The organism is Actinoalloteichus sp. AHMU CJ021, assembly GCF_002895405.1.
In the GTDB taxonomy this organism is placed as follows: domain Bacteria; phylum Actinomycetota; class Actinomycetes; order Mycobacteriales; family Pseudonocardiaceae; genus Actinoalloteichus_B; species Actinoalloteichus_B caeruleus.
Genome location: NZ_CP025990.1, coordinates 6,680,140 through 6,737,810 on the forward strand (window position 1 = coordinate 6,680,140; position 57,671 = coordinate 6,737,810).

The 57,671-nt window shown below is 72.1% G+C and carries 23 protein-coding genes and 1 pseudogene (2 of these 24 only partly in view); 13 read left to right on the forward strand and 11 right to left on the reverse strand.

All coding sequences use genetic code 11. The features are described 5' to 3' along the window. Positions 1-9,634: pseudogene (locus C1701_RS28050) on the reverse strand (amino acid adenylation domain-containing protein) (its annotated part extends 4,601 nt beyond the left edge of the window); the annotation flags it as partial. Positions 9,635-10,460: 826 nt separating this feature from the next. Between C1701_RS28050 and C1701_RS26600 the strand changes: the two are divergent. Next, a complete protein-coding gene (locus tag C1701_RS26600) occupies positions 10,461-11,138 on the forward strand; it encodes an ArsR/SmtB family transcription factor (protein ID WP_337662016.1) in 678 nt (225 codons plus the stop codon). Between the two features lie 675 nt (positions 11,139-11,813). On the opposite strand, the gene C1701_RS26605 is transcribed toward C1701_RS26600, so the two are convergent. From C1701_RS26605 to C1701_RS26625, 5 genes are all read right to left on the reverse strand, one after another. Further along, entirely contained in the window at positions 11,814-12,041 is a 228-nt protein-coding gene (locus C1701_RS26605; protein ID WP_016698578.1) for an MbtH family protein, read from the reverse strand. A 299-nt stretch (positions 12,042-12,340) separates the two neighbouring features. After that, complete coding sequence (locus tag C1701_RS26610; RefSeq protein WP_103056881.1) at positions 12,341-23,611, reverse strand: non-ribosomal peptide synthetase; 11,271 nt, start codon at positions 23,609-23,611, stop codon at positions 12,341-12,343. Positions 23,612-23,688: 77 nt separating this feature from the next. After that, a complete protein-coding gene (locus C1701_RS26615; RefSeq protein ID WP_103056882.1) occupies positions 23,689-28,494 on the reverse strand; it encodes a condensation domain-containing protein in 4,806 nt (1,601 codons plus the stop codon). Positions 28,495-28,516: 22 nt separating this feature from the next. Further along, on the reverse strand, positions 28,517-30,415 hold the full coding sequence (locus C1701_RS26620) for a non-ribosomal peptide synthetase (protein WP_337662017.1): 1,899 nt from the start codon (positions 30,413-30,415) through the stop codon (positions 28,517-28,519). Continuing rightward, positions 30,412-31,446 (reverse strand): hypothetical protein, encoded by a 1,035-nt coding sequence (locus tag C1701_RS26625; RefSeq protein ID WP_016697450.1) that lies wholly within the window; start codon positions 31,444-31,446, stop codon positions 30,412-30,414. The genes C1701_RS26620 and C1701_RS26625 overlap by 4 nt, the downstream gene beginning before the upstream one ends. Positions 31,447-31,743: 297 nt before the next feature. Between C1701_RS26625 and C1701_RS26630 the strand changes: the two genes are divergently transcribed. From C1701_RS26630 to C1701_RS26670, 8 genes are all read left to right on the forward strand, one after another. Next, positions 31,744-32,058 (forward strand): acyl carrier protein, encoded by a 315-nt coding sequence (locus C1701_RS26630; RefSeq protein WP_337662018.1) that lies wholly within the window; start codon positions 31,744-31,746, stop codon positions 32,056-32,058. A 36-nt stretch (positions 32,059-32,094) separates the two neighbouring features. Then, positions 32,095-33,213 (forward strand): acyl-CoA dehydrogenase family protein, encoded by a 1,119-nt coding sequence (locus C1701_RS26635; RefSeq protein WP_103056884.1) that lies wholly within the window; start codon positions 32,095-32,097, stop codon positions 33,211-33,213. 87 nt (positions 33,214-33,300) lie between these two features. After that, the gene (locus C1701_RS26640; RefSeq protein WP_103056885.1) at positions 33,301-34,191 is read left to right on the forward strand and encodes a 3-hydroxyacyl-CoA dehydrogenase family protein; all 891 of its coding nucleotides are present in this window, start codon (positions 33,301-33,303) and stop codon (positions 34,189-34,191) included. 82 nt (positions 34,192-34,273) lie between these two features. Beyond that, complete coding sequence (locus C1701_RS26645) at positions 34,274-35,404, forward strand: branched-chain amino acid aminotransferase (protein ID WP_337662019.1); 1,131 nt, start codon at positions 34,274-34,276, stop codon at positions 35,402-35,404. Positions 35,405-35,523: 119 nt separating this feature from the next. Further along, complete coding sequence (locus C1701_RS26650; RefSeq protein ID WP_103056887.1) at positions 35,524-36,546, forward strand: class I SAM-dependent methyltransferase; 1,023 nt, start codon at positions 35,524-35,526, stop codon at positions 36,544-36,546. Positions 36,547-37,336: 790 nt separating this feature from the next. After that, entirely contained in the window at positions 37,337-38,884 is a 1,548-nt protein-coding gene (locus C1701_RS26660) for a tryptophan halogenase family protein (RefSeq protein ID WP_103056889.1), read from the forward strand. Between the two features lie 51 nt (positions 38,885-38,935). Next, entirely contained in the window at positions 38,936-39,493 is a 558-nt protein-coding gene (locus C1701_RS26665) for a flavin reductase family protein (RefSeq protein WP_016697893.1), read from the forward strand. 126 nt (positions 39,494-39,619) lie between these two features. Then, complete coding sequence (locus tag C1701_RS26670) at positions 39,620-40,873, forward strand: cation:proton antiporter (RefSeq protein WP_103056890.1); 1,254 nt, start codon at positions 39,620-39,622, stop codon at positions 40,871-40,873. A 229-nt stretch (positions 40,874-41,102) separates the two neighbouring features. On the opposite strand, the gene C1701_RS26675 is transcribed toward C1701_RS26670, so the two are convergent. Next, a complete protein-coding gene (locus C1701_RS26675) occupies positions 41,103-41,510 on the reverse strand; it encodes a GntR family transcriptional regulator (protein ID WP_103056891.1) in 408 nt (135 codons plus the stop codon). A 468-nt stretch (positions 41,511-41,978) separates the two neighbouring features. Between C1701_RS26675 and C1701_RS26680 the strand changes: the two genes are divergently transcribed. The 3 genes from C1701_RS26680 to C1701_RS26690 are packed head-to-tail and all read left to right on the forward strand — an operon-like array spanning position 41,979 to position 44,076. Next, positions 41,979-42,350 carry a hypothetical protein gene (locus C1701_RS26680; RefSeq protein ID WP_016697890.1) on the forward strand — a complete coding sequence of 124 codons (372 nt, stop codon included), beginning with the start codon at positions 41,979-41,981 and terminating at the stop codon, positions 42,348-42,350. Beyond that, positions 42,347-43,282 (forward strand): ABC transporter ATP-binding protein, encoded by a 936-nt coding sequence (locus C1701_RS26685; RefSeq protein ID WP_103056892.1) that lies wholly within the window; start codon positions 42,347-42,349, stop codon positions 43,280-43,282. Before C1701_RS26680 ends, C1701_RS26685 begins: the two co-directional genes overlap by 4 nt. Further along, positions 43,279-44,076, forward strand: a complete 798-nt coding sequence (locus C1701_RS26690) for an ABC transporter permease (RefSeq protein ID WP_103056893.1) — start codon at positions 43,279-43,281, stop codon at positions 44,074-44,076. The genes C1701_RS26685 and C1701_RS26690 overlap by 4 nt, the downstream gene beginning before the upstream one ends. Here C1701_RS26690 and C1701_RS26695 read toward each other — a convergent pair. Both C1701_RS26695 and C1701_RS26700 read right to left on the reverse strand, forming a co-directional pair. After that, positions 44,069-46,522, reverse strand: a complete 2,454-nt coding sequence (locus C1701_RS26695; protein ID WP_026420315.1) for a right-handed parallel beta-helix repeat-containing protein — start codon at positions 46,520-46,522, stop codon at positions 44,069-44,071. The genes C1701_RS26690 and C1701_RS26695 overlap by 8 nt on opposite strands. Beyond that, on the reverse strand, positions 46,519-49,410 hold the full coding sequence (locus tag C1701_RS26700; protein WP_162183681.1) for an AAA family ATPase: 2,892 nt from the start codon (positions 49,408-49,410) through the stop codon (positions 46,519-46,521). The genes C1701_RS26695 and C1701_RS26700 overlap by 4 nt, the downstream gene beginning before the upstream one ends. 306 nt (positions 49,411-49,716) lie before the next feature. Here C1701_RS26700 and C1701_RS26705 point away from each other — a divergent pair, with 306 nt between their 5' ends. After that, the gene (locus C1701_RS26705; protein ID WP_051713277.1) at positions 49,717-52,551 is read left to right on the forward strand and encodes an AAA family ATPase; all 2,835 of its coding nucleotides are present in this window, start codon (positions 49,717-49,719) and stop codon (positions 52,549-52,551) included. Between the two features lie 410 nt (positions 52,552-52,961). Here C1701_RS26705 and C1701_RS26710 read toward each other — a convergent pair whose 3' ends face one another. Both C1701_RS26710 and C1701_RS26715 read right to left on the reverse strand, forming a co-directional pair. Then, on the reverse strand, positions 52,962-53,942 hold the full coding sequence (locus C1701_RS26710; RefSeq protein ID WP_103056894.1) for a hypothetical protein: 981 nt from the start codon (positions 53,940-53,942) through the stop codon (positions 52,962-52,964). Positions 53,943-54,215: 273 nt separating this feature from the next. Then, on the reverse strand, positions 54,216-57,671 hold the final stretch of the coding sequence (locus C1701_RS26715) for a WXG100-like domain-containing protein (protein ID WP_103056895.1). 15,363 nt of this gene lie beyond the right edge of the window; only the last 3,456 of its 18,819 coding nucleotides appear in the window; the start codon falls outside the window, past its right edge; it ends in the stop codon at positions 54,216-54,218.

The window sequence follows — 57,671 nt, forward strand, 5'->3', positions numbered from 1 at the left end:
GGTCGTCCAGGGCCACGAGGGACAGGCCACTGGCCCGGAGGGCCGCGAGGGGGGCGTCCGATGTGGCCAGGGCGTAGGCGGGCCGGCTGTCGGCGATCATGAACGCGAGTCGGTCCGCCGGGTGCGTCGGGTCGAGCGGCAGATATCCCGCGCCTGCCTTCAGCGTGGCGAGGACACCGATGACCATCTCGGCTGAGCGAGACGTGGCCAGGGCGACCATGGTCTCGGGTCCGACGCCGCCGGCGGTGAGCAGTCGGGCTACCTGGTTGGCCCGGGCGTTCAGCTCGGCGTAGGTGAGCTGGTTCCCGCCGGTGGTCACCGCGATCGCGTCGGGGGTGCGCCGTACCTGCGCCTCGAAGAGGTCGACCAGGGTGAGTCGTGGGGCGTCGGGGCCGCTGGGGGTCCCCCTGGCGCCGCTGGGCGCCGGGAGGTCGTCGCGCGAGCCGGCCGCGCGGTCGTCGGCGGGCAGTGCCAGGTCGAGCGTGGCCACGAGCCGGTCGGGGTGGGTGACCAGCTGGTCGAGGGCCGTTCGGAAGCGCTGCGCGATCGTCGAGGCCGTGTGGTCGTCGAACACGTCTGGGCGGTACTCGAAGCGCAGGGTGAGGCCTGCCGGTTCCTGCACGACGGCGAGGCTCAGCGGGTAGTGGGTCGTGTCGTTGCCGGTGATCCCGGTGATCTCCAGGCCATCGTCGACGCTGGTGAACGCGTCCCTGTCCACGGGGTAGTTCTCCAGCACGGTGTTGGTGTCGAACAGTTCCCCGACACCGACGGATCGCTGGAGGTCGGCGAGCCGGACGTGGTGGTGGTCCGACAGTGCGGCCTGTTCGCCCTGGATCCGGGTGAGCAGGGCGATCACCGGCTCCTGGGGGCGGAGGCGGACGCGGACGGGCAGGGTGTTGATGAACAGGCCCACCATCCTCTCGATGCCGGGAACGGCGGCGGGACGGCCGGACACCGTCGAGCCGAACACCACGTCGCCTCGGCCGGTGAGCCGGTGCAACAGCAACGCCCACGCAGCCTGGACCAGGGTGTTGGTGGTGAGGCCGTGCTCGCGGACGAAGCCGGTGAGGCGGCTCGTGCCGTCGGCGTCGACGCGCACGACGAGGTGCTTCGGGAGGACGACGTCGCGGCGCGGACCGGCCGGGTCCACCCGGGTCGGTTCCGCCAGGCCCGCCATCGCCCGCTGCCAGACGGCGAGGGACGCGCCCTGGTCCTGGTCGACGAGCCAGGCCAGGTAGTCGCGGTAGGCGGGGGCGTCGGGGAGACCCGTGGTGCCGCCCGCCAACCGGTAGAGGCTGAAGAGGTCGTCGAGCAGCAGCGGTGTCGACCAGCCGTCCACGAGGATGTGGTGGTGCGTGAGCACGAGGCGGTGTTCGTCGGCGCCGGTCCGGATCAGGGTGCAGCGGACCAGCGGGGGCTGGGTGAGGTCGAACCGTTCGTTCCGGTCGTCGTCGACCAGGGCGGCGACCTCACGTTCCCGCCGGGCGGCGGGGATGCCGGTCAGGTCGTGTTCCCGCCACGGCGTGCTGGTGGGTGCCGGGACGACCTGCACGGGCGTGTCGAGGTCGGTGTGGTGGAAACCGGCGCGCAGGGTGGGGTGCCTGCGCAGCAGCCCGTCCGCGGCGGCCCGCAGGGCGTCCTTGTCGAGCGAGCCGCGCAGGGTGAGTACGGTCTGCACGGTGTAGACGTCGTGGTCCTCGTCGTAGGCGGCGTGGAACAGCAGGCCCTCCTGCAACGGGGCCAGCGGTAGCACGTCGACGAGGTCGGGGTGTTCCCCTTCCAAGCGGTCCAGTTGGGACTGGCTGAGCGTGACCAGGGGGAGGTCTGAGGGTGTCCGGCCTCCGGTGCCCGGTTTCGCGGCGTGGGCAACGAGCCCGCGCAGGGCGCTGAGCCAGTCCTCGGCCAGGGCGTGCGCGTCGACGTCGGACAGCGCGTCCGAGGACCAGGAGACGCGGACGATCAGGCGGGGACCGTCCGGACCGTCCTCGGTCAGGGCGTTGATCTCGATCGGGTGACTCGGGGTGTCCTCGTCGATGTCCGCGGACATCACGGCGCCCTCGGGGGCGGGTCCCCAGTCCTCGGTGTCGGGCGCGCCGAAACGGCCGAGGTAGTTCATGCTGATCTGGGGTTCGCCGGAGGCGGCGAGCCGGGCGCGGGTGCGGGGATTGAGGTAGCGCAGGAGTCCGTAGCCGATCCCGTTGTCGGGGATCGCGCGCAGCTGTTCCTTGACTCGTTTGAGGAGGCGGCCGGCGCTCGGCCCGCCGGAGACGGTGTCGTCCCAGCTGAACACTCCGGGGTCCAGGCGCACCGGGTGCTGGCTGGTGAACCAGCCGATTGTGCGGGAGAGGTCGACGGCGTCTCCGAGGTGTTCTTCCCGGCCGTGCCCCTCGAGGTTGATCAGCAGCGGCCCGGCGGTGCCGCGGCGGTGGACGAGCGCCGCCGCGAATCCGCTGAGGAGGACGTCGTTGACCGTGGCGTGGAACGCGGCGGGAACCGCCCCCAGCAGGGGCCGGGTGTGCTCGGGGTCGAGGGCGGTCACCAGGTTGCCGCGTCGGGCCGGGCGTCGACCTGGGTGGGGGGCGGTGCCGCCGAGGGTGGTGTCCAGTTCGGCGGTGGTGTTCTCCCAGTGTTCGAGTTCGGCTTCCCTGGCAGGGGTGGTGGCGTCGTCGGCGAGCAGGTGTGCCCACCGGCGGAAGGAGGTCCCCACCGGGTCGAGCGTCGGGGTCGTGCCGGCCGCCAGGGCCTCGTAGGCGGCGCGGAGGTCGGGGAGCAGGATGCGCCAGGACACGCCGTCGACGACGAGGTGGTGCAGGGTGAGCAGCAATTGTCCTGGCCGGTCGGCTCCGGCGTCGAACCAGGTGAGGTCGACGAGGTGCGCGGCGGGGTCGAGCCTGGCCCTGGCGGTCTCGGCGCATCCCGCCACGAGGGCGGACAGGTCCCCCGGGGGCAGCGCGGTGATGTCCACCCGGTGGAGGACGTCGTCGACCTGGACAGCGTCCGCCGGGTGGACGACGGGGTTCCACTCGTCGTCACCGGGGTCGAGGCGGAGCCGGAGGGCGTCGTGGTGGTTGAGAACGGCGCGGACCGCGGCCGCCAGCACGCCGTGGTCCAGGCCGGGTGGGGTCTGGACCAGCATCGACTGGTTGAAGGAGGCGACGCCGGCTTCCTGGTCCCGGAGCCACGCGCTGATCGGGGTGAGTGGTAGGGGGCCGGTGGGGACGTCGGGGGCGGTGATCGCGGTCTCGGTCCTGGCGGCGGAGGCCAAGGCGGCCGGGGTGCGGTGGGCGAAGACGTCGCGGGGGCTGAGGAGGAGTCCGGCACGGCGGGCGCGGGAGACGAGCTGGATCGACATGATGCTGTCGCCACCCAGCTCGAAGAAGCTGTCCTCGGCGCCCGCCTCGGGCAGACCGAGCACCTCGGCGAAGATGGCGCACAGGGTGTGCTCGGCCGGGGTGCGGGGCCCACGGGACCGTCGGTCGGCGGGCGCCGCTTCCGGGGTGGGCAGGGCGGCCCGGTCGAGTTTTCCGCTGCTGGTGACCGGGAGCTGGTCGAGGGCGACGAACGCGGCCGGCACCATGTGCTCGGGCAGGGTGGCCGTGAGGTGGGCGCGGACCTGGTCGACGTCCGCGCCGTCGACGGCGACGTAGGCGACGAGGCGGGTGGCGGGGTGGTCCCGCCGTCCGTCGGTGTGCGCCAGCACCGCGACCTGCCGCACGCCGGGGCAGGCGGCGACGGCGGCTTCGACCTCACCGAGTTCGATCCGGAACCCGCGGACCTTGACCTGGTCGTCGGCGCGCCCGAGGTAGTCCAGGGCGCCGTCCCTCCGCTGGCGAACGAGGTCACCTGTCCGGTACATGCGGTCGCCACCCAGCCCGTGGAGGTGCGCGAAGGGGTCGGCCACGAAGTGGGCTGCGGTGAGTTCGGGACGGCGCAGGTATCCCCGAGCGAGGCCGGCTCCGGCGAGGTACAGCTCCCCGGTGGTGCCGGGGGGGACGGGACGCAGCGCCCGGTCGAGCACGTAGGCGCGGGTGTTGAGCAGGGGGCGTCCCACCAGGGGGCGGTCGCTGTCGGCGATCCGCCAGGACAGGGCTTCCACGGTGCACTCGGTGGGGCCGTACAGGTTGTGGCCGGTCAGTCCGGGCACGGCGCGGAGGCGCCGCCACAGCGCGGCGCTGGTGGCCTCGCTGCCCACGCTGAGGACGGTGGGGGCGTGCCGGCTCCCGTCGAACAGACCGAGGTTGAGCAGCTGGTCCAGGTAGGAGGGGACGACGTCGATGAAGTCGATGCGCTGGTCGTGGGCGTAGCGGAGGAGGGCGTCGGCGTCCAGCCTGTCGGTCTCGTCGATGACGTGGACCTGGTGACCGGCCAGCAGCCAGAGCAGGACGTCCCAGGACGCGTCGAAGGTCCAGGTGGTCAGGTGCATCGCCCGCAACTGGCGTCCCGCCGTGGGGGCGGCCTGGGCGAGCGGTGCGAGTACCTCCGCGTGGTAGGCGTGGTACAGGTTGGCCAGTGACCGGTGCTCGACCACCACTCCCTTGGGCTGGCCGGTGGACCCCGAGGTGTGGATGACGTAGGCCGGGTTGGACGGGGAGAACGGGCGACGGCGGTCGCCGTCGTCGATCGGCCCCGCCGCCTCGACCCGGAGGTCGGGGTGGTCGATGAGGAGGCGGGGCAGCTCCGGCGAGGCGGGGATGGCTGGTTCGATCGCCCCTGTCGTCAGCAGCAGGTTCGGGGCGGTGTCCCGCAACAGGAAGGAGAGCCGCTCGTCGGGATGGGCGGGGTCGAGGGGGACGTAGCCGGCGCCGGTCCTGAGGACGCCGAACACGGCCGTGGGGAAGTCGGTGGTGCGCGGCAGCGCGACCGCTACCAGGTCCTCCGGGCCGATGCCCCGGCGGAGGAGCGCCCGGGCCAGCCGGTTGGCCTCCGCGTCGAGTTCGGCGAAGGTGAGGCTGGTCGTCCCGGCGACGAGCGCGGTGGCGTCCGGGGTGGTCGCGGCTCGTTCGGCGAGCAGATCGGCGACGTTGGTGGTGGGCACCGGTCCGGCGGTGTCGTTCCAGCCGAGGAGGGCCTGCCGGAGTTCGTCCCCGCTGAGCACCGGCAGGCGGCTCACGGGGAGGTCCGGGTCGGTGGCGACGGCGCCGAGCACGCGGCACAACCTGTCGACGAGGGCCGCGGCGGTGTCGCGGTCGAACAGGTCGGTGGCGTACTCGAGGACACCGTCCATTCCGGCGGGGGTTCCCTGGGGGGTCCACCGCTGACCGAGGTCGAGGGAGAGGTCGAACTTGGACACACCGGGGTGGACGGGTTCGACCGTGAGCGAGCACCCGGGCAGGGCGTACTCGGTCGGTGTGTCCTCCTGGAAGGCCAACATCACCTGGAACAGGGGGTGCCGGGAGAGGGTCCGTTCCGGGGCGACCGCGTCGACGACCCGTTCGAAGGGCATGTCCTGGTGGGCGAACGCAGCGAGGTCGGTTCGGCGGACCCGGTCCAGCAGTTCGCGGAACGTCGGGTCGCCCGAGGTGTCGGTGCGCAGTACCACCGTGTTGACGAACAGTCCGACGACGTCGGTGAGCGCGTCGTCGGTCCGACCGGCGACGGGGGTGCCGACGGGGATGTCCTCCCCCGCTCCGAGGCGGGTCAGGAGCGCGGCGAGTGCGCTCTGGACCACCATGAAGACGGTGACGCCGCAGGCGCGGGCCAGGTCGACCAGGGCGGTGTGCGCGGCGGAGTCGAGGTGGAGGGGGAGGACGGCGCCGTGGTTGCTGGCCTCGGTGGGACGGGGCCGGTCGGTGGGCAGGTCGAGGCGGTCGGGGATGCCGTCGAGGGCCGTCCGCCAGTACTCGCGTTGCTGGGCGAGCACGCTGTCCGGATCGGTGTCGGAACCGAGGACCTCCCGCTGCCAGTGGGTGTAGTCGGCGTAGCTCACCGCCGGTTCGGGCAGGTCGGGCTCGGTGCCGGCGACTCGTGCCGTGTAGGCGTCGACGAGGTCGCGGACGAGCACCGCCATCGACCAGCCGTCGCCGACGAGGTGGTGCAGGACGAGCAGCAGGAGGTGGTCGTCGGCGGTGGAGGTGAAGAGGTCCGCGCGCAGTGGCGCCTCGGCGGCGAGGTCGAAGCCGCGGCTGGCGGCGTCCGTGAGGACTGCGGGCAGGTCGGCGTCGGCGGTGCGGTGGACCTCGAGCGCGGGCGCGGCGCGGTCGAGGTCGAGGAGTTGCTGGCGCGGGGTTCCGTCGACCTCGGGGAAGGTGGTGCGCAGGCTGTCGTGGCGGGCCGTGACGTCCCGCAGCGCGGCTCGGAGGGCGTCGTGGTCGAGGGTGCCGTGGAACCGGAGGCCTACGGGGATGTTGTAGGTGGCGTCCGCCCCGGTCAGCCGGTCGAGGAACCACAGTCCCCGTTGTACCGGGGAGAGCGGGACGGGTTGGTCGGTGTCGCTCCGGCGGTCCAGGCGTGGGCGCGCGGCACCGTTCGCGCGGAGCACCGGTGCGAGTTCCGCCACGGTGCGGTGGTTGAAGACGGCCCCGAGGGTGATCTCGACGCCGAGGAGGTTCCTGATGCGGCTGGCGAGCTTCGTGGCCAGCAACGAGTGGCCTCCGAGTTGGAAGAAGTCGTCGTCGACCCCGACGACGTCGACACCGAGGACCTCGGCGAAGACCGAGCACAGCACCTCCTCGTCCGGGGTGCGCGGTGCCCGCTGGTGGCTGTCGCGGTGGGTCCTCGCCGGTTCCGGCAGCGCGGTCCTGTCGATCTTCCCGTTGGGGGTGACCGGCATCGTGTCGAGGACGACGACGTCGCCGGGCACGAGGTGCGCCGGCAGGCTGGCGGTGAGGTGCGCGCGGAGCCGCGCGGGGACGTCCTCGCCGCCGCTCGGGGCCGCGCCGCCGGCGGTGGTTCCCGCCGGCTCTCCGGGGGTCAGGACCACGTAGGCGACCAGACGGCGGTCCTCCTCGGTGTCGCCACGCGGGACGACCACGGCCTGGTCGACCTCGGGGTGGTCGGCGAGGACCGCCTCGATCTCGCCCGGCTCCACTCGGAAGCCGCGCAGCTGGAGCTGGTCGTCGGTGCGGCCGACGAACTCCAGTTCGCCGTGCGGCAGCCACCGGACCAGGTCACCGGTGCGGTACATCCGCTCGCCGTGCTGGCCGTGGGGGTTGGCGACGAAGCGTTCCGCTGTCAGTTGGGGGCGTTTCCAGTAGCCCCGGGCGAGTCCGGCTCCGGACACGTAGAGTTCGCCGACCACCCCGACGGGTAAGGGACGCAACGCGGCGTCCAGCACGTGTGCCCGAGTGTTGATGACGGGCCGGCCGATGGGAGGTGGACCGTCGAGTTCGGATGACAGCGGGTCGCTCATGGTGACCGCGACGGTGCTCTCCGTCGGCCCGTACGCGTTGATCATGCGCCGGTCGGCGGCGGCCCAGCGCCGCACGAGGGCGGGAGGGCAGGCTTCTCCCCCGACGGCCAGCACGAGACCGGGCGGCAGTGCGTCGGGGGGCAATGTCGCGAGGAACGCCGGCGGCAGGAGCACGTGGGTGACGCCGTGGGTGGCGACCGTCTCGGTGAACTTCTCCCCCAGCAGGGACGTGCCGGTGCGGCCGTCGTCGGGGTCGAGCACGAGGGCCGCTCCGGTCAGCAGGGCTTCCGACAGTTCCCACCAGGCGGCGTCGAAGCTCGGGGAGGCGAACTGGAGGATCCGGGACTCGCGGGTGACTCCCAGCCGCTCGGTCAGGGTCGCCACCAGGCTGGCGGTGCCGGCGTGGGTGACGACGACGCCCTTGGGGCGGCCGGTGGAGCCGGAGGTGTAGATGACGTAGGCGGCCTGGCCAGGGCGGACGGGGAGGTCGGGTCCCGGGTGCGTCGGCTGCTGGCGGAGCGCCGCACTGCTCTCCTCGGCGTCGAGCTCCACCGTGGGGGTCCGACCGGGAACGACATCGGTCAGGCCTCGCCGGGTCAAGACGAGGGCCGCGTCGCTGTCGGTGAGCAGGAAGGCGATGCGCTCGGCCGGGTAGGCGGGGTCGATCGGCACGTAGGCCGCACCGGCCCGCTGCGTGGCGAGCACGGAGACCACGAAGTCGACCGAGCGGGGAAGCACCAGCGCGACGCGGTCCTCCTGGCGCACGCCCGAGGCGACGAGGTGGTGGGCGAGCTGGTTGGCCCGGGCGTCCAGCTCGCGGTAGGTCAGGGCGGTGTCCCCGCACAGGAGTGCGACATCGTCCGGGTGCTCGGCGACGCGCGCGGCGAACTGCTCGAGCACGGTGGGGCTACCGACTTCGGGGCGGGCGGTGCGGTTCCAGTGGTCGACGGTGGCGTGCCGGTCGGCGGGAGAACCGAGTTCCAGCTGGCCGAGGGGGCGGTTCTCCGCGAGCGCGGCGCCGAAGGTGCGCAGGAAGGCGACGAACTGGCGTTGGTGCCGGTCGACGTCCTCGACGGTGTGCAGGGACAGGTTCGCGACCAGGTCGACGTGCAGCCCTTCGGTCTCGGACCGGTCGAAGACGTAGATCGCCAGGTCGGGGACCGTCGAGGGCCCGTAGCCGACGACCCGGGTGGTGGCGCGGGCACCGGCGAAGTCGAGTTCGTAGACGAAGGGCAGGACGTTGACCACGGTCCGTTGGGCGGGGTGGTCGGCTCCCGCGCCGGCCAGTGCGCGGTCGAGGAGCTGGCTGGGGAAGCGGCGGTGCGGCAGGAGGCGCCGCAGTTCGTCGGCGATCTCGGTGAGCAGATCGCCGACGCGGGTGTGGGGACCGATGGCGAGCCGGATCGGTACGACGTTGGACATCATCGCCGGGGTGGTCCTGCCGCGCCGGGTGGAGCGGGCCGTGACGGGCATGCCGACGATGACGTCGCGTTGGCCGGTGACCGTGGCGAGGTAGGCGATCTGGGCGGCGAGCAGGAACCGGGTGAACCGCACGTTGGCCTCGTCGGCGGCGCGCCGCAGCTCCTGTGTGGTGTCGAGGGGCAGGGCGTACCGGGTGAGGTGGTGCCCCTGGTTCCCGGTCGGGCCGCCGCTGAGGGTCAGGGGGCCGGCGGCGCCGGCGAGGTACTCGGTCCAGAAGGTCCTGTCCCGTTCGAGCTCGCCGGACTCCAGGTAGCGCTGGTTCTCGTCGACCAGTTCGGACAGCGAGCCGAAGGGCGGTGAGCTGGGCTGGTCGCCGGCGACGAGGGCGGTGTACACCTCGGCGACCCGGTTGGTGACGAGTTGGAGGCTGTACCCGTCGAGGGTGATGTGGTGGGCGCGCTGGTACCAGTACCAGCGGCGGGAGGCCGGGTCCGAGAACAGCGCCTGGGTGAAGGAGGGCTCGGCGGTCAGGTCGGCGGGGGTGGCGAGGTCACGGCGGATCCACTCGTCGAGCTCGCCGCGCGGGTCGGGCCCGGACAGGTGCAGGACGTGGAGCGGCCAGGGGCTGGCGTCCGGTTCCTGCCACGGCCCGAGTTCGTCCGAGGCGAACCGGGTGTTCAGCGCGTCCGTCTCGGCGACGACCTGACGGAGCGCCGCCTCGAACAGGGCCGGGTCGATGTCGCCCTGGATCTCGTGGAGCTCCGCGATGTGGTACCCCGCGTCGCTCGGGTCGCGTTGTTGGCCGAACCAGACTCCGGCTTGCGCCGCCAGCAACCTCGTACGCACCGACTCGGTATTCGCCATCGACTCCGCACACCCCGCACTGACATAGAGGTTTTGACTGGCACCAAAACGGAACGTGTTCGCGCACAGCACACAAAGGCGCGATCGGGACCACGCCTTGTGTTCGGTCGTCTCCACGGGACCTTTGGTGCGGTCGGATGCTACCACTGAGGACCGACGGAAGTGCTCGGTTTTCGGACACCAGCAGCGCACCCGAAGCCGAGTCACGGTCAAGTAACAGATCCCGAAACCTAAGCAGAACACCGAGCCATCCGCTATCACGCGCGCATTTGTCCACCAAATCACCGAGAGTGATACGAACAAGTGTTACGTAACAGCACGTAGCTGGTTGAAAAACCAACGACCGCTCGCGTTCCCATAGCTTCGCCCGCGTCGTTCCCGACCACACAAAGTCATCACAACCATGCCGTACGGCTCGAACCCGACATGCGCTTGACATCTGCTCAGCACGCCCACGACGATCATTCGGCGCACAACGAACACCCGGACGCCAGCGGGTTGTGCACCCACACCACACCGGCGCCGGGACGACCAGGAGGGTGCCATGCTCACGAACGAGTTGCCTCGCACCGGATCCAGGACACAAGAAATTCATTTCACGTTCGAGGATCTCGCCCACACCAGAATTCTGACGACGCTGGGCCCGGTACCGGAGACCCTTTTCGCCCTCGACCTCCTCCAACACAACATCAGCGATGCCTTCATTGGATGGAGAAAAGAGGCGAGAACACGGCTAGGAAAGCGCCTAGGCGACCTCCTCACCCTCGCACGTGACTTGTCCCCGGTCGCGAACCTCGTCACACTGACACGGTCCTCGTCCGATCACGTGAAAATAGAACTGAACACGCTGGGAATAAAGAAGTCCCGCAGCCACCAGCTCCGCGACAGCATTCACGAGTTCTACGAGTCGGCCATTCGCTACTTCTGGCCGCAGGTGCACGGATACCTGGAGACCGAACGCGAGTCCGCCGGCCGGATCCTGTTCACCGCCGGGTTCGACAGGCTCCTGGGCACCCTGCACCGGCAGATCCAGTGGACCTCCCCGGTGCTGACCCTCCCCCACACCTCACCAGGCACCCCGAGCCGGGTCACCCTGAAGGGGAGCGGGATCATCATCGTCCCCTCGCTGTTCCTGTTCGGCCAGCCGAGACTGTTCCTGAACCGCGCGAACACCGCCAAGCCGCCGATCCTCGTCTACCCCGTCCCGCCCAGTCCGGCGGCGGCCTCGGTGTTGTGGGCAGCCGCGCCCACCGAGCAGTCACTCGCCGCCCTGGTCGGCAACACCCGCGCCGCGGTCCTGCGTTCGCTCACCGACAGCAGGACGACGACGGAGATCGCGAAACGGGTCGGCATTTCGGCCGGTTCGGCCAGCCAGCACGCCACCGTGCTGCGCAACGCAGGCCTGATCACCACACACCGAACCCGGACCGCCGCTATTCACACCATGACTCCGCTGGGCCTCTCCCTGTTCAAGGGCAAATGGGGGAGCTTCAGCCTCTCGTGAAGCCGAGGAAGCCGAAAACCCGAACGATGGGGAAGAACCGCCGATCTCCGAGAACGGCCTCCCACCGGCCCGCGCGGTTCCTGGCGCACTGGGGATGAGAGCGGCGGCGAAGCGGTGTTCGACGGGCATGGATTCCTTTTCCACCCCGTCGTCTGGGGCGCCCGTCTTCGACTCCGCTCGCACCAGGGAATCGTCACGCTGGAACAGGTGTCCGTTCGTCCCGAACTCCGCTTCCCACCGGGGCACGGCCTCGACCCGAGCCGACTTGAAGAGGGTCACGGCAACGGAACCTCGAAGGGGCGGCACCGTCGCAGCCCGTTCCGGCGAGGCGACGGGCGAAGTCCTGCTAATCCTCCGCCAAAGCCGGTCCTACACCTGCGGTACACGGCGTTCGGGGGGGGGGGGGGGGGGGAAACGAGATCGGTGGTCGGGCCGGCGGGAATCCGGCCCGACCACCTCAGCAGGGGATGCACGGGAGCGGTGCGGACTCCGGGGCGCCTCCGCCGCGCGGGGAAAGAGCACAGACGGCGTAAGGACGCGGTGAGGTCGCCTAACGTCGAAGCGGCGAGAATGCGTGCGGCCTTGCGGGGACGGCGCCACGAGGACCCGTTCCGCAAGAGGGATCGGCCGGAGCGGGCACCCCCGACCGATCCTCGCGAACTCCAGGTGGAACGGTCAGCTACCGGAACCCGCGGCCTTCTCCATCTCGCGGATGAGGCTCTTGGGACGCATGTCCGTCCAGTTCTCCTCGATGTAGTCGAGGCACGACTGCCGGTCGGTCTCCGTCAACACGACCGTCCAGCCACCGGGCACCTCGGCGAACGAGGGCCAGAGGGAGTACTGCCCCTCGTCGTTGATCAACACGAGGTAGGTGGCGTCCGGGTCTTCGAACGGGTTGGTCATCAGCGTTCCTTTGTCGTCCGTGTCGAGCAGTGTGGTCGCCTGCCGGCCGTCGGGTCGCGCGATCGGCCGGGACGTCGTGTCGGGTGTCCGCTTCGTCTCGAACTGCCAGCCGCGAACCGTCGATCTCCCGGAAACGACTGGTCATCCGGTACCGAACGCGCCGATTCGCCCTACTCCCAGTTCCGCTCCCATTCAATTCGAGGATGGTGCTGAGCGTCAAGGCTTTTCGCCCCACGCTAACAGCGCTGATCAGGACGTTCCTCCCGCTCTCGTTGCTTTCCGGGTTCCTGGGCGCCCTCCTACCGCTCGTCGAGGGCGGGGCCAGCGGGGGCCACCTCGGCCCAGGGTTCGTCGGGATGGTTCACCACCTCCCGGAGCAGGGCACCGAAGGATTCGGCGAGGCGCCGCGCGGTCCCCGGCTCGAACAGGTCGGCGGCGTGCACCAGGACGCCCTCCAACCCGAGGGGCAGCCCCTCGGCGTCCCTCCGCTCCTGGATGTCGAAGTGCAGCTCGAACGGCGTCCTGGCCGGCGGAACCGCCACCGGGGTGGTTCGCACACCGGCCAGCCCCAACGGGGACCAACCGAGGTTCTGGAAGGCGACGACGACCTGGAACAGGGGGTGATGTGCTCGCGATCGAGGTGGGTTGACCTCGTCGACCACCCGTTCGAAGGGGTGCTGTTGGTGTTCGTGGGCGGCCAACACCTCGGCCTGGCACCGGCGAACCAGTTCCCGGAAGGACACGCCTCCTCCGGTGTCCACCCGCAGCACCACGGTGTTCGCGACACAGCCGACCAGCTCCGCCATGTCCTCCCCATCCCGACCGGCCATCACCAGCCCCACGACCACGTCGTGGCCGGCTCCCCACCGCGTGAGCAGCGCCGCCACCGCCGCCTGGACGACGATGAAGGCGGTCGCGCGGCTCTCCGCCGCCAGCCGGACGACACCCGCGTGGAGAGCGGCGTCGACGCGGAGCGGTGTGTGACCTGCCCGGTTGCTGGCCACCGGCGGCCTGGGTCGGTCGAAGGCCAGGTCCACCGGGGCGCCCAGCCCGGCGAGCCGCTGGCGCCAGTACGCGGAGTGCCTGGCGGCGGGGCTTTCCGGTTGCCCGGGGTCACCCAACGCCTCGGCGAGCCACAGGGTGTGGTCGGCGTACTGGGGGGCTGGTCGGTCCCACCGGGGCCGCTGCCCGCTCCGCCGGGCCCGGTACGCGGTCGCGAGGTCCGCGCTGAGGGGACCGAGCGACCAGCCGTCGACAGCGGAGTGGTGGATCACGAGGACCAGCAGGTGTTCGTCCTCGGCGAGCCGGAGCAGCCTGGCCCGCACCGGCAGCTCGCGGGTGAGGTCGAAGCCGGTGTCCGCGAGGGCAGCGACCTCGTCGTCCTCCTGGCCCGCCGTCATGTCCCCGGCGACGAGCAGGTCGGCGCCTGCGCCCGGAGGCAGGACCTGTTGTCGGGGCGCCCCCTCGACGTACGGGAGTACCGTGCGCAGACTCTCGTGCCGGTCGAGGACGTCGCCGACCGCCGCGCGGAGTGCGTCCGCGTCGAGGGAGCCGACCAGTCGCCAAGCGACGGTGGAGTTGTACGCGCTGTCTGCCCCGTGCAGGTAGTTGACGGTCCAGAGGCGTTCCTGAGCGGCCGAGAGCGGGATCACCTCCGGACGCGTTCTGGGGCCGGGGCGCGGCGAACCGGTGGCACCGGCCCGGTGGGCCAGTGCGGCCGGGGTGGGAGCGGCGTAGAGGTCGCGGACCCTCAGATCCCGGCCCAGCGCCGTGGTGGCGTCGGCCACCAGCCTCATCGCGGTCAGGGAGTCTCCTCCGAGGCCGAAGAAGCTCTCGTCGGGATCGACGCGGTCGCGGCCGAGCACCGCCGCGAAGACGCCGCAGAGCACGTCCTCCACGGGAGTTCGGGGGAGACGGCGCGGGGCGGACGGGGGCGGGGGCCCGGGATCGTCGCGGAGCTGCGAGGTGTCGACCTTGCCGTGGCGGTCCAAGGGGAGCCGGTCGGTCACGAGGAAATCGCTGGGTACCAGGTAGCCGGGCAGCACCAGCGCCGCGTGCTCCCGGACCGCCTCGACGTCGAGGCGCGCCGGGGGCGGCGTCTCGGGGCCCTGCCGGGCGGGCTCCGGTACGGGCACCAGGTGGGCAACCAGGCGTTGCCCACCGGTGGCGGACCGCCGCACCACCACCACAGCTTGCGCGACCTCGGGGAGTGCGGTGAGGGCCCCTTCGACCTCCCCGGGCTCGACGCGGTACCCGTTGACCTTGACCTGGCGGTCTTCCCTGCCGAGGAAGTACAGCGAGCCCTCCTCGTCCCACCGGCCCAGATCACCTGTCCGGTACATCAGGGAGCCGGGGGGACCGAAGGGGTCGGGGACGAACCGCGACGCGGTCAACGAGGGAGCGCGGTGGTAACCGGCGGTCAGGCCGGTGCCCGCGATCCAGATCTCCCCGGGGGCGCCCGGCGGGGTCGGGCGCAGGGCGGAGTCGAGCAGGCGGATCTCGCTGCCGTCGACGGGGGTTCCCAGCGGGAGGGGACCGGTGCTCCGCGAGCCGGGACGGAGTACGTGCGCGACGGCGAAGGCCGTCGTCTCCACCGGGCCGTAGCAGTGCAGCACCTCCATCTCGGGCAGGTGGCGCCGCAGCCGGGCCACGGCGTGGGGAGGGACGACGTCACCGCCGGTCTCGAGCCGGCTGACGCCGACCAGGGCGTCGGGGTCGGTCTCCGCGACGACGGCGAGCATCCCGGCGGTCAGCAGGAGCCGGGTGATGCCCTCCCTGGTCACGAGCTCGCGGATGTCCTCGACCGACAGCACACCGGGCGGTGCCACCACGATGCGGTCACCATTGGACAGCGGCGACCAGACCTCGAAGGCGACCGCGTCCCACGCGTGCGAGGAGTGGAAGAGGCTGGTGTGGCGCCGACTCCGTCGCCAGTGGCCGTTGAGCAGGCGGCCGACGAGGTCCCGGTGCCGGACCGTCACCCCCTTGGGTTCCCCGGAGGTGCCCGAGGTGAACAGCAGCAGTGCCGGCTGAGCGGGGTGCGCGCGTGGTGCGACGCCCTGCGGCCAGGCAGGGGTGGAGCTCGGCTCGTCGGAATGAGGGCTGCCCACCACCAGCGTGCGGAGTCCGTGGAGTTCCTCGGCGGACCGGGCCGCGTGGTCGGCGTCGACCAGAGCGAGAACGGCGTTGGTGTGGGCCCGGATGCGCCGGAGCCGGTCCGGGGAGTAGCTGCCGTGGACGGCGACGTTGAGGGCCGCGGCCTTGGCCAGGGCGAGTGCCGTGATCACCACGGCCGCCGACCGTTCGAGCAGGACCAGGACGGCGTCCCCTGGTCGGGCACCGGCGGCGGCGACCCGCCGGGCGAGCCGGTCGGCCGCCGCGTCCAGTTCCGCGTAGGTGAGTTCGGCTCCACGTTCGACCACGGCCACCCGGTCGGGTGCGGCGCGGACGGTCTGGTCCACCAGCTCGGCGAGGTTGAGGTCGGGGACCTCCACCGCCGGGCCCTTCCCCCAGGAGAGGAGGTTCTGGTGGTCGGCGGGGGAGGTCGAGTCCAGGCTGGCCACCCGTGCCCCGGGGTTGGCCGCACAGGCGGCGAGCAGTTGGACGAACCGGTCGAGGAGGTCACGTCCGCCGATGCCGGTCCGGAGCGCCGCTGGCCTGGCCGCGAGCCGCAGGCGGAGGGTGTCGGTCGGTTCGACGACGAGCGCGAGCGGGTAGTGCGCCCCGTCGTGGACCCCCACCTCGGCGATCCGGACCGCTGGGCCGCCGCCGGCCACCGGGGTCCGGTGGGAGGTCTCGGTGGGCCGGAGCGGGTAGTTCTCGACGACGACGGTGGTGTCGAACAGCGGGGTTCCGCCCGCCAGTTCCTGGATCTCGGCGAGACCGAGGTGCTGGTGGTCGAGCAGCGCGGTGTCCTCGCGATGGAGCCGCTCCAGGAGTTGTGCCACGGTTTCCGACAGGCGGAGGCGAACGCGGACCGGGACTGTGCCGATCAACAGCCCGATCGTGCGGTCGATGCCGGCGATCTCGGGTGGCCGGTGGGCGACCGTCGTTCCGAACACCACGTCCCGGGTCCCGGTGAACTGGGCGAGGAGCAGTGCCCAGGCCGCGCGGACGACGGTGTTCAGGGTGACACCGCAGGACCTGGCCAGCTGGTCCAGGCTCTCGGCGAGATCGCGGGGCAGGTGCGCCTCGTGCTGTTCGGCGGCTCCCGCGTTCTGGGACGGGCCACCGCGACGGCCGAGCAGGGTGGGTTCGACGGGTGGGTGGACGGGCTGGTCGCCGCCGCCCGGCTGGCCGAGCAGTGCTCGGGCCCAGGCGGCGCGGGCGGCTGCCCGGTCCTGTCGCCGCTGCCACGCCAGGAACGTGCGGTACGAGGCGGTGGGCGTGGCGGAGACGTCCTGGTGGCCGAGCAGCTCCGCGACGAGCAGGGGCAGGGACCAGCCGTCGAGGATCAGGTGGTGGTGGGTGAGGACGAGCGTCCACCGCCTCGGCCCGGTCCGGGCGAGGGCGAACCGCAGGAGCGGCGGGCGGTGCGGAACGAGGGGGTGGGCTCGTTCGCTGGCGAGCAGCGCTTCAAGCGCCTCCGAGGTCGGCGAGACCGTGCCGTCGGCGGTGAGGTCGACCTCGAGCCACGGCACGGTCACGTCGGCGCGCCATACCTGGACGGGCCCGGCGGAACCCAGCGTGACGAAGGCCGCCGTCAGGTTCGGGTGCCGCTCGGGGAGGCCGCGGACCCGCTCACGCAGGTCCGCCGGGTCGAGGGGCCCGTCCAGGGTGAGGGAGAGCTGGACGAGGTAGGGATCGGCGTCGTCGTTGCTGAGGTCGCGGTGGAACAGCAGCCCCTGCTGGAGCGGGGCCAGGGGGAGGACGTCGTCGAGTGGCGCGGGGTACCAGGCGGTGAGTTCGTCGACGGCGAGCTGGTCCAGGGCGACCAGGGGGAAGTCGCTGGGGGTGTGTCCGCCCAGGCCTGGGCGGCGCAGGGCGATCGAGGAGGTGCGCAGCGCCTCCCCCCACCTGGCGAGGAGCTCCCGTGTCTCCGTCTCGGGCAGGAGCCCCGCCGGCCAGGTGAGGCGCACCACCAGCCGGGGGCCGGCGGTGCCGCGTTCCACATGGGCTTCGGCGGTGAGGGGGTGTGTGAGCGGCAGCTCCGGATCGGCGCCGACCGCGAGGGGCGTCGTGTCCTGTCCGGGTAGTGGTGCCCACTCCCCTGCCTCCGCCAGGTCGAACCTGCCGAGGTAGTTGAACGCCAGCTGCGCCGAGGGCGTCGGGAGGGGCTCGCCGCCTGCCGCGGCGCCGTCCCGCAGCCGGTCGGCCTGTCGGAGCAGCCCGTGGCCTGCGCCCTGGTGCGGCATGGCGCGCAGACGTTCCTTGACGGACTTGAGCACCCGGTCGAGGTGGGCGGCGTCACCGTCCGGGGTCACGGTGTCGGGGACCGGTGCGAGGTCGAACCAGACGGGTCGAATGGTGGTGAACCAGCCGACGGTGCGGGACAGGTCGAGTTCTTCCGGGTCGGCGACGCCGGCGGGAGCACCGATACCGGCTTCCCGTCCGTGGCCTTCGACGTCCACGAGCAGGCTCAGCGGTTCCCTCCCCGGCCGCTGGGACCGGATCGCGACGAGGAGGGTCGCGAGCAGCACGTCCTCGAGGGTGGCGTGGTAGCGGGCGGGGATCGCCGCCAGCAGCGGAGCGGTGTGGTCCGGATCAAGGGCGAGGTGCACTGTTCTGGCGGTGGCCGCGGTGTCCTGGCTGGGGTCCAGCGGCCGGCAGCCCAGGGTGATCGGGGCGGAGGAGTGGCCGCTGAGCCGCGCCGCCCACCTTGGTCGTTCCCCCTCCAGCGCGCCGCCGACGACGAGTTCGCGGAGCCGCGCCGCCCAGGAGCGGAAGGAGACGGGGACAGCGGGGAGTTCGACGGGCCGGCGCAGCCGGATCAGGCGGTGGGCCTCGGCGAGGTCGGAGAGCAGGATGGACCAGGAGACGCCGTCAACGCAGAGGTGGTGGGCGACCAGCAGGAGTTGGCCCGCCGTCGAGGGGCCCGGGTCGAACCACACCAGTCGCGCCATCCGACCGGCGTCGGGGTCGAGCCGGGCGCGGGCCTCGGCTGTTCCGTCCTCGAGCGCGGCGGGGGTGGCTGCTCCGTCGACGCGGGTGAGGCAGTCCTCTGCCCGGACGTGTCCTGGCGGGTCGACCACGAAGCGCCAGGTGGTGTCGTCGGGGTCGCGCAGGAGTCGCAGCCGGAGCGCGTCGTGGTGGTCGAGCACGGCCTGGAAGGCGAGCACGAGCTCCTCTGGTGTCGTGCCAGCCGGGGTGCTCACCAGGACCGACTGGCTGAACCGGGCGATCGGCCCTCCCCGGGCGCGGAGCCAGTCCATCACGGGTGTGGCGGGGACCTCCCCGGCGTCGCCGTACCGGGCTTCCCGTCGTTCCCGGCTGCTTCCCCGCTCGGCGGCGGCCGCGAGGGAGCGCAGGGTCCGGTGCGCGAAGACGTCCGTGGGGGTGAGGGTGAGGCCGGCGGCGCGGGCGCGGCTGGCCAGTCGGATGGCGGTGATGCTGTCTCCGCCGAGGGCGAAGAAGCCGTCGGTGGGCGCCACGGACGGCAGTCCGAGCACGTCGGCGACCAGCGTGGTCAGCAGTGCCTCCCCGTTCGAGGCGTGGAGGTCGTGGTGTGGTGCAGGCGCGGCACCAGCCGTTTCGGGGCCGGGCGGGTGGGCGACCGGGGCGCTGGGGTGGGCGAGGATCCGCAGTCGTCCCGAGGGCAGTCTCCTGGCCCACCTCCCGGTCCGGAGCAGTCGGCGGCCGCCCCCGAGGGGGTCGGCGACGTAGCGGGAGGCGGTGGTGGCCGGTGTCCCCCGGTAACCGAGGCGGTGCGGGGGCACGGCGAGGAACAGTTCTCCGACCGCGCCCGGCGGGGTGGGACGCAGGGTGGTGTCGAGTACGCGTGCCCGGTCCTGGTTCGAATCGGCGGGGGTGGTGGGTGTTCCCGCCGGTTGGCGGGGCCGGTCGACCCGGTCGAGGGCGAGTTCGGTGAGGGGGCGGTCGGGCTCGGCGAGCGCGCCGTGGAGCAGGGCGCGGTACCAGCGGGTGATCGTGCGCGCGGTGCTGTCGTCGAAGAGGGCCCGGTCGTAGCGCAACGTCAGCTCGATCCCGCCTCCGCCGGGGTGTTCGGCGAGGTCGAGGTGCAGGTCGAACTTCGCCGTCCTGGGTCGGAGCGGCAGGGGACGCACGGACAGCCCCGGCATCACCGGCGCGGGCAGGCCGGCGTCCCGCGACGTGATCATGACCTGGAAGAGGGGGTGCCGGCCGGGGACGCGTGCGGGCCCGACCGCGTCGACGACGCGGTCGAACGGGATGTCCTGGTTGGCCAGGGCGACCAGATCGGTGTGGCGGACCCTGGCGATCAGTTCGGTGAACGTCGGACGGCCGGAGACGTCGGTCCGCAGGACCACCGTTTCGGCGAAGAAGCCCACCAGTTCGTCCAGGACGGGATGGGACCGTCCCACCGCGACGGTCCCGACCGGTACGTCGTCGCCGGCGCCGGCCCTGGTGAGGGTGGCGGCCAAGGTCGCGTGGAGCACCATGAAGGTCGTGGCGCGGTGCCGCGCGGCGAAGCTCAGGATGCGGCGGTGGGTGCCGGCGTCGATCCGCACGCTCGTCTCTCCGGCGGGGCGGGTCGTCGAGGGACGGCGGTCGCGGTCGGTGGGGAGGAGGAGTTCCTCGGGCGCGCCGAGCAGCTCCTGCCGCCAGTGGGCGAGGCCCTGGTGGAGCCGGCTGGACGGGTCGTCCTCATCGCCCAGGCGGTCGCGGAGCCAGAGCGTGTGGTCGGCGTACTGGAGGGGCAGGCCGGGCCAGGCCGGTGCGGTTCCGACCGCCCGCGCGGTGTAGGCGGCCGAGAGATCCCGGAAGAGGGGGGCGAGGGACTTCTCGTCCGCGGCGACGTGGTGCAGGACGAGGATGAGGACGTGTTCCCCCGAGTACTCCGTGGTCAGCAGCACCGGCCGGACCGGTGGGTCGTTCGCCAGGTCGAACCCGGCTTCGGCTAGCCGGACGATCTCACGTTCGAGTGCGGCTCGCCTCGTGCTGAGGACGGCGAGGTCGAGCCGGGGGTCGTCCGGGGGGATGACGTGTTGGCGGGGTCCTTCCCCGTCGGTGGGCAGGGTCGTGCGCAGGCTCTCGTGCCGTCGCACCACGTCGGTCACGGCCAGTCGGAGAGCGGGGAGGTCGAGGTTCCCGTCGAGCCGGAGCACCACGGGGATGTTGTAGGTGCCGCTGGGGCCGGTCAGCTCCTGGAGGACCCACAGGCGCCGCTGGGTCGGTGCGGCGGGAACGGTCCGGGGGCGGGGTCGTGCGACCGGTGCTTGCTCGGCGGAGGCCGGGTCGCCGGTCGCGGCGGTGAACGCGGCGACCGTGGGGTTGTCGAACAGGACGCGGATCCCGGCCTCGATTCCCAGGTCGGCACGGATCCGGGCCACCAGGGTGAAGGCGCGCAGCGAGTCCCCGCCGAGCGCGAAGAAGTCGTCGTCGGTGCGCACCTCCGGCACCTCCAGGACCTCGGCGAAGAGCGCGCACAGCCTCCGCTGGCGGTCGGTGGTGGGAAGCCCGTGCCCTGACGAGGCGAACCTGGGGGCGGGCAGTGCCCTGTGGTCCAGTTTGCCGTTGGGCGTCAGCGGCAGCACGTCGAGCGTCACGAGGGCGGTGGGCACCAGGTGGCTGGGTAGTGACTCGGCGAGCCAGCCGCGGAGTTCGGTGGTCGTGGGCGTGTCGACGTGCGGGGTGGTGGTCAGGTACCCGACCAGGCGGGAGGTGCCTCGGCGGTCCGTCGTGGGCACGACCGCGGCCGAGGTGACTGCGGGGTGGCGGAGCAGTGCCTCCTCGACCTCCGCTGGTTCGATGCGGAATCCTCGGATCTTGACCTGCCGGTCGGCTCGGCCGAGGTGTTCCAGCTCCCCGTCGTGGTTCCGCCTGGCGATGTCTCCGCTGCGGTACAGGACGCTGCCCGGGGGGCCGAAGGGGTTGGCGACGAAGCGGGTGGCGGTCAGGCCGGGGCGGTGCCGGTAACCTCGGGCCACCCCGGGTCCCTCCACGTAGAGCTCCCCGGGCACTCCCGGTGGTAAGGGCTGGAGCGCGGCGTCGAGCAGGTGGACCCGCAGGTCGGGCAGGGCGTCACCGACAGGACTCCCACCGTTGGTGGCCGTGGCGGCGGTGGCGGGGGTCAGGGCGAGCCGGGTGACGTGCACCGTGGTCTCGGTGATGCCGTACATGTTCGTCAGTGCGGGACGTGTGGTGCCGTTCCTCGCGTACCAGTCGGTCAGCCGCCAGGGGTCGAGCGCCTCGCCGCCGAAGATGACGTGGCGGAGGGCGAGGGCGGTGGCGGTGGCGGGTTCGTCCCTGATCGCGGCATCGAGCTGGTAGAAGGCGGACGGCGTCTGGTTGAGGATGGTGACGCGGTGGGACACCAGCAGCCGGAGGAAGTCGCTCGGGGACCTGCTGACGTCGTGTCCGACCACGACGAGCCGGCCGCCGGTGAGCAGGGCTCCCCACATCTCCCAGACGGAGAAGTCGAAGGCGCAGGAGTGGAAGAGCGTCCAGACGTCCTCGGGGCCGAAGTGGAAGGCCCCGTCCGTGGAGTGGAGCAGCCGCACGAGGTTGCGGTGGCTGACGGAGACGCCTTTCGGTCGCCCGGTGGACCCGGAGGTGTAGATGACGTAGGCGCAGCGGTCGGCGCTCGGTCCCTGGCCCCGGTCGGGGTCGTCCGCCGGTTGGCCGGCCAGGAGGTGGGCGGTGCGCGCCGTGTCCAGGCACAGGGGTTGGGGGCGGTGCGGGGCCGGAGGGGCCCCGGGCCCGGGACCAGCGGCGGCGAGCGCGGCCGCGACGGCGGTGGTGGTGACGATGTCGTGCACCCGGGCGTCGGCGAGGGTCGCCGCCAGCCGCTCGGCGGGGTGCGCGGGGTCCAGGGGCAGGTATCCGGCTCCGGTCTTGAGCACCGCCAGCAGGGCTGTCGGGAGGTCCACCGTGCGGGGCAACACGACGGCCACCAGGTCCTCGAGTCCCGCGCCCCGCTCACGCAGGACCGAGGCGAGCTGGTTGGCGCGCCTGTTCAGTTCCGAGTAGGTCAGCCGGGTGGTCTCGTCCTCGACGGCGGCCGCGCCGGGTTGCCGGGCGGCGACCCTCTCGAACATCCGGTCCAGGGTGACGGTGTCCGGGGCGGACAAGGCTGGTGCGCCGTCCGGGGCTCCCGGCGGGGTCGCCGGGGTTCGCGGTCCGCCCGGGTCGAGGGACAGCCGGCCGAGGGGGGTGTCCGGGGCGGAACGGGCGAGGGCGGAGAGCGCGCCGAGGAACCTGCCGTGGTGGGCCTCGACCTCGTCGGCGCGGTGGGTGGTGGGGTTGGCGTCGAGGTCGACCCGCACGCTGGTCTCCCCGTTGTCGTAGACGCCGATAGCCAGGTCCTCGGGGGTGCCCGGGGAGAGTTCGTGCACGGTGGCCGGGTTGCCGGCGAAGGAGAGGTCCGGGTCCATCGTCATCAGGTTGAGCACGGGCCCGACGATCCGCCGGCCAGCCGATCCTCCCAGCTCACGCAGGATGTCCTCGTGGCGGTAGCGCTGTCTGCGGAGGGCGGCGAGCACCGCTCGCCCTGCCTGGGCAGCGGTGTCACGCACCGAGTCGCCCGGCCGGACGGTGAGGCGGAGCGGCAGCACGGTGGCGAAGGTGCCGAGCGAGTTCCGGGCCGCGCGTCCGGTGCGGGCCGTCACCGGCAGGCCGAGCACGACGTCCTGGGCTCCCGCGACGCGGTGGACCAGGAGCGCGGCGGCGACCACGACCAGGCTGGTGCGCCGCTGCCCGATCTCCTCCGCCCGGTGGGCGAGCAGGTCCCAGTCCCGGCTGGCCAACCGCCCCGTGGCTCGGGGTGGGGCCGAGATCGTGGCGGCCGAGGCGCTCCCGAGCCCGGGTGGGTCGCCGAGGTTGGCGAGCCGATCGGCCCAGTAGCGGCGGTCCTCCTCGAAACGGGCGGACTGGCGGTACGCGGTGTCATCGGCGAGGACGGTGTCGAGCGGGTCGAACACGTCGTGGGGCGGGTCGGTGCCCTTGACGAGGAGGGTGTAGGCCTCGGCGACGCGGCGGATCAGGTTCGCGCCCCCCACACCGTCGGTCACCAGGTGGTGGGAGGTGAGGCACCAGTAGTGGTCGTGTTCGGACAGGCGGTACAGGGCGGTGCGGAAGACCGGTGCGGTGGCGAGGTCGAACGGCTCGGCGAGCAGCTCCCGCATCCGCTGCCGCGCCGCGTCGACCGGTTCGGCCTCCCCTGTGAGGTCGACGACCGTGAGCCGGGGGTGCACGTCGGGTTCCACCACCTGCTCACGCCGGTCGTCGCTGATGACGAACCGGACGCGCAGGGGTTCCGAGCCGGCGAAGACGGCGGCGATGGCGCGGTGGAGGAGGTCGGGGTCGACGGAGCCGCGGACGTGTACGTACTGGCCGATCACGTAGCGCTGTCCGGTCGGGTCGAGCTCCTGCCCGAACCAGACTCCGGTCTGGGCCGAGGACAGCGGTCGTCGGCGGTTTCCCCCACGAGGCATGCTCACTCCAGTGCCGTTGGTCGGTGTGGTGGCGGGTGGCCCGGCGGGCGGTGGCGGCTCGGGTTCCGCTGAGGCGGTCAGCGGGAGCCGGGCCGGGTGCGGTGGTCGGGCAGCGGGTGGTCCCGCAGGGGCTGGCCTGGTTCTCGTACCAGTGCGGGCAGCAGGTCCGCGAGGTCGTCGGCCAGGGCCTTGGCTCGGTCGTGGCCGGTGGAACCGCCGCACCGTTCGACCAGCAGGACCAGTTCACCGCCGGTGGTCACCCCGCTGGAGAGGGTGAGCCCGTCCAGCCCGACCCGTGGTGGTGGTCCGTCCCGGTGGAGCCGCTGGTGGCGGAGGTCGAACAGGTCGGGGAGGGAGTTCACGGCGAGGTCGAGGCGATCGGCGAGCAGGTCGGCGCGGACCGTGCCACCGGTGACTCCCTCGACGGCGACCGTGGTGCGCCCGACGAATTCCCGGAAGGTGTGGTCGTCGTGCACCCGCAGCCGGACCGGGGCGGGGGCACTGGTGTCGGCGCCGGCGACGCCGACGAGGACGTCCCGCTGGTCGTGCCGCCGGGCCAGGGCGACCTGGCTGGCCGCCAGCACGGTGAGGAAGAGGTCCTCGTCGTCGGGGTGGAGGTCGCGGGCTCGCCGCACGACGTCGGCGGGCACCCGGCGTTCGTGCCGTTCGACGACCGGGACCGGGTCGGCCGGGGGCCGGGTTCCCGGGGTGCGGGACAGGCGCCTTTGGATGTTCGCGGACCGGTCGCGCAACACCCGGGTCCAGGCGTCGAGGGCGGCTGTCGCGGGCTGCCCCGCGTTCGGGGTGCGCCCTCCGGGTGAGCCGGCCGGGAGGAGCTTGGAGAGCGTTCCGAAGGGGTCGTGCGCGTCGACGGCGGCGGCGAGCCCGGCGAGCAGCTGCTGGTAGGCGACGGCCCAGCCGGCGATGGTGCCGCCGTCGAACAGTTCGGTGCTGTACTCGAGGCAACCCGAGATGGTGTCCTCGCCCTCCCGGTCGCTGGTCACCAGGGTCAGGTCGAACTTCGAGGTCCCCGGCGGCAGACCACCGAAGAGGTTCTCCACGGTCCGTTCGTCGAAGAACTCGACGGGGGAGTCTCCGATGGGCTGGATGGCGGGTTGTTCCTGGTGGATGAAGAACACGTCGAACAGCGGGTTCCGGCTCAGGTCACGGGCGCCGCCGAGGTCGTTGACCACCCGGTCGAAGGGGATCTCCTGGTGTTCGAGTGCGCCGAGGACGATGTCCCGGACGCGGGTGAGCAGCTCCGGGAGCGCCGGGGCGTCGCTGAGGTCCGCGCGGAGCGCGACGGTGCCGTTGAAGAACCCGACCAGCCCCCACAGTTCGGGTCGGCCGCGGCCGGCGGTGGGTGTGCCCACGGTGATGTCCCGCTGGCGGGACAGCCGGGCGAGGAGCAGGTACCAGGCGGCGAGCAGCACCACGAAGAGGGTCACCGACTCCCGGCGGGCCAGCGCGCGGAGGCGCTGGGCGACGTCGGGGGGCACGGTGAAGGGGCTGATCGCGCCGGAGTAGTCGCGGCTGGCCGGACGTGGGTGGTCGAGTGGCAGGTCGAGGCGCGGGGCGCCGCGCAGGGTGGCGCGCCAGTAGTCGAGTTCGTGGTCGAGGAGACCGTCCGCGTCCAGCTTCCGTTGCCAGCGCGCGTAGTCGCGGTACTGCACGGGCAGCGGCGGGAAGCGGTGTTCACGGCCGGCACGGCGGGCCCGGTAGAAGTCGTTGACCTCCGCCCGGAAGATCCCCGGTGAGGCGCCGTCGTTGACGGCGTGGTGCATGGTCGTCTGCACGACGTGGTCCTCCTCGCCCAGGCGGACGATGAGCACTCGCACCAACGGGTCCTTGGCGAGGTCGAAGACGTGGTCGGCGGCGGCCCGCACCACGGGGCGGGCGGCCGCGACGGGGTCGGCCGTGCCTGAGACGTCCACGACGTGGAGGAAGTCACCGAGCATGGGGCGGAGGACCAGCACTGGTCCGTCGGCGGACTCCACGAAGTTCGACCGGAGGACCTCGTGCCGTTGGGCGAGGTCCTCCCACGTCTGGCGGAGGGCGTCGATGTCCAGCTCACCCCGGACCCGCCCGGTGGTGGGCAGGTTGTAGAGGGTGGTGTTCGGGTCCAACTGGTGGTGGAACCACATCCGTTCCTGGCCGAAGGACAGGACGAGTTCGTCGCCGGGCTCGACCGGCGGCAACCGGCGCAGGCCCCGGCGATCGGTTCCCCCGGCTGGCGTGGCAGCGGCTGGTGGAGGTGGTGGGGCCGGGTCGTGCCGGCCGTGGTGCGGTCCCGGGTCCGGGGTGGGGAGGGCCTCGTCGAGGTAGCGGGCGAAGTCCCCCACCCGAGGGTGCTGGTAGATCTCGACGAGCTTGGGGCGGACGCCGTACCGCTCCGCGACGAGGTCGACCAGTTGGACCGCGATGATCGAGTTGCCGCCGAGCGCGAAGTAGTCGTCCTCGGCGGAGACACCGTCGGCGTGGAGCAGCGCGGTGAGTGTGCCGCGCAGCCAGTCGAGGGTGGTCGTGCGGGCGGGGCGGTGGTGGCTGGCGGTGTCACCGCCGGGCTGGGCGGCGGCGTGGTCCGCCGAGGTGGGGTCGGCGGGTGCGCTGGGTTGGCGGGGCGGCGGTCCTGGGGTGGCGGTGCCGGCGAGCCCGTGTCCGGCACGGGCCCGGGTGGTGCCGGGGCCGGCGATGAGCTCCCCGGGGGCGAGTACCCAGCACCGGGGCCCGCTGAGGGGGTGGGTGGGCAGCGGCACTCGCCGGGCGGGGCGGAGGGGTTCGCCCAACGCCGCCCAGTCCAGGTCGACGCCGAGTTCGTAGAGGCGACCGAGCAACCGGGTGAGGCCGTTCGGTTCGTCTGTCGAGGTGAGGACGGTGGCGTCCGGCCGATCCGCGAGCCGGTGTTCGAGGTGGTCGGCGAGGACGCCTCTGGTGCCGGTCTCCACGAAGATGACGGGGCCGTCGGCGAGGAGGGTGTGGGCGGCCTCGACCAACCGGGCCGGGTCGAGGTCCGCGGCTGGCCGCCTCTCGCGGAGGGCCCGGGTGTCGTCCTCGGTCAGGGTGCCCAGCAGGAACCGGGCGGTGTACCGGGCGAGACCGGTGCTGAGCAGGGTCACGAAGGTGACCCCCGCTTGGAGGAGGGCGCGGTGGGCCTTGAGCTGCCAGCGGGCCGTGGCGGCGGCTGGTTCGGAGAACGGCAGGGAGTCGGGCGGGCCGTCGGCGCCCGCCGTCCCGTGGATGCCCGTTGCGGGGAGTGCGCCGCCGTCGGGGGTGGTGGGGACCCGCGCGTCGGGCGACAGCAGCAGGGCGACCCTGGGTGGTGGGCCAGGTGCGGGTTGGCGTGGAGCACGGTCGTCACCGCGGAGCCAGGTGGCCTGCGCAGCGAGCCGCACGGCGAGTTCCTCCGTGTCCCGCGCGACCAGCGCGACCCGGTGGTCGTAGTGGTCACGGCCCTGGTTGAGGGTGAACGCGATGTCCCGGAGCGGCACGTCGCCCGCGCGGAGCTGGTGGGCGAGGCGGGCGCACAGCTCCGCGAGGTCGTCGGCGGTGCGCGCGGACACCCCGATCAGCGGTGGGTCGGTCGAAGGCAGGGCCGTGGGAGCGGGGGGCGGTGGCGGCTGTTCGACGACGAGGTGCGCGTTGGCTCCGCCGAGGCTGAACGAGCTGACGCCGGCCCGGCGGGGCAGGTCGGTTGAGGGCCAGGGCGCGGTCTCGGTGACGACCCGGATCCCGGCGGCGTCGAGGTCGACCCCGGTGGCTGGTCGGGTGAAGTGCAACGAGGGGTACAGCTCGCCGTGCCGAACGCTGAGGATGGCCTTCACCATGCCGGCGGCTCCGGCTGCGTGGTCGAGGTGGCCGATGTTGGTCTTGACGGAGCCGATCGGCAGGTGCGCCGGCCGGTTCGCGAAGACCCCCGCCAGGCCCTCCACCTCGATGGCGTCCCCGAGCCGGGTTCCCGAGCCGTGTGCCTCCAGGTAGCCGGCGGTGGCCGGGTCGACGCCGGCCCGCGCCCAGGCCCGGCGGATCACCTCGCTCTGGGCGGCGGCGCTCGGGGAGCTGATGGTGCTGGAGCGGTGCCCGTTGTGGGAGACGGCGGTTCCCCGCAGCACGGCGTGCACGGTGGCGCCGTCGGCCAGGGCTCGGGACAGGGTGGTGAGGAGCAGCACGACCCCGCCTTCCCCGCCGACGGTACCGTCCGCGTCGGCGTCGAAGGCCCGGCAGCGACCGGCCCGCGAGACGAGCTCGGAGTACTGGGTGGCGTCCGAGGCGGTCGGCGGCCACACCCGCAGGCTGACGCTTCCGACGAGCGCGTAGCTGGCGTCGCCGGAGAGCAGTTCGCGGCGGGCGTGGTGGGTCGCGACGAGCGCGGAGTTGCACCCGGTGTCCACTCCGTAGCAGGGTCCGAGGAGCCCCAGGGTGTGGGCTACCCGGCTGGGCAGGCCGGCCGGGATGTTGCCGATGGCGCTGAGGGTGCTGGAGTCCCGGACCAGGTGCTGGTACTCGGGAGAGGGAAGGCTGAAGATCGTGGCGGTGTCGCTGCCCCGCAGCTTCGACGGTGCGTAGCCGGCGCCCTCCACCGCCTCGTGGGCCAGGGTGAGGGCCAACCTGTGCTGCGGGTCGAGCAGCTCGGCCTCTCGTCGGGACATCCCGAAGAACCCGTGGTCGAAGGAGGTGATGTCCTCCTGGTACCCCATCGGTGCGTGGCCGGTGTCGGAGCGCAGGCCGGTGTCGGTCATCCGGCGTTCGGGGAGGGCGCGCACCGAATCCCGCCCGGAACGGAGGTTGTCCCGGAACTGGGCGAGGGTGTCCGCCTCTGGTAGCCGCAGCGACAGTCCGATCACGGCCACTGCGTCGGAGTCGGGAACTGGCTCGTGTGCAGTCATCGCTGTTCCCTTCCAGTGGCGCTCAGAGCTCTACCGAGGTGGGTCGCTGGTCGGGGGTGGGCGGAGCCTCCTCGCCGATGCGTTCGGCGATGGCGTCCGTCAGCAGGTCGATGGTGACGAGGTCGAACAGCTCGCCCACCCGGACGGCGTCCGGCCAGTCCTGTTGGAGGCGCAGGTGCAGGTCGACGACCCGGCGGGAGTTGCCGCCGAGGCGGAAGAAGTCGTCGGTGGTGCGGAAGTCGCGGTGGCCGAGGACCGCGGCCCAGTGTTCGGTGACCAGGCGGCGCACCCGGGACCGGCCGGTCTCCTCCTCGTCCGGGTGGCCCTGGTCCTCCCCGGACGGCGAGGCGGGTGGGTCCTCCGGTGTCGGGGTCGCGAGCTGGGCTCGGAGCGCGGCGCCGTCGGTCTTGCCGTTGGAGGTCAGCGGAACCGAGGCCAGGGGGAGGAACCTGCTGGGCACCGCCTGTTCGACGAGCAGGTCGGCGCAGTGCCGTCGCAGGTCGGCGGGCACGATCTCCCCGGGGTGGGCTTCGTCGGGGACGCACCAGGCGACCAGTTCGGTGCCGGCGTCGCCGGTGACGGGCAGGACGACCGCGGTGCGGACGCTGGGGTGACGGTTGAGGACGGCTTCCACACCGGCCAGTTCGACCCTGGCTCCTCGGAGCTTGATCTGACGGTCGGTCCTGCCGCGGAAGACCAGGTCGCCGGTACCGGCGTCCCGCACCGCGAGGTCCCCGGTCCGGTACATCCGCGCTCCCGGCGAGCCCATGGGGTCGGCGACGAACCGGGCGGCGGTCAACGAGGGCTGACCGAGGTAGCCCAGGGCCACCTGTGCTCCGCCCAGGTAGAGCTCGCCCGTCTCACCGGGGGGCGTGGGGTTGAGCCGGGGGTCGAGGAGCCTGGTGGTGCCCCCGTTCCCCCCGTGTCCTATCGGGATCGGGGCTCCACCCCGGTTGGCCGCGTCGACGGTGGCCGTGGTGACGTGGTGGCTGGAGACCATGACGGTCGTCTCGGCCGGGCCGTAGCCGTTCCACAGTTCGACGTGGGGCAGCCTGTCGAGGTGTCGGCGTGCCAGTCCCGCCGTGAGTTCCTCCCCTCCGAGGAGGACGACGCGAGCGTGCTGGCCGATCAGGTCCGCGTGGTCGAGCAGCAGCTCGTGGTAGGAGGTCGGGGAGAAGATCACCTCCGCGCGGACCCGCTCGGCGAGCTCGGCGGTCGCCTCGGCGTCGCGGAGCTGGGACTCGTCGGGCAGCGCGATCGTGGTTCCCTCGGCGAGGGCCTTGATGAGGTACCCGATGCCGGCGTCCCAGGACAGCCGGCAGCAGGCCAGGATCAGCCGCCCGTGGGTGGCCGGCCCGTCTTTCGATGTCACGTAGGCGTCGAACTCGGTCCAGCGGAGCACGACCGCTTTGGGGATGCCGCTGGTTCCCGAGGTGAGCACCAGGTAGGCGGGCGCGGCGGCGGGTAGCACCGGCTCGGGGACGGCTGGGGCGGAGTCCGGTACCTGGTCGAGGTCGACGAGCGTGACGGCACTCGTCGCGGCCGGGTCGAGCCCTGCGGTGGGGAGGGGGTCGTCGCCACCGGAGTGGACGACCGCGGTGATCCTGGTGGCCGCCGCGATCGCTTGGAGCTGGGCGGTGGGTTGGGTGGGTGCGACGGTGGCGGCGCAGGCGCCGATCCGCAGCACGGCCAGCACGGCCGCCACCGCCTCGGCGCTCTGCGGGAGCCGCAGGACGACGGTGTGTCCTGGTCGGACGCCGACCTCCCACAGCCTGCAGGCCAGCGCGGCGGAGAGGTTCCCCAGTTCCCGGTAGCTGAGGGTCGTCGACCCGCACACCACCGCGGGCAGCTCGGGCAGCCGGGTGAGATGGTCGAGGACGCGGCGCAGTGCAGGAGGGCCGGTGGGGGGTCGTCCGGTCACCGGAGACCCGCTTCCCGCTGGTCGGAGTCGACCGCACGCCGGAACAGGGCCGAGCTCCAGGCGGCCACCGGGCTGCTGTTCATGACGAGGACCGGCGTGCCGGGGGCGAGCGAGGCGGCCTTGGCCTCCAGGTTGAGCAGGACGTCGAGGGAACCCAGGTGACCGTGTCCGGCGAGGTTGTCCGCGCACACCGGGTCGATCGGGAGGTCCAGCGCTTCCTCCCAGAACCGGAAAGCACCGACGGCGAGGTTCTGCATGAGGACGGCCCCCAGGGCGCTCACGGGGATGCCGTTGCGGTCGAGGACCGCGGCGTTGGTCTCGGTGAAGCGGTTCCGGCTCTCGACGGCGAGCCGGAAGGAGTAGGTGGCTTCGTCGGCGCACTCCTCGGCCCACTGGGGTTGTGGGCGGTCGCGGTAGTTGATGCGGAACAGGTCCGAGTACCTGCCGTCGCTGCGGAGTTCGTGGTCGACGAGGTGGTACCGCCCGGTGGTCTCGCGCGAGACCACGACGGCGGCCGCGCCGTCGCCGAGGATCGTCATGGGTGCGCGGTACCGGGCGGTGGTGGCGGCCTTCCCGGCGGTGACCACCAGCACGCGCCGGTGTCGTGGATCCCCCCGCAGGAGGGCGGCAGCCAGGGTGAACGCCGCCGACACCGAGACGCAGCCGAGTTCGCCGACACCGACGGTCAACGCCGCATGCGTGCCGAGCCTCGCCTGGAGGCGGGTGGCCTCCGAGGACAGCAGGTACTCCGGTGCCCTGCCCTGCACGTAGAGCAGCACGTCCACCTGGTCGGGGCCGATCCCGGTGCGGGTGAGCGCGTCGCGGGCGGCGCGTTCGGCGAGATCGACCTCGCTGAGGTCTCCGGCGTCGTGGACCCGGTCGATGCCGAGCGAGAGCGCGTGCTGCCGGCGGGCGGGCGGCAGGTCCGCCAGCTCGGGGAGGTCCGTCACCTCGACGCTGGTGCCGGGGAACCAGGTACCGAGGGGCCCGAGGGTGACGGGTGGCCGTTGGGCGTGCTGGTCACCGGTCACGAGCGTCTCCCCCGCGGTGTCGTGGCGTCGAGGAGTCCCGACCCGCTCCCGGCGGCGTCCCGGCGGTGACCGCGAACGGCATTGCCCTCACCTCCATGAACCCTCAGCCGTGCCGCGCCCACCGCGTGGAACGGGAGGATTACCCCACTTTCCACGCCATGTTTACCTCACCGTCGCGGCGCGTGGTACCAGCTGTTCCACACCAACAGGACGTTTCACGGACGGCCAAAGGTCCTCGTTCCGCGCGGGTACCGCTGCTAGCGTGCAGCACAGTTTCCCAGCAAAGGGGCACCCGGAGTGATCGAGAACGAAAAGGAACGGCTTTCCACGGCTGAGATTACGTCCACAGTGCGCGTTTTCTTCTCAACCGCGGGTGTTGACCGCGCCATCGAGGCCGATGAGGACTATTTCAGCCTCGGTTACCTGAACTCACTCCTGGCGCTGGAGTTGGTCACGTATGTCGAGCGGAGTTTCGGCATCACCGTGGAGGTCGAGGACCTCGATCTCGACAACTTCCGGACAATCGCGCGCGTAGTGGGTTTCGTGCGGCGGAAACTGGACCCGACTTCCGGGACGGCGGACGGCGTGACGGAGCGGCAGTCGTCGGAGTAGGGACACCCGTCGGGCGGTTCACGACTTGGGGATGAGATGAATCCGGACAACGTCCTGGAGCAGGTGCTGACCGGTGCCCCGGACCGGGACAGGCTCGGCACGTTCCCCCGGGAGGCGGTCGACGCGCTGGCGCGATGCGGGGCGTTCGGTGTCGCCGTGCCAGCGGTGCACGGCGGCGACGACGGTTCCGCCCGCGACCTCGGCGCGCTCGCCGAACGCCTGGGGCGCGGTTGCACCGGCGCTCGCGGGCTGCTGACGGTGCAGGAGATGGTGCTCGCGGCGCTGCTGCGTTGGGGAACGGCCGAGCAGCGGGACCACTGGATTCCCCGACTCGTCTCCGGTGAGCTGGTGGCCGGTTTCGCAGCCACCGAGCCGGAGGCCGGCACGGAGCTGGGCGCGGTGTCCACCACAGTGGAACGGGACGGCGACGAGTTGGTCATCAGCGGCCGCAAGGTGTGGGTGACCTTCGGCTCCTCGGCGGATGTCCTCCTGGTTCTCGGGACCACAGCGGCCGGCCCGGTGACGGTGTTGGTGGAGGCCGACCGGGCGGGTCTCGAGCGGGTGCCGATCCGGGATCCGTTGGGGATGCGTTCGGCGCGGCTGGCCGACCTCGTCCTCGACAGCGTGCGGGTCCCGGTGGCCAACCAGGTCGCGCCGGCGGGGTTCGGCCTGTCCCACGTGGTGGCCACGGCGTTGGACCACGGGAGGTTCACGGTGGCCTGGGGGTGTGTCGGCATGGCTGACGCCTGTCTGCGGGCGGCTGTGGAGCGGGTCGCCGGGCGTGACCAGGGCGGGGTCCTGTTGCGGGAGAACCCGGTGGTCCGGGCGATGCTGGGTCGGGCGGCGGTCGCGGTCGCCTCGGCCAGGGCGTTGTGCGAACGAGCGACGACGTCGCGGGACGAGCGGACCCCGGAGGCGCTGGTGGCCACGGTGACGGCCAAGTACGCGGCGGCGCGCGCCGCCGCGACCGCCAGCGGGACGGCAGTGCAGCTGCTCGGAGCCGCCGGGTGCGCCGGTGACTCCGTGGCCGGCAGGTTCTTCCGCGACGCCAAGATCATGCAGATCATCGAGGGTGCCGACGAGGTTTCGGAGGTGCGCATCGGCGACCACCTCCTGCGTTCCTCGGCCAGGCCGGACGGCGGAGGAGCGCTCTGACATGGCGGGAACGGTGCGGCACTGGTGGCCAGACGAGGTGCTCGGCCCAGCCGGGGACGAGGTCGCCCTCGTGGTGGAGGTCGGGACATGAGTGAACGGAACGACGACGCGGAGCGGCCGCCCGGCGTGGTGGGGGTCGTCGGAGCGGGCACGATGGGCGTGGGGATCACCCAGTGCCTCGCCGAGGCCGGCTACCCGGTCGTGGTGGTCGACGACGACCCGGGCGCGTTGGCGGCCGGGCCGCGGAGACTGCGGGACGCACTGCGGACGCGGCTGTTGGCCGGATCCGGTGCGGGGCGGTCGCGGCCAGCGGACGCGACTGGCGAGGTCGTATGGACCGACCGGTTGGCCGATCTCTCGGGCGCCGGGTTCGTCATCGAGTGCGCCTTCGAACGCGTTCCGGTGAAGAGGGCGGTGCTGGCCGGCCTCGACGAGGTGTGCCCGCCCCCGACGGTGTTCGCATCCTGCACCTCGGCGATCCCGGTCACGCGCCTGGCTTCGTTCACCGGGCGGGCCGACCGCATGATCGGCATGCACTTCATGAACCCCGCTCCGCTGAAGCCGACGGTGGAAGTGGTGCGGGCCCCCACGACCTCCCAGCCTACTGTGGATCGCGCCCTGGCTCTGCTGGCGAGCCTCGGCAAGAGCGGCGTGGTGGTGGGAGACGCCCCGGGGTTCGTGTCGAACCGGGTGTTGATGTTGACGGTCAACGAGGCGGCCCGCGTCGTCGAGGAGGGTACCGCCGACGCCGACGCCGTCGACCAGATCTTCCGGGAGTGCTTCGGGCATCCGATGGGCCCGCTCCGCACCGCCGACCTGATTGGCCTCGACACGATCCGCGACTCGCTCCTGGTGCTCCTGGAGCACACCGGCGACGACCGGTTCACCCCCTGCCGCCTGCTCGACGACCTGGTCGGGCAGGGCGCCCTGGGGCGCAAGGCGGGGAAGGGGTTCCACGACCACCCCGCCCCCCGGTGAGCGCCCCCGTCGGCTCTCACCCGAGCGGAACCGCCACCTCCCGCGTCGGCCCGCCTCGACGCCCACTCGTCCTGGGAGACAGATGAACCAGCCAACACCGACCCCCGCCCCCGTGTCCCTGCCGTTCGAGACCGCCCACGTGCCCCCGGCCGAGCGCCTCGACGCGGCCGCTCGGGACGAGCGCATGCGCAGTCCGGGGTTCGGCCGGGTGCTCACCGAACACATGGTGACGATCCGGTGGACCGAGGGCACCGGCTGGCACGACGCCCGGGTCAGCCCGTACCGCGGCCTGGAGATCGATCCGGCGACGGTGGGGGTGCACTACGGGCAGATCGTGTTCGAGGGGCTGAAGGCGTACTCGCTCGCCGACGGTGAGGTCGGGATCTTCCGCCCCGACGCGGCGGCCAGACGCCTCCAGCGGTCGGCGGCCAGGCTGGCGATGCCGGAGATGCCAACGGAGCTGTTCACCGACGCCCTGGTGGAACTGGTGCGCGCCGACCGGGACTGGGTGCCCAGCGAGGTCGGCAAGAGCCTCTACCTGCGCCCGGTCCTGATGGCGACCGAGGCGGACCTGGACCTGCGCCCGGCCCGTGAATACCTCTTCCTGCTGATCGCCTTCGTCACCGACAACTTCTTCCCCGGCGAACTCCGGCCCAGGACCGTCTGGATCTGCGAGGACTACGTGCGGGCCGCACCGGGTGGCACCGGCGAGGCCAAGACTCCCGGCAACTACGCCGCGAGCCTGCTCGCGCAGGAGCAGGCGAGGGACCGGGGCTGCGACCAGGTCGTGTGGTTGGACGCGGTGGAGCGGCGCTGGGTCGAGGAGATGGGCGGGATGAACCTGTTCTTCGCCGTGGGCCCCGAGGACTCGCCCCGCCTGCTGACGCCCCCGCTGGGCGGCACGATCCTGCCGGGCATGACCCGGGACTCGCTGATCACGATCGCCAGGGATCTCGGCTACCCCACGTCCGAGGAACCGGTCAGCGTGGCGGAGTGGCGCGGGTGGGCGGGCGACGGCTCACTGCGCGAGGTCTTCGCCTGCGGTACGGCCGCCGTGGTGACGCCCGTCGGGACCGTCCGCTCCGCGTCCGGTGACTGGGCGGTCAACGGGGGACGTCCGGGACCGATCGCCACCCGGCTGCGAACCGCACTGCTCGACATCCAACACGGACTGGTCCCCGACCGGCACGGCTGGGTCCTGCCGGTCGGCTGATCACCTCGTCGCCTCCCGGGAAGCACGTGCCGTGGAGACGCGACGCCCACCGATAACCGCACCAACCCGAGGGAAAGCCCCGGTCACGTCCCGGGTCCGCCCGCGAAAGGAAACAAGAGATGTCTACCGCTGACCAGGCACAGACCAGCAACGCGGCGAGCCTCCGGGAGACCGCGGCCGACGCGGCAGGCGCGGCGGCCCTGCTCGAGATCGGGGACCGCCTCGGTCTGCTTCCCTACATCGACCAGGGGCAGAGCGTCACCGCCGCGAAGTTGGCGGCCGAGCTGGACCTCCCCGAGGAGGGCGTGGCCAACTACCTGGAGGCGATGTCCTCCGCCGGCATCATGGTGGACTCGTCCAGCGAGGAGGGCAGCCTCCGGGTCGCCGACGACTTCGACCAGATCCAGTACGAGGCGGGCTACCTGTCCTGGGCGATGAACGCCAACCGCCCGTTCGTGAACAACGCCGTGGAGTTCCTGCGCGCTCCGCTGGACTCGAGGGCGAAGTACCCCCGGGACGGCCGGCAGGTCGCGGTGTCCTCGGAGTGGATGGGGTCGAAGGGCTTCTACCCGGTCGCCCTGCAGACGATCCTCGACGCCCGTCCCTCCCGGGTCGTTGACCTGGGTGCCGGCACCGCCCGGCTGCTGATCGAGATCATGCTCCAGCTTCCGGAGACCACGGCGGTGGCACTGGACCTGGACGGCCCGTCCTGCGAGGAGGCCGTCCTGGCGGCCGAGCGCGCTGGCGTGGCCGACCGGCTCACCGTCATCGAGGCACCGATCCAGTCGGTCGCTGAGGACCCCACGCCGGTGCAGGGTGCTGACGTGGTGCACGCGGGCTTCGTCTTCCACGACATGATGCCCGACGAGGAGCAGGTCGCCGACGCCGTGCTCGCCAACTGCCGGGAGGGCCTGCGGTCGGGTGGCATGATGGCGATCACCGACGCCGTGCCGTACGTGAAGAACACGCGGGAGCGGCGGTTCAGCGCAATCGTGAGCTACTACCACAAGCAGTTCATGCGTCGTCGTCTCCTCACCGAGGAGGAGTGGACCGCCAAGCTGTCCGACGCGGGCTTCTCGTCGGTCGAGTGCCTGCCGCACCGCTTCCCGACGGGCCGCCTGTTCAAGGCCACCAAGGCCTGACGCCTCGGGCCGGTACGCGTCCATCGCGGCCGGTCGGAAGACGGGGTGGTGCACCGGTTCTCGCCGGTGCACCACCCCGTTCGACGTTGGCGGCCGGTCTCGGGAACGGTGTCCGACGTGGCGCTCCAGGACTGGTGGACGCGGTGCCGGCTCCCCCGCGTGGGCGGCAGCCACCCCCGTGCGCGCCAGGAGGCGGGTGCCCGGTTCCGGTCCGTGACCCGCAGGTGATCGTGTCCGGCTGGGCCGCTTCCCAACAGACCTCCGCGCTCTCCCCGGACTACCTTCGCCCGGGGCCCGACCGGTGGGCGCCTCGGCTGCCGCGACCACCCGCAAACGCCGCCGGCACCGGTCCACCACGGCGGTTTCCGCCGCACTCCCCTCCTTTTCCGCTACTTCTCCACAAATTCGCCAGCCGGGGTGCGAACGTGACCAGAAGCGGTTCGGCGAGGGATGGCACGACCAGGGAATTGACACGGATAGCGACGTTCCGATCACTGAAAGCCGACACTCGAGCAATTTCGGGAGCCGAACCCCGGCACTCGCTCGCGGCGACGTATCCCATGGTGACCACGGCATTTTAAGCCACACTCAACAGGGTTGCCGGCCGCACCACCCCTGGCAATACTGTCCACCAACAGAAACGGGTTGACCGTCTCGGATTCTCCTGCCGCCCCAGCCTGGGCAGGCACGCGTTCCGCATTGAGCAGTGATCACTCGCGCCGCCTCGAAATTGCGCGTTGGCGGATGACGACCTCAGGAACACGGATTCCGACAACGAAAGGACAAGCAGATGCTCAGGAGCGTCGTGATCGTGGGCGGAGGAACGGCCGGCTGGATGTCGGCGTCCTACCTGAAGGCCGCCTTCGCCGACCGCATCGACGTGACCGTCGTCGAATCCCCCCGTGTCAGCACGATCGGGGTGGGCGAGGCGACCTTCAGCACCGTTCAGCAGTTCTTCGACTACCTGGGTCTCCGGGAGACGGACTGGATGCCTCGGTGCAACGCGACGTACAAGCTGGGCATCCGCTTCGAGAACTGGCGGGAGAAGGGCCACCACTTCTACCACCCGTTCGAACGGCTGCGGGTGGTGGACGGCTTCCCCCTCAGCGACTGGTGGCTCCACGAGCCGGTCTCGGATCGCTTCGACAAGGACGTCTTCCTCGTCTCCTCCCTCGCGGACGCCAAGAAGTCCCCCCGGTTCCTGGACCACCGCCTGTTCGAGCCGGAGTTGGACCTGGAGTCCGGCGGGCGGATGTACCGCACCACGTTGTCCGAGCAGAGCACCCAGTTCCCGTACGCGTACCACTTCGACGCGGCGCTGCTCGCGGACTACCTGACCGAGTACGGCACGGACCGGGGAGTCCGCCACGTCGTGGACCACGTCGAGGACGTGGTGCTCGACGAGCGGGGCTGGATAAGCCACGTCCGGACCAAGGAGCGGGGTGACGTGCACGGTGACCTGTTCATCGACTGCACCGGATTCCGGAGCCTGCTGCTCGGCAAGGCCATGGGCGAGCCGTTCGAGTCGTACCAGGATACCCTGCCCAACGACAGCGCGGTGGCGTTGAGGGTTCCGGTGGACGTGGCGACGAAGGGGCTGCGGCCCTGCACCACCGCCAGCGCGATGGACGCCGGGTGGATCTGGACGATCCCGCTGTTCGACCGGATCGGCACCGGGTACGTGTACGCGAGCGACTACTGCTCGCCGGAGGAGGCCGAGCGCAACCTGCGGGAGTTCGTCGGGCCGGAGGCCGACGGGTTGGAGGCGAACCACATCCGGATGCGGATCGGCCGCAGCCGCAACTCGTGGGTCAACAACTGCGTCGCGGTCGGGCTCTCCAGCGGTTTCGTCGAGCCGTTGGAGTCGACGGGCATCTTCTTCATCCAGAACAACATCGAGAACCTGGTCAAGCACTTCCCCGACCAGAACTGGTCCCCCCAACTGCGGACCTCGTTCAACCGCGCCGTGAACCACGCGATGGACGGCGTGCGGGAGTTCCTGGTGCTCCACTACCGCGCGGCGGCGCGCGCCGACAACGAGTACTGGCGGGACGCCAAGACCCGCGTCATCCCGGACGGGCTGGGGGAACGGCTCGAGCAGTGGCGGACCAAGCTGCCCGACGCGGAGAACATCTACCCGCACTACCACGGCTTCGAGGCCTACTCCTACGTCTCCATGTTGATGGGGCTCGGGGGCATCCCACTGAGCGCGCCCCCCGCGCTGGCGCACATGGATGACACCGCGGCACGCAAGGAGATGCGGCTCCTCCAGCACCAGGCCAAGGATCTGGTGGAGCGGCTGCCCAGCCAGTACGAGTACTTCGCCCAGATCCACTGACCCGTGCCGCCGACAGATGGCGCCGCCAGCCGAGCCGAGAGGGAGCCCATCGTGACTGACGCGCCGCCGCTGCCGATGTCCTCGTCCGGCCTGCCCGGCCTGCCCGGGCGGCAGGGGGTGGACAGGGATGCGTTCCGGACCCTGATGTCCGGGTTCCCCTCCGGGGTCGCCGTGGTCACCTCCGGCTCCGAGGGATCCCCGGCGGGGATGACCTGCTCGTCCGTGTGCAGCGTCTCCCTCGACCCTCCGGTGCTCCTGGTCTGCCTCCGGGCCGCGAGCCCGACCCTGGCGACCGTGGTCGAACGGGGGTCCTTCGCGGTGAACTTCCTGTCGGCGAGGGCGCGGCCGGTTGCCGAGCTCTTCGCGTCGGGGGACCCGGACCGCTTCAGCCGGGTCCGCTGGGCGGTGGGGGTCGGTTCCGGCGGCCCCCACCTCGTGGGGGACGCGGACTCGGTGGCGGACTGCTCGGTGCACAGCACCCACCAGGTGGGCGACCACGTCGTCGTGCTGGGTGACGTGCTGGCGGTGCACTGCGAACCGGAGCGCCGGCCACTGCTCTACGGTCTGCGCCGGTACGAGGCCTGGCCGGTGCTCGCCGGGCCCACCTGAGCGCCGTGCCTCGGTGCCCCGACGCCGCGGTGCCGGCCAGCGCGGGCTGGTGCGGGGTGGCCGGTGCGGCCGTGACCCCGTGCCCGCCGCTCACGTTCCCGTTCCACGGAGACTGGAGATCTACCGATGGCGGTCTGGGACCTGCTCGTTCGGTTGTCGCACGTGTCGGCCGCGCTGGCGGCGGTCCTGCTGTTGGCCGCTCTCGGTCGCCGGTTGGCCGCGCTGCTCCACCAACCCAGCGTCATCGGTGAGATCACCGCTGGTCTGCTGGTCGTTCCCGTGATCGGCGCCGTAGCGGGACAGGGAGCCGTCGACCTCGTGCTACCGGGTCCGGTGGCGGAGGTGCTGCACCTGGTCGGAACGGTTGGACTGGTGCTGTTCCTGGTCAGCATCGTCCACGAACTGGGCAGGAAGGAAGGGGGACTGCGGGCCGGCTCGGTGGGGTGGGCCACCGCGGGCTCGCTTGTCCCCGCGTTGGTGACCGGTTCGCTGCTGGTTTGGTGGGTGTCGTCCACCGGTGACGCCGACCTCCGGGGCGACGCTCCCCTGTCGGCGTTCCTGCTGTTCGTGGCGACTGCCATGGCGGTGACCGCCGTGCCGGTACTGGCCAGGATCCTGGTCGACCGGCGGATGAACGGCACCCTGGTCGGTGACCTCGCCCTGTCGGCGGCCGTGGTCACCGACGTGGTGGCGTGGGTGCTCCTCGCTGTCGCCGTCGGACTGACCGCGGGCGGGGTGAGTGGTGCGCTGGTATCGACGCTGATCATGGCCGTCGGCATCCCCACTGCCCTGGGGTGCCGGGCGCTGTTGAGGTCCGGGCGGGCGTCGGCGTGGGCGGCACGGTTCACCACGTGGTCCTCGGTCCTCCTCGCCCTGGTGGCGCTGGGGACGGCGATGCTGTTGGAGCATTGGGGGCTCACCGCGGTGGTCGGTGCCTTCCTCGTCGGTGTCGCGGTCCCCCACGGCGGCGGGTGGAACCGGGTCGTTGGTCGGCTGGCCGCGGCCGGCAGGACCGTTGTCCCGGTGTTCTTCGTCGTCGCTGGTCTGGACCTCTTCACCGGTCCGGGGAGCGGCTTCCCCGTGGGTACCACCGTGCTCGCGGTCGGGCTGGCGCTGCTGGGCAAGATCGGCGGCGGGTACCTCGGGGCGCGGTTGGCTCGCCTCCCCGCTGCTGATGCGCTCACCTTCGGGGTTCTGATGAACACGCGGGGACTGACCGAGATCGTGGTGCTCCAGGCTGGTTACGCGGCCGGCATCCTGTCGCCTGGCCTGTTCCTGGTGCTGGTGGTCATGGCGGTGGTGACGACCGCGATGACCGGGCCGCTGTTGTCACTCCTCGTCCGGTCCCGGCGCCATTCCCACGCGCCGGGCGGGGTCTAGCACCGCGCGGGCGTCTGATCCGCCGGTGGGCACGGAAACGCCGCCGCGTGTCCGTTCACGCGGGCCATCTCGGCGGGCCGGCGTCGAGGCGCGCGGTACCGGTCGTGCCGTCCGCACCGTTCTCCGGGTCGGGGCGTGCACCTTCCGCCCCAGTCCCGGCCGCGCCTCGGGCGCACCGGTGCGCGTCACCGCCCCGATCGTGCCCACCCGCCGTGCGGTACGGCCGAGCTCACCGGGGTGGGGTGTCCGACCTGGCCTGTCCGAAGGACCGCTGCACGGTGGAACAACGCTCGATCACCTCGGCCTGGCTCAGTCCCAGGACCTCCGCCTCGGCGAGCAGGGTCCGCAGTCGCCGTTGCCACTCCTCCACGAACTGGGGATCCGCGGGGCCGGAGCGGCTGTCCCGTCGGACGACCGCCCCGCTCTTGCGGTTGACCCTGATGACACCTTCTCGTCGGAGCAGGTCATACGCCTTGTTGACCGTGTGGAAATTGATCGCGAGGTCGCTCGCGAGCTGTCGCGTGGAGGGCAGGGCCGCCCCCTCACCCAGGTGGCCATCGGCGACGGCCTCCACCAGTCGGTCCCGAATCTGCTGGTAGATCGGGACTTCGCTGTCAAGGTCGATACTCAGGTGCACAGCATCACTCTAGCTGGTATACATCTCATAGAACAAAAAGTCAGCTGGGGGTGGAGAGCATGCAAGGCCGGGCGATCGGCGCGGGAACAGGCGCCACCGTCGGCGCCGAGGTGACTGGTCCGCACTGGACATCGGAACCCGCACCAGCACGGCACAGCGCGGCACCGGCACCGCGCGGGCCAGCACCCGTCAGCACCGGCGCGAGGGACTTGGACGCGGCCCACACGGCCTACCCCTCTCACCTGGGACGACCGGAACGCGAACCCTCCACCGACCACCGACGACGCGCCCACGCACGAAGGGTAGCCGAGGCGGGTGCCAGGACAGGACAACAAGAGCACCTGCCGACCGTCACGCGATCAGCTGAACCCCTCCCCCAACCCGGCGGCGGGCCGGAACGCTGACCCCGCCGCACCCCACGCCGAACAAGGCGTCGTCACGGCGCCAGACCCAGGAAAGGAGACGAGCATGGCTTCCGTGACCGTCTCGGACGACGAGATCGTCGTCAGGTTCAACGCCACCGAGATCCCACTGGTGGCCCGACAGAAGGTGACGATCCCGCTCTCCGCCGTCAAGGAGGTCGCGGTCCTCGAGAAGTCCCTGGCCACGCAGGGGGCGCGCCGCGCGGGGATGTTCGTGACCGGGGTGATGAAGGTCGGCCTGTGGGGAACCGGGACCGGGGTCCAGCAACTCGTCTCGGTCCGCAGGGGCACCCCGGCGCTGCGGATCATCCTGGACAAGTACGACGCCGGCCTGAAGATCGACGAGGTGATGGTCAGCATCTCCGACGCCGCCTCGGTCGCCGACGACATCGAACGTCGACGGGGGGCGACCCGATGACCAGGCACGACGAATTCCGGATCCAGGTCGACAAGCTGACCAAACGCTTCGGCTCCGTCACAGCGGTCAACGACCTGAGCTTCACCGTCGAACCAGGGGTGGTCACCGGATTCCTCGGCCCGAACGGGGCCGGGAAGACGACCACCATGAGGATGATCCTCGGCCTGGTCACCCCGACCTCGGGCACCGCGACCATCGGCGGCCGCCCCTACGCGGACCTGCCGCACCCTTCCCGCACCGTCGGCGCGGTCCTCGACTCGTCCAGTTTCCACCCGGGCCACGTCGCCCGCGACCACCTCGCCGTGTACTGCCGGATGGGTGGCTACCCGCTCGACCGCGTCGACGAGGTCATCCACCAGCTGGGCATCGGCGAGTTCGCCGACAGGAGGACGCGGGGCTTCTCCACGGGCATGCGGCAGCGGTTGAACCTGGCCACGGCGCTCCTCGGGGACGCGCGAGTGCTGCTGCTGGACGAGCCCAGCAACGGGCTCGACCCGGAGGGCATCGCCTGGTTGCGCTCCTTCCTGAAGGGCCTCGCCGACCAGGGGCGCACCGTCCTGGTGTCAAGCCACGTGCTCAGCGAGGTCGAGCAGGTCGTGGACGAGGTCGTCGTGGTGCGCCGGGGGGAACTGGTGGCCTCCGGAACCATGGCCGAACTGTCCTCGGCCGCGACGGCGGCCGTCGTCGTCCGCTCACCGGACGACGAACGCCTTGCCGAGGCGTTGCGCGCGGAGTCCGTCCAGGGGACGCGCGCCACCTCGGTCGAGCGGCTCGAAGCCGGTGCGCTCCGGGTCGAGGGACTCACCACCGCCCAGATCGCGGACCTCGCCGCCGACCACCGGCTCCGGGTGCACGAGTTGACACCAGAACGATCCACCCTCGAACAGGTCTTCCTGCGACTGACCTCGGACCCCAGGGAGAGTGTCCGGTGAACCGGCTGATCATCGCGGAAACCACGCGTCTGCTGTCCTCGCGGCTCTGGCTCGGAGCACTCATCGGCGCCCTCGTCTGCGGCGGCGTCATGATCGGCGGGTTGACCCTGTTGGGGCCGGAGAACTTCGATCCTCCGATGCCGGGGCTGGACACCGAGGAGGGGGTCCGCAGCCTCCTCGGCATGTTGTCCTTCACCGTGTTCGTGCCGGCAGCGCTCGGCACGCTCGCCGTGACCTCCGAGTACCGGCACCGCACCATCTCCTTCACCTTCCTGTTCGAACCCCGTCGGTGGCGGGTCCTGGTGGCGAAGCTGATCACCTTCGCGGTCGCCGGGCTCTGCTACGGCGCGATCGTGGCGGGCACGGCCGGGGCGGCGCTGTACGGCGGGGCGGCGGCACGGGACATCACCCTCGGGCTCCCGGGTGCGACGGTGGCGGAGCTGCTGGTTCGCCTGGCGTTGGCGATGGCCGCGTTCATGGTCATCGGAGTCGGGTTCGGCGCGCTCATCCGCAACCAGATCGCGGCGTTGGCCGCCGTGGTCGGCTACCTCTACATGGTGGAGCTGGTGCTGCTGGCAGTGCCCGGCATCAACGCCGTCTACCCCTACCTCCCGGGTGGGGCGACGGCGTCACTGACCGGGTTCACCTACCTCGCCGACGCCATCGCCGAGCAGACCAGCGGCTCGTCCAGCACCCTGCTGTCCGCGCCGCTGGGCGCCCTCGTGCTCGCCGGCTACGCGATCGTCGCGGCCGCCCTCGCGGTCGCGGTGCCGCTGCGGCGGGACGTCACGTGACGGGCTGACCGGCGGGCTTCAGGAAGTCCAGGTCCGCCACGGTCAGCTTGGTCAGGTCGGAGGTCGAGGCGTCCGAGGTGACCGCCAACCGGGAAGCCTGCCGGTCCACCATGTGCTCGAAGGTCTTGCGGGCGGTGCGACCGTTGCCGAAGGTGGCGTCCTTGGGCAGCACCTCGAAGTAGTCGCGGAGCACCACCGCCGCGTCGTGGTCGAGCTGGTAGTCGTGCCGTTCGCACTGCTGGCGGATGATCGTGACCATCTCGTCGGCGTCGTAGTTCTCGAACTCGATGGTGCGGGTGAACCGGGACTCCAGCCCCGGGTTGGAGGCGAGGAACTCCCGCATCTCCTTCGAGTAGCCGGCGACGATGACGACGACCTCGCTGCGGTGGTCCTCCATCAGCTTCACGATGGTGTCGATGGCCTCGCGGCCGAAGTCCGGGCCGGTTCCGCCGCTCTGCGCGCTGAGCGTGTAGGCCTCGTCGATGAAGAGGACGCCGCCCAGCGCCTTGGTGAACGCCTCGGTCGTCTTGATCGCGGTGCCACCGATGATCTGGGCGACCAGGTCGGCCCTGGCGACCTCGACGAGGTGCCCCGAGGTGAGCACGCCGAGTTCGGCGAGGATCGCGCCGTAGAGCCGGCCCACCGTGGTCTTGCCGGTTCCCGGGGCACCGGCGAAGACGAGGTGGCGGCTCATCGGGGGAACCGAGAGGCCCGCCTCCTGCCGGCGTTTCGCCATCCGGTTCAGGTTGACCAGGCCGGTCACGTCCCGCTTGACGCCTTCCAGGCCGACCAGGCCGTGGAGTTCGGCGAGGGGAGCGCTGAGGCTGTCACCCCCGTTCCCGTTGGCGGTCTCGGCGTGGGCCGGCTGGCTGGCTGCCCCCGGTGCGGGGGCGGCGGCCGCGCCGCCCTCTCCCGCGGTCAGGTAGGCGTCGGGGAACCCGTTGCGCTCGCTGGTCAGCGAGGTGACCGTGAGCCGCGCGTCGGCCAACAACCGGCGGAGCCCGGCTCCGGTGTTGCCCCGGGTGACGCAGTCCCGGACCGTGACGGGCTCGGCGGTCTGGACGTGGACGCCGTCGCTGCCGTTGTCGGTGAACTCGCAGCCGGTCAGTTCCGCGCTGCCCTCGGCGGTGACCTGCACCCCGTGGCCGCCGCTGCCCCGGCTCCGGGAGCCGCTCATCACCACCCGGCCTCCCTTGCCGACGAACACGCCGTCCCCACCGGACCCGTAGACGTCGCAGCCCGTGAACGCGGCGGTGCCGCCCTTGGTGACGGCCAGCCCCGACGTCCTGGCGCCCTGGACGCTGCCGCCGTCGACACCGACCTTCGCGTTCTCCGCGACCAGGACGGCGGCGGCGCCGCAGCGTTCGACCTCCATGCGGGTGAGTTCGGCGGTGGCGCCCTCGACCACCTCGACGGCGTTGCCGCCGGAGTCGCGCACTCGCAGCCGGGTCAGGCTCGCCGTGGTCCCCTCGGCGTGCACGCCGACCCCGGCACCGGCCGGGGTGGACACCACCAGTTCCTCCGCGTCCAGGGTGGAGCCGTCGGTGAGCAGCACCCCGGCGCCGCCCACGTCGGTGATGACGCAGCCCCGCACGGTCAGGGTCGACTGGCCGGCGGCGCGGAGGCCGTGCTCCCGGGCGTTGGACACCCGGAACTGGCTGAGCGTGGCGGTGGTGCGCTGGGAGACGAGCAGGCCCTCGGCCGTCCGCTCGGCCTGGCAGTCGTCCACGCTGACGGAGCCGGTGGTCGCCAGGTAGAAGCCGACGCCCTCCGACTCGCGGACGGTGACCCGGCGCAGGTCCGCGCTGGCCCCCTCCTCGACGGCGACCGCCGGTTTGGCCGCGCCGGCGATCACGGTGTCGCTGACGGCGACGCTCGCGTCACCGTTGAGGCAGATCCCGTTGCCGGCGACCCTGGCGATGTGGCACCCGGACACGGAGAGCCGCCCGCGTTGGGCGACGACGACGGCCGAGGTGCCCAGGTCCTCGAAACGGCACTGGCGCAGTTGGCTGCGCACGGATGCGGTGATGACGACACCGGCGCCACCGGGGTTGGTCACCCGGCTGTCCGCCAGGTTCACGGCGCCGCGTTCGTGCGCGACCAGGGCGGCCCAGCCCTGGGCGCTGATCTCGCATTCCGTGATGGTGCTCCGCCCTTCCTGGCTGATGAGGGCGGGGGCCTCCTGGTCGGTGGAGCGGACGGTGAGGCCGGAGAGGGTGACCGGGGCGAGCAGGTTCAGCGGTGTTCCCGTCTCGGAGAGGATCTCGACCGTGCCGGGGCCGTCCTCCGCCGTGATCGTCACCTGCCGGGTGACGACCAGTGCCTCCGTGTACCGGCCGGGGCCGACGCTGATGACGGCGCCGTCGGGCGCGGTGGCCAGGGCACCGGCGAGCGACCGGTGCTGTCCGGGCTCGACCGCCGAGACACTGATGAGCTGCCCGGTCATGTGGGTACTGCCTCTCCAAGCCGTGGTGTGGACGGGTGGTCGGTGCGGGGGTCGGGGCCGCCGGACAGGCGGCCCTCGATCCTGGCCGCCGCCAGTTCGGTACGGGAGCGGCACCCCGTGCGGGAGAACAACCTGGTCAGCCGGCTCTCCACGGTCTTCTCGCTGACGCCGACGGTCACCGCGATCTGCCGGTTGGTCCGCCCGTCGCTCACGAGGTCGATGATGCGCAGCTCGAGGTCGGAGAAGTCGGGGCGGCGGGCGCGGACCCGGACCGGCGACAGACCCATGCCCCGCATCAGTTCGACCAGGTGGCCCCGGCCGCCGTCGCCGTGCAGCCGCTCGCACACCTGGTGGAACTCCCGCAGCCACCGACGTTGGTCGGGCGCGGCGCCCGCCTTGATGAGCAGGGCCCGAGCCACCGACGGCTGGTCGCCCCGTGCCCGCGCCATCCGCAGGCCCTCGTCGAGGGCCGCCACGTCCCCCTCCACCAGGCCGCGCATCAGCAGCACCGACTGCCTGCTCCCGGGCGAGCCGACCTCGTCGTCGAGCCGTTCCAGCTCGGCGAGCCCGCGCCGGGCACCGTCCTCGTCGCCCTGGCGACTGGCCTGGTCCGTCAGCCGGGTGAGCAACGGGGCCAACGCCAGGTATCCAGCCCGCCGGTGGCGGTGGTAGTTCTGCCACCCGACGACGTCGGCGGCCACGGTGTCCCCGGTCCGGTGCAGCAGACCACACCGGACCCAGGCCAGGTAGTGGCCGCAGACCGTCGTGGCGGGGATCCGTTCCAGCCAGGCCCAGGCCCGGTCGAACTCGCCGCGTTCCGAGCACATCTCGGCGGCGAACACGCGGACGAGGTGCAGGGGTGGGGTGTCCTCGCCGTCCGCGGCCGCCTCCAGGCTCCTCGCCAGTGACAGCGCGGCGTCCCACTCGCCTGACCAGTAGTGGGAGAGGAGCAGTTGGTAGCCGGGCAGCGGTCCGTCGACCGGCGGCGCGTACCGGTCGCCGAGGACCAGGCCGAAGGCCGTGGTGTAGTCGACGAGGAGGGCGGAGTCCCGCAGGTGGTCCCGGGTCGGCACGTCCTGACCGTCCGCTCCCCTGTCCTCCCGCAGGCGACCCCACGCCCATTCGAAGGAACGGCGGTCGCCGGCCAGCGCGGTGGTCAAGGCCATCGCCTCCAGGCCGGTGATGACGAGCTCCCCGGTCCCGTGGTCCCCGGCGAGTTCCCCGCTGGTGCGCAGGGCCCGCCGTTCGACCTCGACGGCGGCCTGGAGCCGTCCACGCAGCATCAGCGCGCAGGACCGGGCGATGCGCGGCCCCCAGGACGTGTCACCCCACACCTCCTCCAGGAGGGACAACACCTCGTCCACGTCGTCGACGCGCTGCTGCTGCATGGCGGCGAAGAGCCACCGGATCGAGATGTCGAACAGGTCGTCGGCCCCGCCGGAGGCGCCCGGCCGCGCCACCCGGTCGCCGCTCCCGGTGCTGGCCCCCACCAGGCCGCGCAGCAGGGGCAGCGCGGCCCGGGTGGTGGAGGACACGGCGTCGTAGTGCCCCAGTCCGAACTGGAGGCGGGTCACCCACCGGAAGACGTGCCACCACCGGGGGTCGGTGGCGGTGAGCCGGCGCAGGGCGGCCGCGTACCACGTCATCGCCGACAGCGGTTGGCTGTTCCGCCGGGAGTCGGCCTCGGTCACCAGCAGGTCGGCCGCGTCGGGCCACGGTAGCGCCGGGCCGGCCGCGGCGACGTGGTCCGCCAGTCGCGCCCGGTCGACGGCGATGCCACGGCGGGACCGGCGGCGGAGGACCTCCGCGAAGGACCGGTGCCGTTCGCGGGCGGCCTCGGGTCCGCCGCGCCAGCGCAGCGTCGCCGCGAGCGCCGGCACGGGGAAGGCCAGCCGTCCCGCCGCGTCCAACCGGAGCACACCGTCGCCGACGAGACGGTCCAGCGCGTGCCCGGCCGAGTCGAGGTCCGTACCGATGACCTCGCTGATCACCGGCAGGTCGTCCACCCGGAGTCCGGGAACGGTGGCCGCGGTGGCGGCCAGCGCCTCGGCGTCCGCGCCGGCGGCGCGGACGCGGGTGGTCAGTTCGTGGTCCTCGTCGAGGCGGATGGTCTCCTCGGGCCGCACCAGGCAGAGGTGGTCGTCGATCATCCGCAGTCGCCCACCCTCGGCGAGGGAACGGACGGTGGTCAGCACGGTCCCCGGGTTGCCGTAGAGCCCGCCCAGCGCGGTGCGCAGCGCACCCTCCAGGCCGGGGTCGACGGCGACCTGGTCCACGGGCAGCGCGCGGGCCAGCAGTTGGTGGGCGTCCTCCCCGTCCAGCGGCTCGACGTCGAGGATGTCGTCGGCGGTGGCCACGAGCTGGTGGAGGAAGGAACATCCGGCGCTTCGGAGGCCGGTGGTGACGACGACGGCGCACCCGGCGGCCCTGGCGTTCTGGAGGAGGAGGGCGAAGGCGGGCCTGGTGACGGAACTCACCCGGTGCGCGTCGTCGACCACCAGCACGGTCCGCTGGATCGCGACGAGTCGGCTCAGCGCGACACTGATCGTGTGGACCAGCGCCAACAGCTGGGGCTCCGTCGAATGGCGGAGTCGGTCCCGCATCCGCGCGGCCGCCGCTACCCGCTCCGCGAACTCGGGGTCTGTGACATGATCCAGCTGGTCACGTAGGGATTCGATCACGAGGTCCAAGGTGAGCGGCTGGCTGGGCTGGGCTGTGTCGACCGTGAGCACACGTGCCCCCTGTCTCGTCCACACCCGACGGGCGGTCTCGACGAGGGTGGTCTTCCCGGCGCCGGTGTCGCCACGGAGCAGCAGCGACGAACCGAAGTTCTCGGCGGTGTCCACCAGCGCGGTGAGGACCTGGAGGTGGTGCCTTCTTCCGATCACGGTCGCGACTCTCCGACCCATAAGCCTTCTCTCACCAATCACCTCGATCGTCTCCGGTGATGGGCTTCGCGCGGGCTGCCGGGCCAACGCGGCCATCTACCACCACCCGTTCCTAGCGCACCATTCCTCCTTCAGGGGATGGGGGGCTCCCCTCGCCCCTAATTCGAGGGATCTCCTCCGCATGTCCGTTTTCGTCGTCCGGCGGACGGCCGAACGGCCGTCCCCCTCCGTCCGGAGCGCACCGTGGCGCTTCCCGCTGTCGTGTCACCGCAGGGCGACGCGCTCGACCGCCAGGAAAGGCACCCGGTGAACCACGCGCCACTCGTGCACGGATCCACCTCCGCGCGTCCCGCACCTCCGCCGCTGGTCGGCAGGAACGAGGTGATCGACCGCCTCGCCGCGGAGTGCGCCCGCGCCGACGGCCCCCCGTTCGCGCGGGTGCTCGGCGAGGCCGGTGCCGGCCGGACCTCGCTGCTGCGCGCCCTGCGGGGGCGGTTGCGCGCGGCTGGCATCCGCACCCTCTCCCTGTCGGCCAGCCAGGACGACGGGGGAACCCGGTACAGCGCCGTCTACCGTCTCCTCACCTGCCTGCCGTCGGTCCCGGAGCCGCCCACCGGGCCGGCCGGGCCCACCTCCGCACGGGAGGTGCTGCTCGACCTGGTGGCCCGGGTCAGCGCCGTACCCCCGGACCAGCGGGCACCCGAGACGGACGCGCGGTTGGCCGCGGCGCTGGCCCAGGTCCTGCGCGCGCACGCCCCGCTGGTGATCCTCGTCGACGACGCGCACTGGCTGGACGGCGACAGCGGACGCGTGGTGGAACCGTTGGCGAGGAGACTGCTGGGCACCGGGTGCGGCATCGTCCTCTCCGCGCGCGTCGACGGTGCGCCGGACCCGGTCGGCCCGTTCGGGGGGCAGGAGGCCGAGGTCGTCGCCCGCATGACCGACGACGGGCTGCTCTCGTCCACCGTGCTGCGTCCGCTGACCCGCGACCAGGACCACCGGCTGCTCACCGAGTGGCTCCAGGCACGACCGGACCCGGTGCTCACGCGGGAACTCCGTTCGCTGTCCCGGGGGAACCCCGCCGCCCTCCGGTGGGCCGTGCGGGGGCTCTCCGAGTCGGGTGCGTTGCGGGTCGTCGACCGCCACGCCTACCTGGTGCCCCAGTTCGAACCGCCCCGGTTCACCACGAGGAGCCCGCTGCTCGCGCCGATCCGTGAGGCCGGCCCCCTGGCCAGGTCGGTGGCCGAGGCGCTGGCGGTCCTGGCTCCCCTGGGAGTCGGCGTCGAGACGATGCTCACCGAGGCGTTGGCCCAGCCGGCTCCGACGGTGCGGGGGGCGCTCGACCTGCTGCGGCGACGCAGGGTGCTGGTGGCGGGCCGGCGTGGCTGGCGCTTCCGGCTGCCGGCGGTCCGGGAGGCGTTGCGGGCCGGCCTGGGCCCGTACCAGCGCCGTCGGCTGTCCGCCCTCGCCGTCGCCCGGGTGTGGGAGGGAGGCCCGACCGCCCTTGACCAGGACGCCGTGGCGGACCTGCTGGTCGAGGCGGGGGGCCTCGTCGACCCGGAACGGGCCGCCGCGGAGTTGACCGACCGGGGCGGCGCCACCCTGTTCACCCACGGCCTGCGGTCCGCGCGGTGGCTCCGGGCCGCGGCGGAACTGATCACCGACCCGACCCGGCGCGCGATGACCCTCGTGGGGCACTGCGCCGCCTGCGCCATCAACGAACGTCCCACCGACGCCGCGGACAGCGCGGAGGAGCTGATCAGCCGGCACGCCCCCTACGTCCCGGAGTCCGCTCGGCAGGAACTCGGCGTCATCTACGTGACCTGCCAGTGGGCGACGGGGAACACCGGGCCGTTGCGCGGGATCGCCGACGGCGAACGGACCGTGCTGCCCGGGGGCCCTGGGCAGCACGCGGTGTCCAGGGCGGCGGCGCTCTTCCAGTTGCAGCGGTACGGCGAGGGACGGGCCCTGCTGGCGGCGACCAGGGACAGCTGGTCCCGGGAGCCCGCCTCCGCCGACTTCGCGCACATCCTGGGAGCGGGGGCGGCGATCTGGCAGGGCGATCCGGCGGAGTTCCGGGAGTTCCTCGCCGACTCCTCCCGTTGGCGCGGCCAGGACGTGCCGCAGCTGCGCTTCGAACGGCTGCGCTACCAGGTCAGCATGCTCCTGGCGATGGGGGAACTGACCCGGACCCTGGAACTGCTGTCGGCGGAGGGCATCCGGGTGGACCAGCTGCTGACGACCGACCAGTTCATGATCCACCAGATGCGCGGCGACTGGGTCGCCGCGATGGACGTCGCACGCCGCAGCATGGCGGCCGGGAACACGGTGGCCAGGCCCCCGGGGCCAACAATCATGTACCGGGACGCGGTGAAGATCCTCGCCGCTCGGGGTCGGCTGGCCAGGGCGAACGAACTCGCCGAGACGGCGCGGTCCCAACCCGTGCAGGCCGACTACCTGCTGGACCTGGCCCAGGCTCGCATCCGCCGTCTGCTGGGCGATGGCGATGGCGCGATCCTCGCGCTGCGCAGGGGCCTGGACCGGGCGGCGGCCGCCGGGTTCGTCCTCGGCACCGACGAACTCTGGGCGGAACTGGCGGAGATCGCCGCGGCCGAGGGCCGGGTCGAGGAGGCCACCGGCCACCTCGCGGCGATCACCTCGGTCGCGCGCCGGATGGGGACCGGGCGCACCGAACTCCTGTCGCTGCGCAGCCAGGCGCTGGTCCACCGCGACCGGGACGCGGCGGCGGCGGCGGTCGAGCTGGCCCGGGAACGCGCGCAGCCCTCGGAGATCGCGGGCACGGCACTGCTGGCGTCGTCGTTGGGGTACCGGCCCGACGAGCTGTTACCCGAGGCCTACCAGCTGTTCGGTGACCTCGACGCCCTGCTGTGGCGGGCCAGGACCCGGAACCTGATGCGGGCGCACAACCTCCCGGTCCCGGGACGCACCGCGACGACCGCCGAGAACGAACTGCTGCTGGCGGTGCTGGTGACCGAGGGGCTCAGCAACCGGGAGCTGGCGACGGCTCTCCAGACCAGCGAGAAGAGCGTCGAAGGGCGGCTGACCCGCCTGTTCGCCAAAGGGGGCTACGGGTCCAGGGTGGACCTCGCGGCGGCCATGCTGACCGGCGAGTACCCGTGAGGGTGGCCGGACGTCCCGTCGCCGCCGGGTGGCGGGCCCGGCCGCTCGGTCTCCGTCACACCGCCCCGGGTGCGTTCGGTGACGGCCGGGCCGTCGCGGCACGTGGGCGAGCGTCGCGGCGGCTCCACCGACGGACACCTGGGGCCGCGAAGCCCGGGTTCCGGTCGCTGCCCGGTGGTACGGGGAAGGCGAACGCCGTGGCGCGTGCTGCCACCAGCCGCGCCAGCCGTCGACGGTCCACCCGGGATGCCGCCGTCCCGTGGCTCCTGCTCGCCGGGCATCCCCGTCGGGACGGCCCCGGGACCCGGGTGGAGGCGAACGCCTCCCACCCCGCACCGGGCCGATCCACATCCTCCCGGTGGTCCGCCTCGGGGCGCGGCACCCCACCCGGGCGGCGCTGCCCCGTCGGTCTACCCCGCCGCCGGGGTGACGCCCTCCTGCTGGGCGTCCAGCACGAAGGCGACGGTGGCCAACCACTCACGGCGGGACGGCACGAGGGGCCGGGTCTCGGCGGCCCTGACGTGCGCGCTGAGCTCGGTGGGGATCGGCACGCCGTACCGGTCGAGGTAGTAGCCCAGGGCCGCCGGCCACACCCAGATCCCGTCGGTCAGCAGGCCGCCGGGCACGACCCGGCCGGCCGAGTCGTCGAGCAGGTCGTAGCCGGGCAGGGCGCTCTCCACCAGGGGGTGACCACCGGCGAGGTAGCCCAGTTCCTCGTCCCGGTCGCCGGTGTCGACGGCGTTGGCCGGGTCGAACAGGCGAACCCGATCCTCGTCCAGTTCCGCCAGCCTCGGGACCGGTGGTGGCTGCGAGGCGAACACCTCACGTCCGCTGATCAGGGCCAGTGTCTGGTAGTCGGGAAGGCTGGTCTCCGGTGAGAACACCTCAACGGCCGGGCTGACCAGGCCGATCTCGACCAACGCGTCACCGAGCCTGCTGGCCAGCTCCGCGGCGCCCTCCATGGTGGCCGTGGTCTCCACGAGGTGCACGAGACGTGGTGGGATACCGGGCACCTCGATGGTGCCGACCCGCCACACCTGCCAGGCGGTGTGCTCTCCCGGCGTCGCGGAGAGGACCTCGGTGACGACGGCCGACGCGGCCACCGGGACCAGGACGTCGCGGGCGCGCTCGTCGACGAACTCCCAGGCCGGCGTGTCCCCCGACTCGTCGTCGCGGAGCAGGGACAGCAGCGGCGTGGTCGCACCCCCGGCGCTCGCCAACACCTCGCGCAACCCGAGGGGGACGTCGATCCCGTGGTCGGCGAGGCTCATCACCACCGCCCGCCCGGCCAGCTCCCAGTGGCCGGCGGCCAGCCAACGCCTGCTCTGCCAGAGGACGTCCTCCGGCAGCAGGGGCGCCAACCTCAACAGCGCCTCATGGGGGGACAGCATGCGCTTCTCCTTCCGTCAGGTGGTCGTGCTCGGCCTGGTCGGTCCGGACCGGCCACGGCCGCCACGCCGCCGTCCGCCCCACCCCGCCGAGTGGTGTGCGCCCTGCTCCGCACGAGTGCGTCTCACGCCCGGAGCCCGGGATCGGGCTGCTCACGCGCGGTGCGAGCGGAGCGCCCTCCGCGAACCCGTCCTGATTCCGGCCACCGGGAGTCGCCTGGTCTGGGCGACCGCTCGTCGTCCCGGGCACGCGCGCGTCCACCGTTCGCACCGCGCTCACGCGCTCCTCGGTGGTGCGAGCACGAAAGCCGTGTTCTCCACAAAGCGGCGCGTCAGCCCTTCGATCGACAACCGCTCCACCCGTCCGGTGTTGGGCTCGTAGAAGAAGCCCTCCGTCGGTGAGATCATCATCACGGCGGTCGCATGGCTCCCGGTTGCCAGCCAGATCCGGTCCCCGGCGCCGAGTTCACCCGCCTGGAGCAGGTTCACCAGTTCCTCGGAGGTCGGTCGCCGAGCGCCCTCGGGGTCGAGCTGGTCATGGACCCACTCGACCTGGGCGGCTTGGCCGTCGGCCGCCCCGTTCCACGCGATCAGCGTGTTCACCGCGCTGTTGCGTTCGGTCTCGTCGAGGTCCGCGAACCGCTGGTTCGGCGCGGGCTCCGGCGTGGGGGTGTTCAGCCACCGGGTCGCGAGGACCGCGCAGAACTGTTCGATGCGGACGAAGCTGTCGATGTCCTCGGGCGGTCTGCCCACCCAGTACCACAAGTTGCTCCCCTGGTTCCCGTCGTCCTGGCTGAGGTCGGCGTAGAGCGCCGGGTTGGCGGGGAGGACGTCGTCGTCGTCGAAGACGACGACCGGCTCAGCCGGGGTGCCGGTCTCCGCCGCACCGGCGACCGGGGTCTGCTGTGCGACCGGCGACGCGGGCGGCGGTGTGCTGGTCGGCGTCACCGCCGGCTCGGTCGCGACGGCCTGGGCAGCGGCGGCGCTGCTCACGACCAAGGGCGCCGGCGGCTGCTGGCCGGCGGTCGACGCCGGTTGGCCCGCCGCCGGGGCCACCTGGGCCGCCGGCTCCGGGTTCAGGAAGGCCGCGAGGTCCTCCACCACGGTCAGCGGCGGCGGGGGCGCGGTAGACGTCTGCTGGACGCCGGCGGGCACCTCCGGCTCGGCGGTTGCTGTCGTCTGCTGACCGGTCGTCTCCGCCTGGACAGCCCCCGCCGGTTGCTCGGCTGGTGGGGTGGTCTCCTCCGGCCGCGCGGTCGCCTCAGCCGGCTCCGGCTGGACCGCCGCCTCTGGGCGCACGGTCGTCGTGGTCGTCGCCTCCGGCTGGAGCGTCGCCTCCGAATCAGGGGCAGGGGCGAGCGGCTCGACATCCGGCGCCACCGACGTGACGGCCGTGGCCTCCGGGTCAACGGCTGGGGATGCTGGCTCGACAACTGGTGCCTTCTGCTCGGTCGGTGCCGTCAGCTCAACGACCGTCCCCTCCGACTGCGCACTTCCTTGCTGCTCGACAACCGGTGGCTTCCGCACCACGGGCGCCTGCTGCTCCACCGGCGCCGTCACCTCGACAGCAGGGTCCTCCGACCGCGAGGTCTCCTGCTCATCGGCGGGAGAAGCGTTCGACTCGACCGCCGGTGAACCCTCCGGCTCAACCTCACGGTCCTCCGGCTCCACGCCCGGCGCCCGCCGCTCAGTCGCGGGCCCCTCCGGCTCCACGCCCGGCTGCTCCCGTTGCTCCGGCACGGTCCCCTCGACGGCAGCGTCCTCCGGCTCCACGACCGGCGCCTCGGGCTCGGCCACCGGTGACCGCTGCTCCACGACCGGCGGCCCCTCCGGCTCGACCACCGGAGTGCTCTGCTCCACGACCGGGGCCTGCTGCTCGACGGACGGGGACTCCTGCTCGCCAGGGGACGACTTCTGCTCGCCAGAGGCCTCCTGCTCGACCGGAGCCTTCTGCTCGACCGCGGCCTCCTGCTCAGCCGGCTTCTTCTGCTCGACGGCCGGCTTCTTCTCGGTCGGCAGGCCGAGTTCCTTGGCTTCGGCCTCGTTCAGCTCGAAGTACAGCCCCTCGCGGCCACGCACCGTCGTGGTCGTGGTGATGTCCAGCGGGCTGAGGAGAACACGCTCCAGGGGCCAGGGGAAGATGTTGCGCCGCTTGTGGAAGCTGTTGACGATGTCGTAGTAGACGTCCGCGCGGTAGCGGTACAGCGTGACGTTCTCGTGAGTGCTCTTCTCCCCCGAGGTGTCCTCGCTCTTCTCGCTGTACGAACTGCCCTCCCGCCGGGTCAGGCCGGGTGTGCCCCCACCGGTACCACCGGCCGGGTTGCTCGGGTTGGTGCCCATCGCACCGGCGTTCGGTCCCTTGACCTTGCCTTGTGTGTGGCTGATCGAGGTCGAGTGCCCGCTGGTCGACGAGATCTCGCGCTTGATGGTGCGGGACCCGTCGAACTCGACCTCGTACACCTTCGGCTTGATCTCTGTGGTGTGCTTCGCGGTCCGATAGCGGTTGCGGTTGACGACCTCGTGCGAGTAGGGCATCCCTTCCCCGAGGATGCGCGGGAGGTGCACGGACAGCTGCCGCTCGGAGGCCAGGTCCCGGATCTCCCGACGCTCCTCCGTGGCGTCCCCGTAGAGGCGCTCGGCGCGGTGTGATGGGTCACCGCCCTTGTTCGGTGCTCGAACGGCGGAGTCGACCACGTGGTCGGCGAGCCCGTCGGTGGCGATCCCGCGCACGCGGAGGGTAGTCGCCTTGCTGAGTACGTCGGTGTAGTCCTTCCCGGTGGGTTTCTCGTCCTTGCCGAGCGCCTCCAGTTTCGGCATCCGCTCCCGGCCGGCGGGGGCACCGGTCGAGGGGGACCTGTCCTGCCGCTCCGAGTTCGACGTCGCCTGGTCGGACGTCGACTTCGGTGCTGCCGTCGAGGACGAGGCAGCGACGTTCGACCTGCCCTCGTTCGACTTGCCCTCCGGTTGCTTCCCCTCGGACTTCGACTGCCCGTCGCCGCGCGTGGAGCCGCTCGTGTCCCCGTCGGTCCGTTCCACGGGCAGCGTGTCGTCGTGCGGGACCAGCAGGTCGACCTTCCCGGGAACCGTTCTCAGTTCCTCGGGCACGGGCAGCTGACGCGTCGAGGGTTTCCGGTAGTTGCTGGAGTTCAGGACGTGCGGACTGTGCCCACCGGAGATCTTGGACATGATCATGCCGGGCGTGTCGACCTGGTACACCTCGATCTCGTAGGTGACAGGCACCGTGAACCGCTCGACCTGGGTCACCTCGACCTTGTCCCCGCGCTTGTCCACGGCCTCGTCGGTGCGCGACACGCTCTTGCTGCCGCTCCAGCTCCCACCGAACACGGGGCCACCCATCCCGCCGGGAGGTGGTCCATCGGCCGGGGTCTCCCCGAACATGTAGCTGAGGCCGGCGGCGGCGGACCAGCCCGTGCCCCTGCCGCCACCCACCTCGCTCGGCGTGGAGGAGGCCTGCTCGGACTGGTGTTTCCGCTCTTCGGCCCCGAGGTGGGTGATCTCCTTGCTCGGATCCTCCCGCGCGATCACCCGGTACTCGTAGGTCCGGTCCTTGAAGACCATCGACTGGGTGTGGAGCACGCTCGCCTGCCCGGTGGCCATGCGCTCCACCGTGGCTCCACCCCTGGATTCAGCGGTGAGCTCGGCCGTGCGGGCCAGTGCGCCGATCGGGGGCGGGTTCTGGTCACCTGCCTTGACGAAGGGCGCGGCGCCGGG

Bases quoted from the DNA above. Each gene is read 5' to 3' on its own strand.
- C1701_RS26605 (WP_016698578.1), bottom strand. From the start codon at position 12,041: ATGACCAACCCGTTCGAAGACCCGGACGCCACCTACCTCGTGTTGATC.
- C1701_RS26610 (WP_103056881.1), bottom strand. From the start codon at position 23,611: ATGCCTCGTGGGGGAAACCGCCGACGACCGCTGTCCTCGGCCCAGACC.
- C1701_RS26615 (WP_103056882.1), bottom strand. From the start codon at position 28,494: ATGACTGCACACGAGCCAGTTCCCGACTCCGACGCAGTGGCCGTGATC.
- C1701_RS26635 (WP_103056884.1), top strand. From the start codon at position 32,095: ATGAATCCGGACAACGTCCTGGAGCAGGTGCTGACCGGTGCCCCGGAC.
- C1701_RS26640 (WP_103056885.1), top strand. From the start codon at position 33,301: ATGAGTGAACGGAACGACGACGCGGAGCGGCCGCCCGGCGTGGTGGGG.
- C1701_RS26645 (WP_337662019.1), top strand. From the start codon at position 34,274: ATGAACCAGCCAACACCGACCCCCGCCCCCGTGTCCCTGCCGTTCGAG.
- C1701_RS26650 (WP_103056887.1), top strand. From the start codon at position 35,524: ATGTCTACCGCTGACCAGGCACAGACCAGCAACGCGGCGAGCCTCCGG.
- C1701_RS26660 (WP_103056889.1), top strand. From the start codon at position 37,337: ATGCTCAGGAGCGTCGTGATCGTGGGCGGAGGAACGGCCGGCTGGATG.
- C1701_RS26670 (WP_103056890.1), top strand. From the start codon at position 39,620: ATGGCGGTCTGGGACCTGCTCGTTCGGTTGTCGCACGTGTCGGCCGCG.
- C1701_RS26680 (WP_016697890.1), top strand. From the start codon at position 41,979: ATGGCTTCCGTGACCGTCTCGGACGACGAGATCGTCGTCAGGTTCAAC.
- C1701_RS26685 (WP_103056892.1), top strand. From the start codon at position 42,347: ATGACCAGGCACGACGAATTCCGGATCCAGGTCGACAAGCTGACCAAA.
- C1701_RS26695 (WP_026420315.1), bottom strand. From the start codon at position 46,522: ATGACCGGGCAGCTCATCAGTGTCTCGGCGGTCGAGCCCGGACAGCAC.
- C1701_RS26710 (WP_103056894.1), bottom strand. From the start codon at position 53,942: ATGCTGTCCCCCCATGAGGCGCTGTTGAGGTTGGCGCCCCTGCTGCCG.